Source organism: Pseudomonas sp. NBRC 111138 (assembly GCF_001320835.1).
Classification (GTDB): domain Bacteria; phylum Pseudomonadota; class Gammaproteobacteria; order Pseudomonadales; family Pseudomonadaceae; genus Aquipseudomonas; species Aquipseudomonas paracarnis.
This window is the reverse complement of the sequence record NZ_BCBO01000047.1, coordinates 1-56,931: the sequence shown is the minus strand read 5'-3', so window position 1 is coordinate 56,931 and position 56,931 is coordinate 1. Positions and strand designations below refer to the sequence as shown.

The 56,931-nt window shown below is 60.3% G+C and carries 52 protein-coding genes (1 of these 52 only partly in view); 30 read left to right on the top strand and 22 right to left on the bottom strand.

What is annotated here, in order from left to right:
- The 13 genes from iolC to APH41_RS08875 all read left to right on the top strand — a co-directional run.
- Positions 1-1,185, top strand: the 3' portion of a protein-coding gene (gene iolC / locus APH41_RS08930) for a 5-dehydro-2-deoxygluconokinase (RefSeq protein ID WP_054918521.1). The gene continues 753 nt to the left of window position 1, outside the view; the window shows 1,185 of its 1,938 coding nt (coding positions 754-1,938); its start codon lies beyond the left edge, outside the window; its stop codon occupies positions 1,183-1,185.
- 148 nt (positions 1,186-1,333) lie between these two features.
- Positions 1,334-2,221: a myo-inosose-2 dehydratase gene (gene iolE / locus APH41_RS08925; RefSeq protein ID WP_054918519.1), complete on the top strand. Its 888-nt coding sequence runs from the start codon at positions 1,334-1,336 to the stop codon at positions 2,219-2,221.
- Positions 2,222-2,224: 3 nt separating this feature from the next.
- Entirely contained in the window at positions 2,225-3,013 is a 789-nt protein-coding gene (gene iolB, locus APH41_RS08920) for a 5-deoxy-glucuronate isomerase (RefSeq protein WP_054897780.1), read from the top strand.
- A 26-nt stretch (positions 3,014-3,039) separates the two neighbouring features.
- Positions 3,040-3,861, top strand: coding sequence for a TIM barrel protein (locus tag APH41_RS08915; RefSeq protein WP_054897781.1), 822 nt, complete (start codon positions 3,040-3,042; stop codon positions 3,859-3,861).
- A gap of 149 nt (positions 3,862-4,010) precedes the next feature.
- Entirely contained in the window at positions 4,011-5,942 is a 1,932-nt protein-coding gene (iolD, locus tag APH41_RS08910) for a 3D-(3,5/4)-trihydroxycyclohexane-1,2-dione acylhydrolase (decyclizing) (RefSeq protein ID WP_054918517.1), read from the top strand.
- A gap of 19 nt (positions 5,943-5,961) precedes the next feature.
- A complete protein-coding gene (locus APH41_RS08905; RefSeq protein ID WP_054918515.1) occupies positions 5,962-6,972 on the top strand; it encodes a Gfo/Idh/MocA family protein in 1,011 nt (336 codons plus the stop codon).
- Between the two features lie 150 nt (positions 6,973-7,122).
- Positions 7,123-8,151 (top strand): Gfo/Idh/MocA family oxidoreductase, encoded by a 1,029-nt coding sequence (locus APH41_RS08900; RefSeq protein WP_054897784.1) that lies wholly within the window; start codon positions 7,123-7,125, stop codon positions 8,149-8,151.
- A gap of 126 nt (positions 8,152-8,277) precedes the next feature.
- On the top strand, positions 8,278-8,454 hold the full coding sequence (locus tag APH41_RS29035) for a hypothetical protein (RefSeq protein WP_177333557.1): 177 nt from the start codon (positions 8,278-8,280) through the stop codon (positions 8,452-8,454).
- Between the two features lie 49 nt (positions 8,455-8,503).
- Positions 8,504-9,439: a sugar ABC transporter substrate-binding protein gene (locus APH41_RS08895; RefSeq protein WP_054918513.1), complete on the top strand. Its 936-nt coding sequence runs from the start codon at positions 8,504-8,506 to the stop codon at positions 9,437-9,439.
- Between the two features lie 64 nt (positions 9,440-9,503).
- Positions 9,504-11,057, top strand: coding sequence for a sugar ABC transporter ATP-binding protein (locus tag APH41_RS08890; RefSeq protein ID WP_034125691.1), 1,554 nt, complete (start codon positions 9,504-9,506; stop codon positions 11,055-11,057).
- Between the two features lie 26 nt (positions 11,058-11,083).
- Complete coding sequence (locus tag APH41_RS08885; RefSeq protein ID WP_003191668.1) at positions 11,084-12,106, top strand: ABC transporter permease; 1,023 nt, start codon at positions 11,084-11,086, stop codon at positions 12,104-12,106.
- A gap of 433 nt (positions 12,107-12,539) precedes the next feature.
- Positions 12,540-12,944: a TraR/DksA C4-type zinc finger protein gene (locus tag APH41_RS08880; protein ID WP_003191666.1), complete on the top strand. Its 405-nt coding sequence runs from the start codon at positions 12,540-12,542 to the stop codon at positions 12,942-12,944.
- A 157-nt stretch (positions 12,945-13,101) separates the two neighbouring features.
- Entirely contained in the window at positions 13,102-13,305 is a 204-nt protein-coding gene (locus tag APH41_RS08875) for a hypothetical protein (protein WP_034125690.1), read from the top strand.
- Here the strand turns inward: APH41_RS08875 and APH41_RS08870 are convergent, their stop codons facing one another.
- The 3 genes from APH41_RS08870 to APH41_RS08860 form a co-directional block, all read right to left on the bottom strand.
- On the bottom strand, positions 13,306-13,548 hold the full coding sequence (locus APH41_RS08870; protein ID WP_034125689.1) for a DUF2789 domain-containing protein: 243 nt from the start codon (positions 13,546-13,548) through the stop codon (positions 13,306-13,308).
- A gap of 68 nt (positions 13,549-13,616) precedes the next feature.
- On the bottom strand, positions 13,617-13,847 hold the full coding sequence (locus APH41_RS08865; RefSeq protein ID WP_034125688.1) for a hypothetical protein: 231 nt from the start codon (positions 13,845-13,847) through the stop codon (positions 13,617-13,619).
- Positions 13,848-13,957: 110 nt separating this feature from the next.
- Positions 13,958-14,233: a hypothetical protein gene (locus APH41_RS08860; RefSeq protein ID WP_032872432.1), complete on the bottom strand. Its 276-nt coding sequence runs from the start codon at positions 14,231-14,233 to the stop codon at positions 13,958-13,960.
- A gap of 394 nt (positions 14,234-14,627) precedes the next feature.
- Between APH41_RS08860 and APH41_RS08855 the strand changes: the two genes are divergently transcribed.
- Both APH41_RS08855 and APH41_RS08850 read left to right on the top strand, forming a co-directional pair.
- A complete protein-coding gene (locus APH41_RS08855; RefSeq protein ID WP_052199932.1) occupies positions 14,628-15,077 on the top strand; it encodes a hypothetical protein in 450 nt (149 codons plus the stop codon).
- A 131-nt stretch (positions 15,078-15,208) separates the two neighbouring features.
- Positions 15,209-16,216, top strand: coding sequence for an ABC transporter substrate-binding protein (locus tag APH41_RS08850; RefSeq protein WP_054918511.1), 1,008 nt, complete (start codon positions 15,209-15,211; stop codon positions 16,214-16,216).
- 156 nt (positions 16,217-16,372) lie between these two features.
- Here the strand turns inward: APH41_RS08850 and APH41_RS08845 are convergent, their stop codons facing one another.
- Together APH41_RS08845 and APH41_RS08840 are read right to left on the bottom strand one after the other, a co-directional pair.
- Positions 16,373-18,499, bottom strand: coding sequence for a TonB-dependent siderophore receptor (locus tag APH41_RS08845; protein WP_054918509.1), 2,127 nt, complete (start codon positions 18,497-18,499; stop codon positions 16,373-16,375).
- 91 nt (positions 18,500-18,590) lie between these two features.
- Entirely contained in the window at positions 18,591-18,980 is a 390-nt protein-coding gene (locus tag APH41_RS08840) for a DUF2946 domain-containing protein (RefSeq protein ID WP_034125684.1), read from the bottom strand.
- A 93-nt stretch (positions 18,981-19,073) separates the two neighbouring features.
- On the opposite strand from APH41_RS08840, the gene APH41_RS08835 reads away from it, so the two are divergent.
- From APH41_RS08835 to APH41_RS08810, 6 genes are all read left to right on the top strand, one after another.
- Positions 19,074-19,511: a DUF3995 domain-containing protein gene (locus APH41_RS08835; RefSeq protein ID WP_034125683.1), complete on the top strand. Its 438-nt coding sequence runs from the start codon at positions 19,074-19,076 to the stop codon at positions 19,509-19,511.
- A 317-nt stretch (positions 19,512-19,828) separates the two neighbouring features.
- The gene (locus APH41_RS08830) at positions 19,829-20,995 is read left to right on the top strand and encodes an efflux RND transporter periplasmic adaptor subunit (protein WP_054918507.1); all 1,167 of its coding nucleotides are present in this window, start codon (positions 19,829-19,831) and stop codon (positions 20,993-20,995) included.
- On the top strand, positions 20,992-24,168 hold the full coding sequence (locus APH41_RS08825) for an efflux RND transporter permease subunit (RefSeq protein ID WP_054918506.1): 3,177 nt from the start codon (positions 20,992-20,994) through the stop codon (positions 24,166-24,168). The genes APH41_RS08830 and APH41_RS08825 overlap by 4 nt, the downstream gene beginning before the upstream one ends.
- Positions 24,165-25,616 (top strand): efflux transporter outer membrane subunit, encoded by a 1,452-nt coding sequence (locus tag APH41_RS08820; RefSeq protein WP_054918504.1) that lies wholly within the window; start codon positions 24,165-24,167, stop codon positions 25,614-25,616. Before APH41_RS08825 ends, APH41_RS08820 begins: the two co-directional genes overlap by 4 nt.
- Positions 25,617-26,046: 430 nt before the next feature.
- Entirely contained in the window at positions 26,047-27,153 is a 1,107-nt protein-coding gene (gene zapE / locus APH41_RS08815) for a cell division protein ZapE (RefSeq protein WP_054918545.1), read from the top strand.
- A gap of 165 nt (positions 27,154-27,318) precedes the next feature.
- Positions 27,319-27,810 (top strand): GNAT family N-acetyltransferase, encoded by a 492-nt coding sequence (locus tag APH41_RS08810; RefSeq protein WP_034127723.1) that lies wholly within the window; start codon positions 27,319-27,321, stop codon positions 27,808-27,810.
- A 101-nt stretch (positions 27,811-27,911) separates the two neighbouring features.
- On the opposite strand, the gene APH41_RS08805 is transcribed toward APH41_RS08810, so the two are convergent.
- The 4 genes from APH41_RS08805 to APH41_RS29030 all read right to left on the bottom strand — a co-directional run bounded on the left by APH41_RS08805 (position 27,912) and on the right by APH41_RS29030 (position 32,707).
- The gene (locus tag APH41_RS08805; RefSeq protein ID WP_034127722.1) at positions 27,912-28,124 is read right to left on the bottom strand and encodes a hypothetical protein; all 213 of its coding nucleotides are present in this window, start codon (positions 28,122-28,124) and stop codon (positions 27,912-27,914) included.
- 140 nt (positions 28,125-28,264) lie between these two features.
- On the bottom strand, positions 28,265-30,502 hold the full coding sequence (locus APH41_RS08800) for a TonB-dependent siderophore receptor (protein ID WP_054897792.1): 2,238 nt from the start codon (positions 30,500-30,502) through the stop codon (positions 28,265-28,267).
- Between the two features lie 128 nt (positions 30,503-30,630).
- Complete coding sequence (locus APH41_RS08795; protein ID WP_032892095.1) at positions 30,631-32,373, bottom strand: phosphoethanolamine transferase CptA; 1,743 nt, start codon at positions 32,371-32,373, stop codon at positions 30,631-30,633.
- A 157-nt stretch (positions 32,374-32,530) separates the two neighbouring features.
- The gene (locus APH41_RS29030; protein ID WP_254914296.1) at positions 32,531-32,707 is read right to left on the bottom strand and encodes a DUF6026 family protein; all 177 of its coding nucleotides are present in this window, start codon (positions 32,705-32,707) and stop codon (positions 32,531-32,533) included.
- Between the two features lie 259 nt (positions 32,708-32,966).
- Here APH41_RS29030 and gnd point away from each other — a divergent pair, with 259 nt between their 5' ends.
- From gnd to APH41_RS08780, 3 genes are read left to right on the top strand one after another with little or no spacing between them, the layout of a single operon-like run.
- Positions 32,967-33,950 carry a phosphogluconate dehydrogenase (NAD(+)-dependent, decarboxylating) gene (gnd, locus tag APH41_RS08790; RefSeq protein ID WP_019817573.1) on the top strand — a complete coding sequence of 328 codons (984 nt, stop codon included), beginning with the start codon at positions 32,967-32,969 and terminating at the stop codon, positions 33,948-33,950.
- Positions 33,947-35,470 (top strand): glucose-6-phosphate dehydrogenase, encoded by a 1,524-nt coding sequence (gene zwf, locus APH41_RS08785; RefSeq protein WP_034127720.1) that lies wholly within the window; start codon positions 33,947-33,949, stop codon positions 35,468-35,470. The genes gnd and zwf overlap by 4 nt, the downstream gene beginning before the upstream one ends.
- Positions 35,467-36,291, top strand: coding sequence for a Cof-type HAD-IIB family hydrolase (locus tag APH41_RS08780; RefSeq protein ID WP_034127719.1), 825 nt, complete (start codon positions 35,467-35,469; stop codon positions 36,289-36,291). Before zwf ends, APH41_RS08780 begins: the two co-directional genes overlap by 4 nt.
- Positions 36,292-36,357: 66 nt before the next feature.
- Here the strand turns inward: APH41_RS08780 and APH41_RS08775 are convergent, their stop codons facing one another.
- A complete protein-coding gene (locus tag APH41_RS08775; protein WP_034127718.1) occupies positions 36,358-36,618 on the bottom strand; it encodes a hypothetical protein in 261 nt (86 codons plus the stop codon).
- Between the two features lie 344 nt (positions 36,619-36,962).
- Between APH41_RS08775 and APH41_RS08770 the strand changes: the two genes are divergently transcribed.
- The gene (locus APH41_RS08770) at positions 36,963-38,285 is read left to right on the top strand and encodes a sigma-54 dependent transcriptional regulator (protein WP_034127717.1); all 1,323 of its coding nucleotides are present in this window, start codon (positions 36,963-36,965) and stop codon (positions 38,283-38,285) included.
- 496 nt (positions 38,286-38,781) lie between these two features.
- Here APH41_RS08770 and APH41_RS08765 read toward each other — a convergent pair whose 3' ends face one another.
- The 7 genes from APH41_RS08765 to APH41_RS08735 form a co-directional block, all read right to left on the bottom strand.
- Positions 38,782-40,089: a hypothetical protein gene (locus APH41_RS08765; RefSeq protein WP_034127716.1), complete on the bottom strand. Its 1,308-nt coding sequence runs from the start codon at positions 40,087-40,089 to the stop codon at positions 38,782-38,784.
- Between the two features lie 49 nt (positions 40,090-40,138).
- Positions 40,139-40,882 carry a hypothetical protein gene (locus tag APH41_RS08760; RefSeq protein WP_054918503.1) on the bottom strand — a complete coding sequence of 248 codons (744 nt, stop codon included), beginning with the start codon at positions 40,880-40,882 and terminating at the stop codon, positions 40,139-40,141.
- Between the two features lie 37 nt (positions 40,883-40,919).
- Positions 40,920-41,600: a C39 family peptidase gene (locus tag APH41_RS08755; protein WP_019817800.1), complete on the bottom strand. Its 681-nt coding sequence runs from the start codon at positions 41,598-41,600 to the stop codon at positions 40,920-40,922.
- Positions 41,601-41,660: 60 nt separating this feature from the next.
- Positions 41,661-42,395, bottom strand: a complete 735-nt coding sequence (locus tag APH41_RS08750) for a hypothetical protein (RefSeq protein WP_003190893.1) — start codon at positions 42,393-42,395, stop codon at positions 41,661-41,663.
- A gap of 68 nt (positions 42,396-42,463) precedes the next feature.
- Complete coding sequence (locus APH41_RS08745) at positions 42,464-43,015, bottom strand: hypothetical protein (protein WP_054918502.1); 552 nt, start codon at positions 43,013-43,015, stop codon at positions 42,464-42,466.
- Positions 43,015-43,473 (bottom strand): hypothetical protein, encoded by a 459-nt coding sequence (locus APH41_RS08740; protein ID WP_054897482.1) that lies wholly within the window; start codon positions 43,471-43,473, stop codon positions 43,015-43,017. Before APH41_RS08740 ends, APH41_RS08745 begins: the two co-directional genes overlap by 1 nt.
- Before the next feature lie 314 nt (positions 43,474-43,787).
- Positions 43,788-44,786: a FecR family protein gene (locus APH41_RS08735; protein WP_054897481.1), complete on the bottom strand. Its 999-nt coding sequence runs from the start codon at positions 44,784-44,786 to the stop codon at positions 43,788-43,790.
- Between the two features lie 148 nt (positions 44,787-44,934).
- On the opposite strand from APH41_RS08735, the gene APH41_RS08730 reads away from it, so the two are divergent.
- Positions 44,935-45,204: a PepSY domain-containing protein gene (locus APH41_RS08730; protein ID WP_014718736.1), complete on the top strand. Its 270-nt coding sequence runs from the start codon at positions 44,935-44,937 to the stop codon at positions 45,202-45,204.
- 19 nt (positions 45,205-45,223) lie between these two features.
- Here APH41_RS08730 and APH41_RS08725 read toward each other — a convergent pair whose 3' ends face one another.
- A complete protein-coding gene (locus APH41_RS08725; RefSeq protein WP_054918498.1) occupies positions 45,224-50,365 on the bottom strand; it encodes a dermonecrotic toxin domain-containing protein in 5,142 nt (1,713 codons plus the stop codon).
- Positions 50,366-50,535: 170 nt separating this feature from the next.
- On the opposite strand from APH41_RS08725, the gene APH41_RS08720 reads away from it, so the two are divergent.
- Positions 50,536-51,570, top strand: a complete 1,035-nt coding sequence (locus APH41_RS08720; protein WP_054918496.1) for an Ldh family oxidoreductase — start codon at positions 50,536-50,538, stop codon at positions 51,568-51,570.
- 31 nt (positions 51,571-51,601) lie between these two features.
- On the opposite strand, the gene APH41_RS08715 is transcribed toward APH41_RS08720, so the two are convergent.
- Positions 51,602-51,922 carry a YqjD family protein gene (locus tag APH41_RS08715; protein WP_019817806.1) on the bottom strand — a complete coding sequence of 107 codons (321 nt, stop codon included), beginning with the start codon at positions 51,920-51,922 and terminating at the stop codon, positions 51,602-51,604.
- A 164-nt stretch (positions 51,923-52,086) separates the two neighbouring features.
- On the opposite strand from APH41_RS08715, the gene APH41_RS08710 reads away from it, so the two are divergent.
- The gene (locus APH41_RS08710) at positions 52,087-52,341 is read left to right on the top strand and encodes a hypothetical protein (protein ID WP_003190904.1); all 255 of its coding nucleotides are present in this window, start codon (positions 52,087-52,089) and stop codon (positions 52,339-52,341) included.
- Here APH41_RS08710 and APH41_RS08705 read toward each other — a convergent pair.
- Entirely contained in the window at positions 52,313-53,233 is a 921-nt protein-coding gene (locus tag APH41_RS08705; RefSeq protein ID WP_054897478.1) for a LysR family transcriptional regulator, read from the bottom strand. The genes APH41_RS08710 and APH41_RS08705 overlap by 29 nt on opposite strands.
- 91 nt (positions 53,234-53,324) lie before the next feature.
- Between APH41_RS08705 and APH41_RS08700 the strand changes: the two genes are divergently transcribed.
- Positions 53,325-54,251, top strand: coding sequence for a carbon-nitrogen hydrolase family protein (locus APH41_RS08700; protein ID WP_054918494.1), 927 nt, complete (start codon positions 53,325-53,327; stop codon positions 54,249-54,251).
- Between the two features lie 117 nt (positions 54,252-54,368).
- On the opposite strand, the gene APH41_RS08695 is transcribed toward APH41_RS08700, so the two are convergent.
- Together APH41_RS08695 and APH41_RS08690 are read right to left on the bottom strand one after the other, a co-directional pair.
- Positions 54,369-54,830 carry an LEA type 2 family protein gene (locus APH41_RS08695; protein WP_054918492.1) on the bottom strand — a complete coding sequence of 154 codons (462 nt, stop codon included), beginning with the start codon at positions 54,828-54,830 and terminating at the stop codon, positions 54,369-54,371.
- 12 nt (positions 54,831-54,842) lie between these two features.
- Positions 54,843-56,273, bottom strand: a complete 1,431-nt coding sequence (locus tag APH41_RS08690; protein WP_054897476.1) for a nucleobase:cation symporter-2 family protein — start codon at positions 56,271-56,273, stop codon at positions 54,843-54,845.
- Positions 56,274-56,506: 233 nt separating this feature from the next.
- Here APH41_RS08690 and APH41_RS08685 point away from each other — a divergent pair.
- On the top strand, positions 56,507-56,931 hold a 425-nt coding region (locus tag APH41_RS08685), incomplete at its 3' end, for an MCP four helix bundle domain-containing protein (RefSeq protein WP_177333556.1).

The following is a 56,931-nucleotide window of genomic DNA, read 5'->3' as shown; positions in this document are numbered from 1 at the left end:
CAGGGCTGCACGGTGATTCACGGCGCAATTCCGGCGCGCCTGGAAGACGGGGCCATCTATCCTGGCGTGCGGGTTGAAGTGCTCAACGTGTTGGGTGCCGGTGATGCTTTTATGTCGGGCTTCCTCAGCGGCTGGATCAATGACGCCAGCGATGAGCGTTGCAGCCAGTTGGCCAATGCCTGTGGCGGCCTGGTGGTATCGCGCCACGCCTGTGCGCCAGCGATGCCGACCCCCGCCGAACTCGATTACCTGTTCAACAGCCCCGTGCCCATCACCCGGCCGGACCAGGACGTGACCCTGCAACGCCTGCACCGTGTCACGGTGCCGCGCAAAGCCTGGAAGCAACTGTTCGTCTTTGCCTTCGACCACCGCTGGCAATTGGTGGAGCTGGCGCAAAAAGGCGGCCAGGCCCCTGAGCGTATCAGCGACATCAAGCAGTTGTTTATCCAGGCCATCGAACGCGTCGAGCGAAAACTCACCGAGCAGGGCGTCGAGGCGGATGTGGGCCTGCTCGCCGACCAACGCTTTGGCCAGGATGCACTCAACGCCGCCAGCGGTCGCGGCTGGTGGATCGCTCGCCCGGTGGAAGTGCAGAACTCGCGGCCCCTGGCGTTCGAGCACGGGCGTTCGATCGGCAGCAACCTGATTGCCTGGCCCCAGGAACAGATCATCAAGTGCCTGGTGCAATTTCACCCCGATGACGAGCCGATGCTGCGCCTGGAACAGGAAGCGCAACTCAAGGCGGTGTACGAGGCGTCGCTGGTCAGTGGCCACGAACTGCTGCTGGAAGTCATCCCACCCAAGGATCACCCGTCCACCTACCCGGACGTGCTCTACCGCAGCCTCAAGCGCCTGTACAACCTTGGCATTTACCCGGCCTGGTGGAAGATCGAAACCCAATCGGCCGCAGACTGGAAAAAGCTCGACGAACTGATCCAGGAGCGCGACCCCTACTGCCGTGGCGTGGTGTTGCTGGGCCTGAATGCTTCCCCCGAGTTTCTCGCCGATGGCTTCAAGCAAGCCAGCCAGAGCAGCACATGCCGTGGGTTTGCCGTGGGCCGCACGATCTTCCACGAGCCGAGCCGGGCGTGGATGGCGGGGGAGATTGATGATGAAACGCTGATCCAGCAGGTGCAGGCGACCTTCGAACAGCTCATCAATGCCTGGCTCAGCGCCCGACGGTAAATACGATCAAATGTGGGAGCTGGCTTGTCTGCGATAGCAATCTATCAGTTGCAAATGTACTGCCTGACACACTGCTATCGCAGGCAAGCCAGCTCCCACACAAAGCAGATCCCAGTGAATTCTGAAGATAAAAACAAAAGGTGCAGCCATGCCCGCAATCCGAATTGGCATCAACCCGATCTCCTGGAGCAACGACGACCTCCCGGCCCTCGGCGGTGAGACCCCGCTGAGCACGGCCCTGAGCGAAGGCAAGGACATCGGCTACGAAGGTTTTGAACTCAACGGCAAATTCCCCAAGGATGCCAAGGGCGTCGCTGACGTGCTGCGTCCTTATGACCTGGCGCTGGTGTCCGGTTGGTACTCCAGCCGTCTGGCCCACTGTTCGGTGGCTGAAGAAATCGAGGCGATTGCCGCCCATGTCGAACTGCTCAAACACAACGGCGCCTCGGTGCTGGTGTACGGCGAAGTGGCCGACTCGATCCAGGGCTCGCGCATCCGCCTGATCGAACGCCCGCGTTTTCACAGTGAACAGGCCTGGCAGGCTTACGCCGACAAGCTTACCGAGCTGGCGCGTTTCACCTTGTCCCAGGGCGTGCGCCTGGCCTATCACCACCATATGGGGGCGTACGTCGAATCCCCCGAGGACATCGACCAGTTGATGAAACGCACGGGCCCGGAAGTCGGCTTGCTGTTCGATTCGGGCCACTGCTACATGGGCGGCGGCGAACCCATCGAGGTGCTGCGCAAGCATATCGACCGCGTCTGCCATGTGCATTTCAAGGATGTACGCAAACCCGTGGTGCAACTGGCGCGTAACCAGATGTGGAGCTTCCCGGACTGCATCGTCAACGGCACTTTTACCGTGCCCGGCGATGGTGATATCGACTTCGCACCGTTGCTGGATATGTTGCTCGCGGCGAACTACAAGGGCTGGCTGGTGGTAGAAGCCGAGCAGGACCCGGCCGTGGCGCCCAGCTATATCTACGCGAAGAAGGGTTACGACACCCTGCGTGCGCTTCTCAACCAGAGGACTTGAGTGATGAGCTTGTTGGTCAAAAGCAGCAAACGCGGGCAAACCATGGTTGCCCTGGAGGCGGGTCGCCTGGAGTACGTAGGCTTTGCCGCGTACCGCCTGAGCCTGGGTGAAACCCTGCCGGTCAGTGCGGGCGATCAGGAACTGTGCCTGGTGCTGCTCAGCGGTCGGGTGACGATCGAAGGCTCGGGTTTCAGTTGGCAGAACCTCGGTGATCGCCAGTCGGTGTTCGAAGACAAGTCACCGTTCGCCGCCTATTTGCCGCCGGGCACTGACGCCCGAGTCACGGCCCTGAGCGACGTGCAGATTGCCGTCTGCGCAGCGCCGGGTGCTACGGGTTTTGCCCCGCGCTTGATCCGCCCCGAGCAGTGCAAGCGCAGTGTGCGCGGCAAAGGCGCCAATACCCGTTACGTGTGCGACATCCTGCCCGACAGCGAGCCGGCTCATTCGCTGCTGGTGGTGGAAGTGCGCACGCCGTCGGGGCATTCTTCCAGCTACCCGCCGCACAAGCACGACACCGACGACCTGCCGCACCAGAGCTTTCTGGAAGAGACCTACTACCACCAAGTCAACCCGCCTCAGGGCTTCGTGTTCCAGCGCGTGTACACCGACGATCGCAGCATCGACCAGGCGATGGCCGTGGAAAACAGTGACCTGGTGGTGGTGCCCAAGGGCTATCACCCGGTCAGCGTGCCGTATGGCTACGAGTCTTATTACCTGAACGTGATGGCCGGCCCCAAGCGTGCCTGGCATTTCCATAACGACCCGCAGCACAGCTGGCTGCTGGACCTGTAAACGGTGTTGCACGGAGAACAAAAACAATGAAGTCGCCGCTACGTTTTGCCCTTAACCGCATGGTCGCCCCCAACCTGTCCCTGCCAGATTTCATCCAGTTGGCGGCGGCTCTCAACTGCGAGGCCATTGAGATCCGCAACGACCTCAAGAACCGTGAAATCGAATACGGCACACCCGCCAGCCGCGTGCGTGAATTGTGCGCAGCGCAGGGCATCAAGGTGCTGTCGATCAACGCGCTGTACCCCTTCGATGTGTGGAATGACGAACGCCGTGCCCAGGCAATCGAACTGGCCACCTACGCCCGTGAGTGCGGGGCCGAAGGCTTGGTGATGTGCCCGTTCAATCAGCCTGGCGATACGCGCAACGACGCGCAGCGCGCGGCTGGTTTGCGCACGGCGTTGAGCGAGCTGGCGTTGATCCTGCGCGAGTACGGGATTCTGGGTTTTATCGAGCCCCTGGGCTTCACCGTATCCGCCCTGCGCCGCAAGCGCGTGGCAGTGGATGCAATCAAGGCCATCGGCGGCCTGGATGTATTCCGGGTGGTGCACGACACCTTTCACCATCACCTGGCCGGCGAGCATGAGTTCTTCCCGGAACTGACCGGGCTGGTGCACATCTCCGGGGTGGAAGACCGCGAGGCGCCGCTGGACTCGATCCGCGACGGCCACCGCGTGCTGGTGGGCGAGGACGATATCCTCGGGAATGCGGCGCAGATCGACACCTTGCTGAGCACCGGCTACAGCGGCTATCTGTCGTTCGAACCGTTTGCCGAAAGCGTGCACGGGTTGGCGGATATCCGGCAGGCGTTGGGCAGCAGCATGGCGTATTTGCAAAAGCCCTTGCCATAACGCGATCAAAAATGTGGGAGCTGGCTTGCCTGCGATAGCGGTGTGTCAGGCAATACCTGTGCAACTGATAGACCGCTATCGCAGGCAAGCCAGCTCCCACAGTGGATCGGTGTTGAACATTCCAATTGCATTCATACAAGGTGCAAGTGATGACCACAACAAGATTGACCATGGCCCAGGCCCTGGTGAAGTTCCTGGACAACCAATACATCGAAGTCGACGGCGTACAGAGCAAGTTTGTCGCCGGGGTCTTCACTATTTTCGGGCATGGCAATGTGTTGGGCCTCGGTCAGGCTCTGGAGCAGGACAGCGGCGACCTGGTGGTGCATCAGGGCCGCAATGAGCAAGGCATGGCCCACGCTGCTATCGGGTTCGCCAAGCAGCACCTGCGCCGCAAGATCTATGCGTGCACGGCCTCGGTCGGGCCGGGTGCGGCCAATATGATCACCGCCGCAGCGACTGCCACCGCCAACCGCATCCCGTTGCTGCTCTTGCCCGGCGATGTCTATGCTAGCCGTCAGCCCGACCCGGTGTTGCAGCAGATCGAGCAGTTCCACGACCTGAGCATCAGCACCAACGACGCCTTCCGCTCCGTGAGCAAATACTGGGACCGCATCAACCGTCCCGAGCAACTGATGACCGCGGCGATCCATGCCATGCGCGTGCTGACCGACCCGGCTGAAACCGGCGCGGTGACCCTGGCCTTGCCCCAGGATGTACAAGCCGAAGCCTGGGACTACCCCGACTATTTCCTGCAAAAACGCGTGCACCGCATCGACCGACGCCCGGCCACCAGCGCCATGATCGGCGATGCGCTGGCTGCGTTTCGCGGCAAGCGCAAGCCGCTGATCATTTGCGGCGGCGGGGTCAAATACTCCGGCGCCAACCAGGCACTGCAAGCCTTTGCCGAGCGTTTCGATATTCCTTTCGCGGAAACCCAGGCGGGCAAGAGCGCCGTGGTGTCCAGCCATCCGCTGAACGTCGGCGGCATCGGCGAAACCGGCTGCCTGGCGGCTAACCTGCTGGCGCCTGAGGCCGACCTGATTATTGGCATCGGCACTCGTTATACCGACTTCACCACCTCGTCAAAATCGCTGTTCAAGCACCCCGAGGTGAAGTTTCTCAACCTCAATATCAGCCCCTGCGATGCTTTGAAGCTGGACGGTGTGCAAGTGCTGGCCGATGCGAAAGTTGCGCTTGAAGCACTGGCCGATGCCCTGGGCGATTACCGTTCGGGCTGGGGCGAGCAGATCGCCGACGCCAAGGCGCAATTCGACGCTGAAGTGGACCGCGTGCATCAGGTGCACTACCAGGGCGATGAGTTTGTCCCCGAAGTCGACGACCACCTGGACCGTGCCGTGCTGCGGGAATTCATCGAGCTGACCGGTTCGTGCCTGACCCAGAGCGCTGTGCTCGGCGTGCTCAATGCACGCCTGGCCGATGACGCAATCATCGTGGCCGCCGCCGGCAGCCTGCCCGGCGATTTGCAGCGTGCCTGGCGCAGCAAGGGCGTCAACACCTACCACGTCGAGTATGGCTATTCATGCATGGGCTACGAGATCAACGCCGCCCTGGGTGTGAAGCTGGCCGAGCCGAGCAAGGAGGTGTACGCCCTGGTTGGGGATGGCTCCTACATGATGCTGCACTCGGAGCTGGCCACCTCGATCCAGGAGCGTCGCAAGATCAACGTGGTGCTGTTGGACAACATGGCGTTCGGTTGCATCAACAACCTGCAGATTGGCAATGGCATGGACAGCTTCGGCACCGAGTTCCGCTACCGCAACCCCGAGAGCGGCAAGCTCGACGGTGGCCTGGTGCCGGTGGACTTCGCCATGAGCGCAGCGGCCTACGGTTGCAAGACCTACAAGGTCAGCACGCTGGAACAGCTGGAAGCGGCGTTGGCGGATGCCCGCACGCAAAGCGTCTCCACGCTGATCGATATCAAGGTGCTGCCCAAGACCATGATCCACGGCTACCTGTCGTGGTGGCGGGTGGGTGTGGCCCAAGTGTCCACCAGTGAACGTACGAATGCAGCGGCAAAAAAACTCAATGAACACCTGGCCCAGGCCCGGCAGTACTAACAACAAGAGGAGTGTTTGCATGTCTTTGAAACTTGGAGTGATTGGTACGGGCGCCATTGGCCGGGACCATATTCGTCGTTGCAGCCAGGCCTTGCTCAACAGCCAGGTGGTGGCCGTCACCGATATCAACCTTGAGCAGGCGGCCCAGGTGGTGGCGGACTTGAAGCTGGACGCCGAGGTGTACCCGGACGGCCATGCATTGATCAACGCGCCAGAGGTCGAAGCGGTACTGGTGACGTCCTGGGGGCCGAGCCACGAAGAGTTTGTGCTGGCCGCGATTGCTGCCGGCAAACCGGTGTTCTGTGAAAAACCGCTGGCGGTGACGGCCCAGGGCTGCCGCAACATTGTCGAGGCCGAAGTGGCACACGGTAAGCGCCTGGTCCAGGTGGGTTTCATGCGCCCGTACGACCAAGGCTATCGTGCCCTCAAGTCGGTGATCGACAGCGGCCAGATTGGCGAGCCGTTAATGCTGCACTGCGCGCACCGTAACCCCACGGTGGGCGAGAACTACAACACCGGCATGGCGATCACCGACACCCTGATCCATGAGTTGGACGTGCTGCGTTGGCTGCTCAACGACGACTATGTGTCCGTGCAGGTGGTGTTCCCGCGCAAGACCAGCAAGGCGCTGGCGCACCTGCGCGACCCGCAGATCGTGCTGCTGGAAACTGCCAAAGGCACGCGTATCGACGTGGAAGTGTTTGTGAACTGCCAATACGGCTACGACATCCAGTGCGAAGTGGTAGGGGAGAGCGGCATCGCCAGGTTGCCGGAACCATCTCAGGTGCAACTGCGCAGCGACGCGAAGCTGTCCAACGCAATCCTGATGGATTGGAAGGATAGGTTTATCGGTGCCTATGACGTGGAGTTGCAGGCGTTTATCGACAGCGTGCTGGCCGGGCAGGTCGGCGGGCCGTCGGCCTGGGATGGGTTTGCGGCGGCGGTGGCGGCGGATGCGTGTATTGAAGCCCAGGGCAGTGGGCAGATTGTGAAAGTCAGCCTGCCGGATCGCCCGCGCTTCTACGGCTAACTCACTGCAGAAAAGTGGTTGACACTGTGGGAGCTGGCTTGCCTGCGATAGCGGTCTATCAGTGACAGATTGATTGCCTGACTCACTGCTATCGCAGGCAAGCCAGCTCCCACAGTTGATTGGGTTTCCAAATCAATTCTGGAGTTGAGCATGCGAATCGGACTAGTGGGCTACGGCCACGGCGGGCGCTTTTTTCATGCGCCGTTGATTGCCACCCTGCCTGGCGCCACCTTTGTCGGCGTGGTGACGCGTTCACCCGAACGTCGCAAGCAACTGAGTACTGACCTTCCGGGTGTCAAAGCCTTCGACTCCATCGGCCAGATCGTCGAAGCCGGCGTCGATGCCCTGGTGATTTCCACCACCCTCAAAGGTCGCCCGGCCCTGGTGCTGGAAGCCATCGAGCACGGGGTAGCGGTGGTCAGCGATAAACCCTTTGCCGCCAATGCCGAACAAGCCCAGGCCCTGATTACCGCTGCCGAGCGCCAGGGCTCGCTGCTCAGCGTCTACCAGAATCGGCGCTGGGATTCGGATTACCTGACCCTGCGCAAACTGATCGACGCTGGCGCCCTGGGCACCATCACCCGCTTTGAATCCCGCGTGGAACGTTACAGTCCGCAGGCCGTGGGCAATGCCAGCGGTGGCGGCTGGCTGCGTGACCTGGGCAGCCATCTGGTGGACCAGGCGTTGCAACTGTTCGGCCCGGTGGAGCGGGTGTTCGCTCAATTGCACTACACACCAGAACATCCCACGGTGGACCACGGCTTCTTTGTCTCCCTCACCCATGCCAATGGCGTGATTTCGCACCTGTGGGGCAACGCGTTGCAGAACAGCCAGGCGCCGCGATTTCGCGTCAGTGGCAGCCTGGGCTGCTACACCGTCGACGGATTGGATGGCCAGGAAGAAGCGCTGCTGGCCGGCAAGTCACCGAAAACCGAAGGTGAACACTGGGGCGCCGAGGAGCATCGACGCTGGGGCTGGTTTGAGCAAGGGCCGGAGCGTGAGCGGGTGCCGTCGGAGAAGGGCTGCTGGCCCCAATTCTATCGGCAGTTGCAAGCGGCCGTGGTGGGGCAGGGGCCGCTGCCGGTCAATGCCTATGACGCCCTGGAAACCACCCGTATATTGGACGCCGCGCGCCTGAGTGCCGAGCGCCAGCAGGTGGTTTCGACGAAAATAGAATAAAATTCTAAAACAGGTTGATATGGAAATTATTTTCTAATACAGTCTTTTCCAGGTTGCATAAAGTACGTCCCGGAACCTACGGGCGACTCAACAAAAACAAGATCAAAAACAACCAGGTACCGTCAGATGAAAATCTTCAACGCTGTACTGCGAGTTTTACGCCCCCTCCAAGCGCCAAGCGGACTGCCCCGCGCCCGGCCGTTCTACTTCTCCTTCCTGAATGTGCTGTGCGTCGAAAACCAGGGCGCGCTGGTGTGCTGCATTCCAGGCGCGCCGGTGGTGCGACTGACAGCCGAGTCCTGATCAACGCAACGTCGAAGAAAACCAACAAGAAAGTGGAGACAGACCGTTCATGAAGACCCCGATCCGTTTTACCGCCCTGGCCTTGTCCATGCTGCTGGCCAGTGGCGTTGTCGGCGCCGCCGATCTCAAGGTGGGCGTGACGATGTCCGCGTTCGATGACACCTTCCTCACCTACCTGCGCGAGGATATGGATAAGCAAGCCAAGTCCTATCCAAAAGGTGATGGCGTGCAGCTGCAATTCGAAGATGCCCGCGCCGATGTGGTCAAGCAATTGAGCCAGGTCGAGAACTTCATCAGCCAGAAGGTCGACGCGATTATCGTCAACCCGGTCGATACCGCGTCGACCAAGAACATCATCAGTGCCGCCACCAAGGCGGGTATACCGCTGGTGTTCGTCAACCGCCGCCCCGACCAGAAAGACTTGCCCAAGGACGTGGTGGCCGTGACCTCCGATGACGTCGAGGCCGGCCGCCTGCAAATGCAATACATCGCCGAAAAACTCGGCGGCAAGGGCAAGATCGTGATCCTTTTGGGTGACCTGGCGAACAACTCCACCACCAATCGCACCAAGGGCGTGAAGGAAGTGCTGGCCAAGTACCCGGACATCAAGATCGAGCAGGAACAGACCGGCATTTGGTTGCGTGACAGGGGCATGACCCTGGTCAACGACTGGCTGACCCAGGGCCGGGAGTTCAATGCGGTGCTGGCCAACAACGATGAGATGGCGATCGGGGCGTCCATGGCCCTGAGATCGGCCGGCAAGGAAAAAGGCAGCGTGTTGATTGCCGGTGTCGACGGCACGCCCGATGGCTTGAACGCGATCACCAAGGGCGACATGACCGTGTCGGCCTTCCAGGACGCCAAGGGCCAGGCGGTAGGTTCGGTGGAGGCAGCGCGCAAGATGGCCAAGAAGGAGCCGGTCGAGCAGAACGTGGTGATCCCGTTCCAGTTGATCACCCCGGACAACGTCAAAGACTTCAAGTAGCCCCGACATAACAACAAAAGCTGGCAGGGCGGTCACGGCCGCCCTGCAGATGGAGTACCTCCCTATGCTTGCTCAAGCCGCCACGTCTCAGCCCGCCGCCCACCCGGCGCTGGCGCTGGACGAACCCTACCTGCTGGAAATCCTCAACATCAGCAAAGGCTTTCCCGGTGTCGTGGCCCTGGACGATGTGCAGCTGCGGGTGCGCCCCGGCACGGTGCTGGCGTTGATGGGCGAGAACGGTGCGGGCAAGTCGACGCTGATGAAAATCATCGCCGGCATCTACCAGCCCGACGCCGGCGAAATTCGCCTGCGTGGCAAGCCGATCACCTTTGAAACGCCGCTGGCCGCGCAAAAGGCCGGGATCGCGATGATCCATCAGGAACTCAACCTGATGCCCCATATGAGCATCGCCGAGAACATCTGGATAGGCCGCGAACAGCTCAACAGCCTGCACATGGTCAACCACCGCGAAATGCACCGCTGCACCGCCGAGTTGCTGGCGCGCCTGCGCATCAACCTCGACCCCGAAGAACAGGTCGGCAACCTGAGCATTGCCGAACGGCAGATGGTCGAGATTGCCAAGGCAGTGTCCTACGACTCCGACATCCTGATCATGGATGAACCCACCTCGGCCATTACCGACAAGGAGGTGGCCCACCTGTTTTCGATCATTGCCGACCTCAAGTCCCAGGGCAAAGGCATCGTCTATATCACCCACAAGATGAACGAAGTGTTCGCCATCGCCGATGAAGTGGCGGTGTTCCGCGACGGCCAATACATCGGCTTGCAACGGGCCGACAGCATGAACAGCGACAGCCTCATCTCGATGATGGTCGGGCGTGAATTGAGCCAGCTGTTCCCGGTGCGCGAAACGCCTATTGGTGAGCTGTTACTGTCGGTGCGCGACCTGAGCCTGGACGGCGTATTCAAGGACGTATCGTTCGACCTGCACGCCGGCGAGATCCTCGGTATCGCCGGGCTGATGGGCTCCGGGCGCACCAACGTGGCGGAAACCATTTTTGGTATCACCCCAAGTTCCAGCGGGCAAATCACCCTGGACGGCAAGGCGGTGCGCATTACCGACCCGCATATGGCCATTGAGAAAGGCTTTGCGCTGTTGACCGAAGACCGCAAGCTCAGCGGCCTGTTCCCGTGCCTGTCGGTGCTGGAGAACATGGAGATGGCGGTGTTGCCGCACTATTCGGGCAACGGTTTTATCCAGCAGAAAGCCTTGCGTGCCCTGTGTGAAGACATGTGCAAGAAGCTGCGGGTGAAAACCCCGTCACTGGAGCAATGCATCGACACCTTGTCCGGCGGTAATCAGCAAAAGGCCTTGCTGGCGCGCTGGCTGATGACCAACCCACGCTTGCTGATCCTGGATGAGCCGACGCGTGGTATCGATGTGGGCGCCAAGGCTGAGATCTATCGCTTGATCGCCTTCCTCGCCAGCGAGGGCATGGCGGTGATCATGATTTCTTCCGAACTGCCCGAAGTGCTCGGCATGAGCGACCGGGTGATGGTGATGCACGAAGGTGAACTGATGGGCACCCTGGATCGCGCCGAGGCGACCCAGGAAAAAGTCATGCAGTTGGCTTCCGGGATGACCGCAGTCCACTGATCTATAGAATAAGAAGGTGATGGGTTATGAACGCAATAACAGACAACAAGCCGGCAACCGCGCCGGTCAAGAACCGTCGACGCATGCCCACCGAGCTGAGTATCTTCCTGGTGCTGATCGGTATCGGCCTGGTGTTTGAATTGTTCGGCTGGATCGTGCGCGACCAGAGCTTTCTGATGAACTCCCAGCGTCTGGTGCTGATGATCCTACAGGTGTCGATCATCGGCCTGCTGGCCATCGGTGTGACCCAGGTGATCATCACCACGGGCATCGACTTGTCGTCCGGCTCGGTGCTGGCCTTGTCAGCGATGATCGCCGCCAGCCTGGCGCAGACCTCCGACTTTTCCCGGGCGGTGTTTCCGTCCCTCACCGACTTGCCGGTGTGGATCCCGGTGGCGATGGGTTTGGGCGTAGGGCTTTTAGCGGGGGCAATCAACGGCAGCATTATCGCGGTCACCGGCATCCCGCCGTTTATCGCAACCCTGGGCATGATGGTCTCGGCCCGTGGCCTGGCACGCTATTACACCGAAGGCCAGCCGGTGAGCATGCTCTCGGACTCCTACACAGCGATCGGCCATGGCGCGATGCCGGTGATTATCTTCCTGGTGGTGGCGGTAATCTTCCACATTGCCCTGCGTTACACCAAGTATGGCAAGTACACCTATGCCATCGGCGGCAATATGCAGGCGGCGCGTACTTCGGGGATTAACGTCAAGCGTCACCTGATCATCGTCTATAGCATCGCCGGTCTCCTGGCGGGCCTGGCCGGCGTGGTGGCCTCGGCACGTGCAGCGACGGGGCAGGCCGGCATGGGCATGTCCTACGAGCTGGACGCGATTGCCGCCGCAGTGATCGGCGGCACCAGCCTGGCCGGTGGAGTAGGGCGCATCACCGGCACGGTGATCGGCGCGCTGATCCTCGGCGTCATGGCCAGCGGGTTTACCTTTGTCGGGGTGGATGCGTATATCCAGGACATCATCAAGGGCCTGATCATTGTGGTGGCGGTGGTGATCGATCAATACCGCAACAAGCGCAAGCTCAAGCGCTGAGTACCTGCCCTTGTAGGAGCGAGCTTGTGTGGCGAGCAAGCTTGCTTGCGGCGGGCGAAGCCCCCCCAAAAAGCCGGAGACTGCTGCGCAGTCGGCGGGAGCAAGCTCCCTCGCCACAGCAAGCTCGCGCCTACAGGGGATCAGGCACTTTCAACCGTTTGTCTTCTATATAGCTCCACAACACTGAATTTCTTGCTATAAACGCACTCCGATGACCGTTCGCCAAGCCCGTCCTGGTGCTTTTGGGGGTTGATCGGGAAAAAATGCCTGTCTTTTCAGTTGCTGCGCCCTCAAGTCGGCCTTAGACTGCCGCCCCTCGTAAATTGAGTGCCGGGTGGCGCTTGGAATGGATGGCGCCCTTCCGAGACCTGCACAGGTCGGCCGGAACGCTCCCTAATTCGCCTTAATGCACGTATTTTTTATAGAGAAATCAATGACAAAGGAAAAGTTGCTGGCCATGCCGGCGGATGACTACATGAATGCCGAACAGCACGCTTTTTTCGAGAAGTTGCTGCAAGACATGAAGGTGGAGCACCACGAGCGCATTGAGCAGAACCGTATCGCCATTGAGAGCCTGGACACCCCGGCCGACCCGGCTGACGCGGCTTCTGTCGAAGAAGAGCGCACCTGGCTGGTAAACGCCATTGACCGCGACCAGCGCATGCTGCCGCAACTTGAGCGTGCTCTGGAACGCATCAAGGAAGATTCCTTTGGCTGGTGTGACGACAGCGGCGAGCCTATCGGCCTCAAGCGCCTGCTGATCAGTCCTACCACCAAGTACTGCATCGAAGCGCAAGAGCGCCACGAGCAGATCGACAAGCACCAGCGTCAAGCCTGATGCGGTGAAGGGGGCGGCTCTCTAGCTGGCCGCCCTGGATCGGCATTGTTGCTGTTTATGCAATGAAGCTATTCCGTGGATAGCTTTTTCCAACTGGAATAAAGCCGTAGCATGGCCAACATTGTTAGCCAGCTAACTAATGCTGCGGAGAAGCTCCATGCAAAACAAAGTCGATGTGGCCGTAATGATCGGCAGTGGCGTACCCCAAACCCTGCGAGCCCTGGGCCAGCGAGCTTGCTGGGTGGTGTTGCTCAACGGTGAGCAGCGCGGCACTGCATTCGCCAGCCGGGACGAGGCGCAGGAATGCCAGGCTGCCTGGCAAGCGCTATTGCGCAGGGAAGCGTCAGACAGCCTGCATTGATCAAGCGCGGGGAGGCTCATGCAGCAACGCATTGAGGTCATCCACTGCGGGAGCCCATTCTGCGTCGACCTGCAATTGTTCCCTGAGGAAGTTCGCCTGCTGTTCGCTCCAGAATGGCGCGTCGATGAGTTTTACATCATCGGGCAGTCGATGTTCGGCGGTAAAACGTTCGATGGCTTCCTGGCTGGAATCCAGCCCCAGTTGTTCGAACAGGGTTTCAAGGGTTGGGGTGGTGGTGTCCATAGCGTTCTCCATGCGGGCTTATCGTCATGCATGTGAGGGGCAGGGCACGCCAGAGTTCTATCGGATTGTCAGGTATTGAGCGCGCCGCAATCCACGGCGGTTTTCAGTGCCTTGGCCGCCTCTTTGCCAGCCACGGCCGCTGCGTCGGCGGTTTTGAACCAGCGGTCTTTCTCCACCTGGTGCGCGGTGACCTTGTTCAGCGGTGGTTTTGCTCGCATGATGATGACCGCTTGAAACTCACCGTCTACTTCCCTCGCATCGCCGTGGATAATAAATTCGCCAATATCAAATTCCGTCACGTATGGCTTTCCCTTCAAGGTAACTGCGTTGATGAAACCTGACCCGCGGGGGGCAAACTTCCATGGACAGGCCAGTATGGCAGTTGTTGAGGGGCAGTGGCGCGGTAAAGTCATCCAGGCGACGAAACGATCCCGCCGCCTGAGGCGTATAGCTTGGCTTCAAGGGACTTGGCCAGTTCGCAGGCTTTGATGTGATCGCTGCGAAACCCCTTGATCTTGCCGCTGGGCACTTCAAGAATATGAAAAAAGTTCTTTCCTGCGGGTACAACTTGGTAAAGCACCGAATTGGAGTACCCATTCAGGTTCAGCAGGCAGTAGTATTGCTGTTCGTCGGGACATGGTGAACGAGTGTGGAAAGACGTAGCGTCGTGTTGACGTCGTTGCATGCTCAGCTCCTGTCGATCGATCCTGATAGCTTGTCTGCGTTGTTTCGGGTGGTTTTCACCCTGGTTGCTGTTCTAGTATTGTCGTCGGTAGTTCGTGACTGGTTCCATGCCCAGATGTTTTTTTGTGTTGGGGTGTCGGAAAACTGCATTTTTAATTGGGTTATTCTCTGAAGTCGGCAGACCCGTATTCTCGGGTCGTTGAACCTGTGATTTGCTGTATCGCGGTTGACTTCCCATGAGGTCCGCCGTTGAGGTTTGTACTAGCCTTACGAGTTCTCTTCAGTTTTTTAATGACTCTGTATCGTGTCGTAACGGCCATTTTTTGTGCTGTTCGCTTTGGCGGTCAGTGCTTTTTTGATGTGGGGGCGTTTCCTTGGCAGTCAGTAATCTGGATATGCACGCGTTATTCGTGCTGGGTGATTTGCGCGCAAAGTTGGTCAAGCAGTTTCAATCTCGGTTTGTCTACGTCACTGAACAGACGCCGGAAGGTATTTATATCGCCGAAATCGATACCGAAACGGCGCTGGTCGTGGACGACAAGCCACGTCTGGAACTCAAAGTAGGTGACCATTTTCGCGCAGCGGTATTACCCAGCCGCGAAGGTGGCAAGTTCGAATTGAGGTTTCGCGATATCAAGTTGACCGTCTACGGCCTCGGCGACTATGCCTTTGTGTCGTCGAACGAAGGCCAGGGTATTGTGTTCAAGGAAGGCCACAGCGTGATGCTGGTATTCGCCGCCCATGAGCAATTGCAGGAAGGGTTGACCAAGACCCTGAAGGCCGTGACTGGCAAAGCCGCCAAATGGCGCAAGGGTGAACTGGTGACCTTCAAGGCCAGCGAGTAGGCGATAAATACGCTGTGCATCTTTGTCTTTTGGAACCTCTACTACAGTTGAGTTGACTTAACTATTCAGAGGCTTCGCGCATTCGCAGCAAAGCCGTTCGCCATGACTGCGAAAACGCGAGGTGCACAGGCATGAAAGGATTGAAGTCACTGCTGGCGGCGGGCCTGACGACCCTGAGTCTGTCATTGCCGGTATCGGCTGCCCAGGCACCGGTGCATTTTGCCGACCTGAACTGGGAAAGCGGCAGCCTGATCACTGAAGTACTGCGTTTTATCGTCGAGAAGGGCTATGACCTGCCCACTGACACCTTGCCTGGTACCACCATTACCCTGGAAACCGCCCTGGCCAAGAATGACATCCAGGTGATCGGCGAGGAATGGGCAGGCCGCAGCCCGGTATGGGTCAAGGCTGAAGCCGAAGGCAAGGTGGCGGGCCTTGGCGATACCGTCAAAGGCGCGACCGAAGGCTGGTGGGTGCCGGAATACGTGGTCAAGGGTGACCCCTCCAAAGGGCTAAAACCCCTGGCTCCAGATCTGAAAAGCGTGCAGGACCTGGCGCGCTACAAGGACGTGTTCAAGGACCCTGAATCTCCGGGCAAGGGGCGTTTTCTGAACAGCCCCATTGGCTGGACCTCCGAAGTGGTCAACAAACAGAAGCTCAAGGCTTATGGCCTGGACGACAGCTATGTGAACTTCCGCAGCGGTTCGGGGGCGGCGCTGGATGCGGAGATTGCCTCGTCGATTCGCCGGGGCAAGCCCGTGCTGTTCTATTACTGGTCGCCGACCCCGTTGATGGGGCGCTATAAATTGATCCAGCTGGAAGAACCGCCATTTGATGCAGATGCGTGGAAGACCCTGACTGACGCAGACAATCCGAACCCGAAGCCGACACGCTCATTGGCTTCCAAGCTGAGCATTGGCGTGTCGACGCCGTTCCAGCAGGAACATCCACAGATTGCCCAGTTCTTCGAGAAGGTCGAGTTTCCCATCGAGCCGCTTAACAAAGCCTTGGCGACGATGAGCGAGCACCACACGCCGCCTCGGGAGGTGGCCCAGGCGTTTCTCAAGGAACATCCGCAGGTGTGGAAGGCATGGTTGACGGAAGATGTGGTGCAGAAGGTCGAGGCGAGCCTCAAGTAACCGGGGTCTTTGTATCGAGTGAAGATCAAGATGTGGGAGCTGGCTTGCCTGCGATGACTGAGTGTCAGACAACATATTTTTATGCTGACCCACCGCTATCGCAGGCAAGCCAGCTCCCACCTTCAATTGCATTTCAAGTCAACGGTCGTTGCAGCGTTAGAACTTGGTCTGTACGGCCAGCTCAAAGGTCCTCGGTGATCCCAGATAGTACGCCGGCGACACATGGGCAAACTCGGCATACACCTCGTTAGTCAGGTTACGTACGCGCCCGGTTACCGAGGTATGCGCATCCACCTTATAGCGCAGGAAGGTGCCGAACAGCGTATAGGCCGGTACGGTCTGGGTGTTGGCATTGTCTGCATACACCTGGGCGACATAGCGCGCATCCACCCCGCCTTGCCAATCCTCGGCAAAGTCATAGGTCAACCACAGGTTGCCCACGCGCTTGGGCACGTTGGTTGGCGTATTGCCCTTGCGCGACACCACGGCGCCGCTGGCGATTTTCTCGTTGAACTCATCGTACTGCGCGTCCACCCAGGCGAAGTTGCCTTCGGCCAATAGCCTCGGCGTGATGCGCAACGAACTGGCCAGTTCGATGCCCTTGGACGACTGCGCGCCCACCGGGATGCTGCTGGTCGGGTCCAGCGGGTCGGTGACGGCGAAGTCCTTGCGTTCGATCCTGTACGCGGCGACCGTGGCGGAACCGCGGCCTTCCAGGTAATCGAACTTGCTGCCGATTTCCCATTGCTTGCCGGTGGACACGTCGAACACCTGTGTAGTGGTGTTGGGCTGTTCGACGGCGGTGCTGTATTGCACATAGACGTTGGCGGAGGGGATGAACTGATAGGTCAGGCCCACCCGGCCCGTTACCGGCTCCCAACTGCGCTTGAAGTGTCGCGGGTTGGTGGCGGTGATCGTACGATGGTTGGTCACGTCCAGATCGATGGCGTCATAGCGCAGGCCGGTCAGCAGCGAGAGCTTATCCGTCAGTCCCAGACGGTTTTCCACGAACAGTGCCTTGGTCGTCACCTGGTTGGTCTTGTCCTTGACGAAACCCGGTTGTGTACCGGGAATATCATAGAAGTGCCCCGGGTCGTAGTGGTTCGGGTCTACGGTACTTTTGCCCGGCACGTTCAACGGGCTGTTAGTGGTGCTGTTGATCTTGTACTCAAAACCCCCGGACCAGGTGGTAGCGAGGCCGAAGACGCTCGTGTCATGGCGCAGTTCGAACTGGTTGCCGTTCTGCTCGCCCTGATGCCGCACCTGATAGGCTGTCGAGCGGTTCACCGCGCTGTTGTCGGCGTTGTATTGGTAGGTCTCCAGGTTGCGGTAGTCGCGCTGGCTGTCGAGGTGATAGAGGGTGTTTTTCAGTGTGGTGCTGTCGTTGATCCGGTAGTCGATGATCGAGCGTGCCCAGATCGTACGTTGCTCATAACGGCCGTCGGCTACGTTGTAGTTATTGAAGCGGTTGTGCTTGTCGATCTTCAGCTCACCGGCCTTGGGGTTGAGCACCGGCGTGCCCCAATACGGGCTGTCTTCATGCTCGTCCTGATACTCCAGCGCCAGGGTGTGGGACAGGTTCGGGGTGAGGTCGCTGAGCAGGGAAAACGCCACGCTCCAGGCATCGCGCTGGTCGCGGTCGATGTAGCTGTGATTGGTGTTGCGGCTCACATCCAGGCGGGCGTAGTGCTGCACCTCGGCGCCGGGTTCGGTCAGCGCATGGTTGAGGCCGAACGCCATACCGGCGGTGTCGTAACTGCCATAGCTCAGTTGGCCCTCGATGGCCTGTTCCTCGCGGCTTGCCAGCTTGGTCACGTAGTTCAGCGAGCCACCCACTGAGCCTGCGCCGTTGATCAGGGAGGAGGGGCCGCCTACCAGTTCGACGCGGTCATAGATCCACGCATCCACCGGCCGCGCCAGGCCTGTGGCGACATTGATACCGTTGAACATCTGGGTAATCTGGCTGCTGGTAAACCCTCGGTAGGAGACAAACCCGCCAAACCCAGGCGGCGCGCTGGCGTTGACGCCGGGCAGGGTATTGGCCGCATCGCGGAAGGTCTTGGCGCCGTGGCGCTCGATATCGTTGCGGTTAGCAATGGCCACCGACGCCGGGGTTTCCCGCACGCTCAGGCCCAGGCGCGAGGCCATGCCGCTGGATTGGTCCAGAGCCAGCCCAGGCTCGGCACTTTGCTCGCCGTCAATGGTGGTTGGCGCCAACTCAAGGGCCGAGGCGCAAACAGGCAGGCAGCCGAACAGGCCCGCCAACAGGGGTAAATGTTTCATGGTTGAATCCTGAAAACTTGGCTCGAAAACAACGCACTGCTCCCCGTACTCCTTACGGAAACGAAGCGGTGCAGATCAGAACGCGCAGGGATCAGGCGAAGGCAGGTGGCGCGCGCGGATTAGCCGCAGGCCAGGTGAAGCGGGCGGGAATGTCGGCGGCGAGCACCACCGCTGCGGGCGGCGCATGGGGTTGCGGCAGGACTGCCACATTCAGGTGGGAGTTGAGCGCCGGGCCCATGCCGCCGGTAGAGCACAGCGGGCAACCAAACGCCTTCGACAGCGTTGGCAGGCTCTCATCCGTAGAATTGCTGGGCAGCGGCGCCTGGGTACGTGGGTCCACCGTACAGAACTGGCCGCTGATGCCGTTGAGCTGCATCCCCACCATCTGCCCATGACCAATGCTGCAGGCGAACACATTGAACAGGACGCAGCAGTAGAGCGTCCAGGCAATGAGTGAGCGGTCGGCACGGGCGAGTTTCATGGGGCGGCACTTTATCATCAGCGACCGACGAAATGCCTGCAAAAAAGCTCAGGGCGGCTATCCTCATTCGCACATTTTTGTGGAGCGCCGACCATGAGCTTTGTGATTGCGCGATGGATCGTCGGGGTATTTACCTTCATCAGCATGGTGCATCTGTATTGGGCTGCGGGTGGCAAGCTCGGCAGCCTGGCCGCTATCCCGCAACTGCCCGGAGAGTTTGCCAGCGGGCCGCGACCGGCGTTCAAGCCGTCGGCGCTGGGTACTTTTCTGGTGGCGATGGGGCTGGTGGCGATTGCCTTGCTCGTGTGTCTGCGCGCCGGGCTGTATTTCTCGCCGGTGTCCCACGGGGCGTTGCAGTGGGGTATCAGCGCGATTGCCGTGCTGATGTTTGCCCGAGCGATTGGGGATTCGGAGCTGGTGGGGTTTTTCAAGAAGGTCGGCGGGTCGAGGTTTGCTCGCCTGGATACCTATTTCTATTCGCCGTTGTGCCTGGTGTTGGGCGCCGGCTTGCTGGTGGTGGCGTGGAGCTGAGCCTGAGCCCACAGATACCTGGCTGACACCGCGCAATCCAAATGTGGGGGCTGGCTTGCCTGCGATGCAGACACCTCGGTCTACCAGCCAAACCGGGTTGATCCCTTCGCAGGCAAGCCAGCTCCCACCTTCAACCACGCTCGACAGGTAAGCCCGAGCGCCACCAAGCCCCTGTGGCCGCCATTTGATTCACCTCCAAGTATTTCCCAGACAAAAACACACCCCCCGGTTTTATAGCGCTTGACCTTCCCAGTATGGCAAGCCGGATAAAAACCCCACGTGTCGGTTTGTCTTGAAAATTCCAAGGAGGGTGAACGATGTGCACCAAACCAGTAAGCCTCATTACCGGGGCGTTGGCCGTAGCATTGATGCTCGGCGGATGCTCGGACAATGCGCCGCCAGCTGCAGCCGCCAAGCCACCCGGCGTGCCGGTCGCCCAGGTGGTGGCGCGTGCGGTGACGCCGTTTGTGGAGTACACCGGTTCGTTGACCGCCATCGACCAGGTTCAATTGCGACCGCGAGTCAGTGGCTATCTGCAAAGTGTCAGCGTGCCCGAAGGGCAGTTCGTGGCCAAGGGCAGTCCACTGTTTGTGATCGATCCGCGTATGTTCCAGGCGGCAGTGAACGCAGCCAAGGCACGTCTGCGCGAGGCCGAGGCCAATGCGTTGCTGGCCCAGGCCGAGCATGGCCGTGCCGAGCAGTTATATGCCAAGAAGGTGGTGGCACGTGATCGTCTCGACACCGCCGTTGCTTCGTTGAACGCCGGCAGAGCGCAGGTGGAGGCCGCCAGGGCTGCGTTGGATACGGCCCAACTGGACCTGAGTTACACCCGCGTCACCGCGCCTATCAGCGGGCGCATCGACCGCGCATTGGTGACGGAAGGCAACTATGTGACCCGCGGGGAAACACCCCTGACCACGATTGTCTCCATCGACCCCTTGCATGTGTATTTCGATGTGGATGAACGCACCTACCTGCATTCGTTGGCAGCGACGCGGCAACACGCCGGGTCCAAGGGCGAACAAGCCGCCAAGGTCATGGTGGCGATGCTCAACGACACCACCTATGCACGGGCCGGTCGCGTGGATTTTCTGGCCAACTCGGCTGACCGCAAGACTGGCACGGTGCGCGTGCGTGCGGTGGTGGAAAACCGGGATGGGCGCTTGACGCCGGGGCTGTTCGCCAAGGTCAAGCTGGATACCGGCTCGGCGCAACCCCGGGTGTTGATTGCCGACCATTCCATCGGCACCGACCAGGGCCGCCGTTATGTGCTGGTTGTCGGTGAGGGCGACAAGACCGAGTACCGCCCGGTGGAACTGGGCCCGGTGGTCGACGGCCTGCGGGTCATCGAACAGGGCCTGCAACCGGGCGAGCGCATTGTCGTCAAAGGCCTGGTGCGCCCCGGCATGCAGGTAACACCACTGGCTGCCAGCATCGAGGGCAAGCCGCTTGAAGCACCGCTGGCGGTGGGGGGCGTGCAATGAGCTTCCCACGCTTTTTCATTGACCGACCGATCTTCGCCATTGTCCTGTCGGTGTTGATGATGATCGGCGGCATCGTGGCCTTCTTCCACCTGCCGTTGAGCGAATACCCGGCCGTCACGCCGCCCACCGTGCAAGTGACCGCGTCCTACCCAGGGGCCAACCCGCAGGTGATTGCCGAGACGGTGGCGGCGCCGCTGGAACAGGTGATCACCGGGGTTGAGGGCATGCTTTACATGACGTCGCAGTCGGCCACCGATGGCCGCATGATTCTGACTGCAACGTTCGCCCAGGGCACCAATGCGGACATGGCTCAGATCCAGGTGCAGAACCGTGTGTCGCGAGCTTTGCCGCGCTTGCCCGAAGAGGTGCAGCGCCTGGGCGTGGTCACGCAGAAAACCTCGCCGGACATCCTCATGGTGGTCCACCTGCTGTCCCCCGACCAACGTTATGACCCGCTCTACATCTCCAACTATGCCTACCTGCAGGTGCGCGATGAGTTGTCGCGCCTGCCGGGGATCAACGATGTGCTGGTGTGGGGCGCGGGTGAATACAGCATGCGCCTGTGGCTCGACCCGGACCTGATCGCCGCCCGTGGCTTGACCGCCGGCGATGTCATCACCGCCGTGCGCGAGCAGAACGTGCAAGTGGCGGCCGGCTCGGTCGGCCAGGCACCTGATTCCACTGCGGCGTTCCAAGTCACGGTCAATACCCTCGGGCGCCTGACGGATGAAGAGCAGTTCGGCGATATCATTATCCGCACCGGCGATAACGGCCAGGTCACGCGCTTGCGCGATGTAGCACGTATCGAGATGGGGGCCGATGCCTATGCGCTGCGCAGCCTGTTGGACGGCGAGCCTGCGGTGGCCTTGCAAATCATCCAGAGCCCTGGGGCAAACGCGCTGGATGTGGCGCAGTCGGTGCGCGATACCATGCAGCGTCTGCAAACCAACTTCCCCGAGGGGTTGGTGTCGCGGATTGCCTATGACCCCACGGTGTTTGTGCGCGCTTCGCTGGAGTCGGTGGCCATCACGCTGATGGAAGCGATCCTGCTGGTGGTGATCGTGGTGGTGGTGTTCCTGCGCAACTGGCGCGCGTCGCTGATTCCCTTGATGGCCGTGCCTGTATCGATCATCGGCACCTTTGCGGTCATGCACCTGATGGGCTTCTCCCTTAATACGTTGTCGCTGTTCGGCCTGGTGTTGTCGATCGGCATCGTGGTCGACGATGCAATCGTGGTGGTGGAGAACGTCGAGCGGCATATCGAGAACGGCGAGGAGCCGATGCAGGCTGCGCGACGGGCGATGAGCGAGGTCACCGGCCCTATCATTGCGATCACCTCGGTGCTGGCGGCCGTGTTCATTCCCACCGCGTTTCTCAGTGGCCTGCAAGGCGAGTTCTATCGGCAGTTTGCGCTGACCATCGCGATTTCCACCATCCTCTCGGCGGTCAACTCGTTGACCCTCAGCCCGGCGCTGGCCGGCCTGTTGCTGCGGCCACGGCATGCCGCTGTGGTGCATGACCCGCGCAGCCTGCGTGGTCGTGCCGCACGGCTGTTGGAGGTACTGGGCCGGCCGTTCCAGCGTGCGCCGCAAGCCTATGGCAACACTGTGCGCAAGGTCGTCGGCCGTCGTGGCGTGGCGCTGTTGGCTTACGGCGGCTTGCTCGCATTGACCTGGTTCGGCTTCAACGCGGTACCGGCCGGCTTCGTGCCGATGCAAGACAAGTACTACCTGGTCGGTATCGCCCAGCTGCCGAACGCGGCCTCGTTGGAGCGTACCGATGCGGTGGTGCGGCAAATGTCGAAAATCGCCCTGGATGAGCCGGGGGTCGAGAGTGTCGTGGCGTTCCCGGGACTGTCGGTCAACGGCTTCGTCAACGTTCCGAATGCGGCGGTGATGTTCGTCATGCTTGATCCGTTCAAAGAGCGCACCTCGCCGGATATGGCGGCGGTCGCCATCGCCGGGCGTCTGCAGGCCAAGTTTGCGAGCATCCCCGACGGCTTCCTCGGCGTGTTCCCGCCGCCACCGGTGCCGGGGCTCGGGGTAACCGGGGGCTTCAAGCTGCAGGTCGAGGACCGTGGCGGCGTCGGGCTGGAGGCGCTGGTGCAGCAGACCCAGGTACTGATGACCAAAGCCACTGAGTCAGGCCAGGTAGCCGGGCTGATGACCAGCCTGGACGTCAATGCGCCGCAACTGAATGTCGACATCGACCGCACCCAGGTCAAGAGCCAGGGCGTGCGCCTGGCGGATGTGTTCGAGTCGCTGCAGGTCTATCTGGGGTCGCTGTACGTCAACGACTTCAACCGGTTTGGCCGCACCTACAAAGTCACGGCCCAGGCCGACGCGGACCATCGCATGCAGGCCGAAGCCATTGGCCGCCTGCAGGTGCGCAATGCCGCCGGGGACATGCTGCCGTTATCAGCGTTTGTCACGGTCACGCCGAGCTCCGGGCCTGACCGGGTGATTCACTACAACGGCTATCCCTCGGCGGATATCTCTGGCGGCGCGAGGCCAGGGGTCAGCTCCGGGCAGGCGGTTGCGCTCATGGAGCGCCTGGCCCAGGAGGTACTGCCCGAGGGCGTGACCTATGAATGGACAGATTTGACCTACCAGCAAAAGCTCGCCGGGTCATCGGCCCTGTTTATTTTCCCGCTGTGTGTGCTGCTGGCTTATCTGATCCTTGCCGCGCAGTACAACAGTTGGCTGCTGCCGTTGGCGGTGTTGCTGATCGTGCCCATGTGCCTGCTCAGCGCAATCCTCGGCGTGTGGCTGGTGGAGGGCGACAACAACGTGTTCGTGCAGATCGGGTTGGTGGTGCTGGTGGGCCTGGCGGCGAAGAACGCCATCCTGATCGTCGAGTTTGCCCGCAGCCTTGAAGCCGAAGGCGCCAGCCCATTGGAAGCGGTGATCCACGCCTGCCAATTGCGCCTGCGCCCTATTTTGATGACGTCCCTGGCGTTTATCGCCGGCGTAGTCCCGTTGGTGTTTGCCAGTGGCGCCGGGGCCGAGATGCGCCATGCCATGGGGGTTGCGGTGTTTGCCGGGATGTTGGGCGTGACGCTGTTCGGTCTGTTCCTGACGCCCGTTTTCTATGTGGTGATGCGCAGCCTGGCGCTGCGCGTGCAGCGTCAGGGGGCGAGTCCGACGGTGCAGCTAAAGGAGAGCGCATCATGAAACAGGCGTATCCAGCTTTTCTGTTGTCGTTGACCCTGTTGACCGGTTGCGGCTCGGTGGGGCCGGATTATTCCGCGCCAGTGCTGCCCGCTGCGCAGCGGGCGACGAGCTTCGGCGCGCCCATCGCCGGGCTTGGTCCGGGCGAGGTCGAAGTGCAGTGGTGGCAAGTGTTTGACGAGCCGGCATTGAGCCAATTGATCCAACAGGCACTGGCGGCCAACCACGACATCGGCATCGCCGCCGCACGCCTGGACGAAGCCAAGGCGCTGTTGCGCGAAAGCCGTCAAGGCTTCCTGCCCAGCGGCGGCGCCGCCCTGGGCTACGAGCACCGCCAGCGCAGCGAGGTCGAGACTCCCTTCGGCGAGCAGCGCTCTATTGAAACCACCCGTGCGGCGGTGGATGCAGCCTGGGAAATCGACTTGTTTGGGCGCGTGCGTCGCTCGGTGGAGGCGGCCCAGGCCCAGGCGGGGTCGCGTCAGGCGTTGCTGCGCAGCGTGCAAGCGAGCGTCGCGGCGACGGTCGCGGCAACCTGGTTCGAGCTACAAGGGATCGAAGCCGAACAGGCGGTGGTCGCGGATATCAGCCAGAGCCAGCGCGACAGCCTGGGCCTGGTGGGGCAGATGGTCAGCGTCGGCGCCGCCACCGAATTCGACCGGCTGCGTGCCGAGGCCTTGTTGCGCAATGTCGAGGCGGTAGCGCCTGACCTGGAGCGACGTCGCGCCAAGTCAACCAACGCGCTGGCGGTGCTGCTGGGGCAAGCGCCCCAGGGGTTCAAGCCACCGCTGGCCCGGCCTGGGCGTGAAACCTTGAACCTGCGCACGTTGCAGGTGGGAGACCCGGCCGGCTTGCTGGCGCGCCGTGCCGATATTGCCGCGGCCGAACGCACGCTGGCGGCTGCGACCGCGCAGATTGGCGTGGAAACCGCTGGCTTGTATCCGGATATCCAGGTGCAGGGTTCCATCGGTTTGCTGGCCGGAAGTCTCAGCGCCCTGGGCGATGCGGGCATGCAGTCGAACTTTATCGCGCCGGTGATTCGCTGGTCGTTGCTGGACACCGGGCGCGTACGAGCGCGGATTGCCGCCAGCGAGGCACGCACCCAGGCCGCGTTGATAGCTTATGACCAGACCGTGTTGCGGGCCCTGCAGGAAGCCGATGATGCGTTCCAGGCCAACCGTACGGCCGGCAACGCCCTGGGCTTGCGGCTGTTGGAGGCGGCCGCCAACCGTGAGGCAGCCAGCTTTGCGCGCGAGCGGTTTGCGCAAGGCGAGGGTGTGTACCTGGATGTGCTTGAGGCCGAGCGCGCGGACTTCACCAGCCGCCGGGCATTGACGGCGGCGCGCACGGAACAGCGCTTGGCGGTGGTGGGGATCTATAAGGCGCTGGGTGGTGGGTGGGAGATCTGTGAGAGGGCGGGGCTGGCGTGCAAGGGGGCTACGGTGTTGCGCTAACGTGGACCTGTGGGAGCGGGCTTGCTCGCGAAGGCGGCCTGGCAGTCAACACAGCTGGATTGTGTACATATCCATTCCTGCGGTAACGGCCACTTAGGGTTCCGCCCTGACGGCGGCTCACTTTTGAAAAGAGCCCAAAAGTAAGCAAAAGGCTCTTGCCCCACCACTCGGCACCTCGCTTAGGCTCGGTGTGCCCGTAATCCGCCAGTGATTTGGGGGGCCGCCGCCACGCGCCATCCATGGCGCGGGGCGGCTAAACCGGCATCCCTGCCGGTTTACCCCCCAAATCCCTGTCGAATTCCGGCCAGCGTGGTTTAACGGGGCGCCTAAGATCAAAAGCAGATCAAGAGCGGCTCGCTTCGCATCGTGGTTACCGTTGGCAGGCAAGATTTCGCGCCTGGACAGCTCTGCGTCCGTCATACTGGCAAGCATGACTTTCGACTCGCCTCTCGCCGCTTATCAACATGCCATCGCCCAGCCAGGTTTCGTCGCCGACGATGCCCAGCGCCGGGCGGTACAAGCCTTGCAAGCCTGTCACGAGGCCTTGCATCAAGGGTGTTCGTCGATTGCCGGCGTTTACCTGTGGGGGCCGGTGGGGCGTGGCAAGACCTGGTTGATGGACCAGTTCTACCAAAGCTTGCGCGTGCCTGCGCGGCGTCAGCATTTTCACCACTTCATGGCCTGGGTCCACCAGCGTTTATTCCAGCTCACGGGCACCCAGGACCCCTTGCAGGCGTTGGCCAGGGAGCTGAGCCAGGCGGTGCGTGTGCTGTGCTTCGATGAGCTGTTTGTGAATGATATCGGTGACGCGATCATTCTCGGCCGCCTGTTCCAAGTGATGTTCGAAGAGGGTGTGGTGATGGTGTGCACGTCCAACCAGCCGCCCGACCAGTTGTATGCCGGTGGCTTCAACCTTGAGCGTTTCCTGCCGGGTATCGACGCGCTCAAGCAGCATATGCAGGTGGTGGCCGTGGACGGTGGCGAGGATCATCGCTTGCATCCCGGCGTGGGCATGCAGCGCTATTGGGTGAATCAGCCCGAGGCACTGGCGGCGGTGTTCCGACAGTTGAGCCAAGGCCAAACCGTGACCAGCGGGGTGGTAAGCGTAGGGTACCGCACCATCATGACGGTGCAGGCCAGTGACACCGTGCTTTGGTGTCGCTATGCCGACCTGTGTGAGCAGCCCCTGGCCGCGATGGATTTCATGCTGTTATGTGATCGCTTCCACGCCATCCTGCTAGGAAACGTCCCCAACCTCAGTGCACAGAAACGCCCGGGCCGGATTGCGCGTGGCACTGAGGACAGCGCCGAGCGCGTAGTAGCCGGGGATCGAGAGTTGCCACAGTTGTCGGTGCATGACGACAGCGTACGGCGTTTTATCGCGTTAGTGGACGAATGCTACGACCGCAAAGTGCCACTCTTTATCGACGCCGAGGTGCCGTTGCACAGCCTGTACACCGAAGGCTACCTGGAGTTTCCTTTCCGCCGCACCCTGAGCCGTCTGCAAGAGATGCAGTTGGAACGCTTCGCCACCTAGGAAAAATCGCCGCTCCAAAGCTCTTTGCACGCTTTGATGCGCGCAACCTTCGCATTTTCTGTCAGCGATTTGTCGCTTATCTCCTTCATCTACTGCCGACTCCACGCTTACAATCGCAGCTCTCAAAGGGAAACGATTCCCTGGTTGTCGCTATCGAGGAAGGAAATGGACACCCCAGACATCCTGGTGCTGCAAGCCAGCTATACCAACGCCGTGCACGCCGACGCCATTGGCCTGTTGCTCAACCATTACGCTGAAGATCCGATGGGCGGCGGCCACAGCCTGCCAGCCGATCTCTTGCAGCAGTTGCCAGCCGAACTGGCCAAGCGCCCACACGCGTTCAGTGTGCTGGCGTTCGTCGGGGGGGAGCCAGCGGGATTGGTCAATTGTTTCGAGGGCTTTTCGACCTTCGCCTGCCGGCCCTTGGTCAATGTCCATGATGTGGTGGTGAAAGAGCAGTTTCGGGGGTTGGGGTTGAGCCAGAAGATGCTGCAAAAGGTCGAGGAAATCGCCCGGCAGCGCGGTTGCTGCAAGATTACCCTCGAAGTGCTGGAAGGCAATACTCTGGCGCAGGCGGCGTACCGCAAGTTTGGTTTTGACGACTCAGTGTTTGATCCGGCCCATGGGCGGATGTTGTTCTGGAATAAACCGTTGTAATAAATAACCGGCAAAAAAAAGGCGCCATTAAATGGCGCCCAATAAACCTTTGCCAACGGAGCAGAATGGCGCAGGGTGCTACGGATTAAGTAAGCATTAACTCAGCTGTTCGGTTGCGCCTGTTCAACCGTGTCGGCCTTGACCGACTTGCCATCGGCGCTGGCAACTTGTTGCTCAGCCTTGCCGTGGGTTTTTTCCTGAATGAAGCTGAAGTTGTTGTAGAACTCCTTGGAGCGCTCTGCGCCGCCCTCTGCAAAGGCAGCGGCAGAGGTCAGGGTCATCAGGCTGGCCAGCATCAAGGTCGAGAGTTTCATAGTGGTATCCCCATTAAAGTGATAGGTGTCTGATCGCTTCGTGATCAGATCATGGGGCGACTATGGCGTTATCTTATTAAGTGGGAATTAACGGGAGATGCCGTTGAAGTTAACAGTTTTGTTAACTTCAATGTGCGAGGCTATAACTTCCAATCCAACGCCAGCGTGACGGAACGCGGCTCGCCCCAATACACCCCGTTATAAAAACCCACGCGCTCGTAATATTTCTTATCAAAGAGATTATTCACGTTGACCGACGCCGAAACCTGTTCGTCGAACTGGTAGCGCGACATCAGGTTGACCACGGTGTAGCCCTGTTGCGTGATTTTCGCCCGGGTGGTTATTGGCCGGCCTTCGCTGTTGCGCTGCCCGGTCGGGCGGTTGCTGAAGTCGTAGGTTTCGCTCTGCCAGTTCACGGCGCCGCCCACCGTCAGTTTGCGCCAGGCGCCCGGCAGGCGATAGGCGCTGGAGATCTTCACCAGGTTCAAGGGTTGGCTGGTGTTGTTGCGTTTGTCAGAGCCATTGACCGAATGGGTGTAGGTGTAGCCGGCGGACAGGTTCCAGTCCGGCGTGATTTCACCGGCGGCTTCCAGCTCGAAGCCGTTGACCTTGTTACCTTTGCCGCCGGATTTGTAGTACTCCTCTCCCGTGACTGGGTTGGGCGGGACTGAGTCATCCCGCTCGGCGACGTTGTCCTGGGTACTCCAGAAGTACGCGGCGGCCAGGTTCAAACGCTCGTTCAGCACACTGCCCTTGAGGCCCACTTCGTAGTTACTGCCGACCACGGGCTCCAGGTACTTCTTGTTGGCATCACGGTAGTCCTGGGGTTTGAAGATGTCGGTATAGCTGGCGTAGACGGTGTACTGCGGCGTGATGTCGTAGAGCAGGCCGGCGTAGGGCGTCCACATATCATTGTGGGTCTGGCTGGTTTTGCCCGAAGCGGTCAGTTGGTCGTTGGCATCGTATTTGGGCTCTGCGCTTTCCAGCTCCCAACTGCCGTAACGGCTGCCCAGTACGGCGTGCAAGCGGTCCGTGAGGCTCAGCCTTGTGGCCAGGTAACCGGCTTTCTGTTGTTTCTTGCTGTGCTCGCCTTTCAGATCGGTCACCTGGTCGGTGAACTTGCTGATGCCGCCCATGTGCTTCCAGTCCTGAATGGGGTAGTAGCTGGCTGGCAGGTCGCTGCGCATGAAGGGCGAGACATCCCGTTGTGCGGCTTCGCCATAGCCCATCATCAGCGCGTGTTCGCGGCCCAGCAGCGTGTAGCTGCCGGCCAGGTTGAGGTCGATGGCCTCCATGCGCGAAGTGCCGCGCATATGGCTGGCCCAAGCCGTCATGCCGCTGCGGTCGGGGTTGGGGAAACCGGCGCCACCGTAATACACCTTGCCATCGGTGTCGCTCTGGCGATGGGTATAGGCGGCCTTCAGGTGCCAGTCGCCGCCGAGCCGATGGTCGAGGGTGGCGAAGGTGGTCTTGTCGGTCAGCGGCCAGGAACTCCAGTGCGCCGCCATGTTGGTGGAGCGGGGTAGCCTGGCCTTGCCGCCCTGGCTGTTCCAGTAGGGCACGGTGCCCCAAGACGTGCCTTGCACCTGTTTGTCCTGGTAATCAAAGCCTGCGGCCAGCACGGTATCGTCGGAAAGGTCAGCCTCGAGAATGCCGTAGCCCACCGCCCGCTGCAGCCCATAGTTGTCACGAAAAGACTTGCTGTCGCGGTAAGCCAGCACGCTACGCCCGCGCAGTTTGCCGTCGAACGCCAGCGGGCCGCCCACGTCAACGTAGCTGTAGTAGTTGTCATGGCTGGCGCCACTGATGCCGGTCTTGGCCTGCCACTGGGCGGTAGGGCGCTTGCGCACCATGTTGACGGTGGCCGAAGGGTCGCCTGCGCCCGTGGTCAGGCCCGTCGCGCCGCGCACTACTTCGATGCGGTCGTAGATGATGGTGTCGGCGTCGGTCTTCATGTAGCCGAAAGTGTTGAGCATCCCGTCAACCTGGAAGTTGCTGATGCCATAGCCTCGGGCGGAGTAGTAGACACGATCGGAGTCGTAATGCTGAACGTTGACGCCCGTGGTCTGGCGCAACACATCCGTCAGGGTATTGAGATTGAAGTCGTCCATCTGCTGGCGTGTGATCACCGAGATCGATTGCGGGGTTTCCTTGACGGAGAGGTTCAGCCGCGTGGCGGTGCTCATCGAGCCAGTAGTGTAGGCGCCGGTGTGCTCGGTGGTGGCGCCCAGGCCGTCGGCGCTGATGGTGGTCGCGCCCAGTTCCAGGGCTTTGGCGGGGGCTGTATCGGGGGCGGGGTCGGCCCGCGAATCCGGGCTCAGCGCCAGGCTGAACAGGCCGAGGGTGAAGGTCATGGAACGGGTGAAGGGCGCAAACATCGCTGCAGACTCCTTGTCGTCTTTGATACCTCCCCAGGCGGGGAGGGCTTGGTTCAAAGACGAAAGGAACTGCGGAACTTTAGGCTCAAACGAGAATGATTGTTATCTTTCTGTTACAAGGCCCTGGCTTACTTGGCCACCACTTCGGCGCCGTCGGCCTTCTTGGGCTTGATCAGGCTGAAGTCGATCAGTGCCTTCTGCTTGGTCTCGTAAGGGTTGCCGATCAACAGGGGGCGTGGCTTGAAGCTGTCGCTCACCAGGCTCTTGCTGTGGTCCAGCTCATCGAAACTCAAGCCTGCCATGTCGGCCCAGGTGTGGATCAACTGCGAACTGCTGTAAGGCCGCTGCAAGTCGCCGGCGAAGCTCCAGTCGTGACTTTCGCGCCATTTTGGCGAGGCGTAGGCCATGAACGGGATGGTGTACATCGGCGCGGTCGGCTTGCCTTCGTTACGGCCCAAAGTGTCGTGGCCGGCCGAGTCGAACACGTCTTCGCCGTGGTCCGAGAGGTACAGCAAAAAGCCGTTGGGGTCGGTCTTTGCGTAGTCCTTGATCAGGCTGGAGACTACGAAGTCGTTGTACAGCACCGCGTTGTCATAGCTGTTATAGGTCGGCAACTGCGCATCGCTGACACCCGCCGGCACGCCCTGGCGGTCGGTGAACTTGTCGAAGGTCTGCGGGTAGCGGTACTGGTAGCTCATGTGGGTGCCCAGCAGGTGCACCACGATGAACTTGCGTTCGGCGGTATCGGCCAGGGCCTTGGAAAACGGCGCCAGTACATCGCCGTCGTACTGACGGGCGTTCTGGTTGCGGTTGTTGTTCAGGTACACCTGCTCGTCGGCCTGTTCGGAAAAGGTCGTGAGCATGGTGTTGCGTTTGGTCATGGTCTGCTGGTTGGTGATCCAGAAGGTCTTGTAGCCAGCCTGTTTCATCACGCTGACAATCGAAGGTGTCTTGAGGTACAGGTCCGGGTTTTCTTCGTCCGCGAAGGTCAGCACCTGTTGCAGCGCTTCAATGGTGTAGGGGCGCGGGGTGATGACGTTATCGAACACGGCCAGTTGGTCGCGCAGCTTGTCCAGCTCCGGCGTGGTGTTGCGCGGGTAGCCGTAGAGGCTCATGCGCTGGCGGTTGGTCGACTCGCCGATGACCAAGACAAGTGTGGACGGCTGGCCGGCCATGCTGTCCTTGAGGTTGTTCAAGGGCGGGATCTTGCTGGCACTGGTGAGCATGCCTTGCATGTTGTCCAACTGCTCGGTGTAGCGACGATAGGCGACGATCATCTGCCAAGGCACGGCAGGCTCGATGCGGGTTTCGAAACGATCGATGGCCAATTCCATGGTTTCGCTGGTGGCGATCTGCTTGACCAGTGGGTAGCCCACCACCGCCAGGACGATGGCAATGGCTGCCACGATGGACTGGCCGCGAGGCAGATACACCGGGCGCAAGCGCGTCCACAGGAAGATGGCGAAGGCGGTGTGGGCAATGAACGCCAGCACGATCCACCAGGCAAAGTATTGGGTGGCGTATTCGCCGGCTTCAGAGATGTTCGACTCGAACATGATGAAGATGACGCTCTGGGAGAATTCCTGCTGGTAAATGAAGAAATAACCCAGGCTCGCCATGGAGCAAGCCCACAGCACCACGCCGATCAAGGCGGCGAGCAGGCGCGTACGACGCGGGAACAGCAGCATCGGCGCCAGCCACAGCGCACTCATGAAGAAGGCCTGGCGGAAGCCACTGAAGCCGGAGGTGCCGGTCAGTTGGATAAGAAGTTGGGTAATACCCGAGAAATACCAGAAAAACAGGAATAACCAGCCAAGGCCGGCCCAATCAAAGCCTTTCGCAGTCGTCGTGCTGCGTTTGAACATCGCCATCCAGCGCCCCATCAGAAAAAGATTGTCGCGCGCAGGCGCGCAACATCGGGCCGCCCAGGAAGTGAGCGGCATCGCGGAACGGGAGTATCAAGAGGGGAATGTGAAAACTTTGTGAGTTTTCTGTAGGTATTGCCTTACAACGCGTTCGGCACGGGCATCAGCACAGGGCTGGCTTGGCATCCGACGGCTGATCGAGATGGGCTTGAAGGTGCAAGCGCAGGCGCAGGACTTCCTGTTGCAACTGATCGCGCTCGTCTTTCAACTGGCGCAGTTCATCGCGACGGAGGGTGACGTAGAGGGTCTGTGGCGGACGGGTCATCTGTGCTGTGCTCATTGCTTACCTCGCAAATAGCCGGTAGATCGCGGTGCCAAAACAGGTTTCTGGCAACAGTCGGAAGCAAGTTTGAATTCTTTTTCGCAGCAAGGGAACTTTTTTATTTTTGGTGGTCGTGTGACTTTTGCCGGGGTGATGGTGAAACGATGGCAACTTTTTTGCCATGAAACTACACGGATCCGCTCTGGACTAACCCTCATTAGCCTCATTGCGCTATAAACTATGTCACACATTTTTTAGAAGTTAGGAGCATCAGCACATGCAACTGGGGATTATCGGACTAGGCCGCATGGGCGGTAACATTGCGCGGCGCCTGATGCTCAATGGGCATACCACCGTTGTATACGACCGTAACGAAGCCTTCGTCAAAGCCTTGAGCGAGGAGGGCGCCACCGGCGTCGCCGACTTGAAAGCGCTGGTGGCCGGCCTGCAAAAGCCCCGTGCTGTCTGGGTCATGTTGCCGGCGGGCGCGCCCACCGAAGACACTATCAACGCACTGAGCGAACTGCTGGAAGACGGCGATGTGATCATCGACGGCGGCAACACCAACTACAAGGACGACGTGCGTCGCGGCAAGGCCCTGGCTGAAAAGGGCCTGCACTATGTGGACGTGGGCACCTCGGGCGGCGTCTGGGGCCTGGAGCGTGGCTATTGCATGATGATCGGTGGCGACACCGAGACCGTGAATCGCCTCGACCCGATCTTCAAAAGCCTCGCGCCGGGCCTGGGTAACATCCCGCGCACCAAGGACCGTTCGGCCTCTGCCGACCCACGTGCCGAGCAGGGCTACATTCACGCCGGCCCAGCGGGTTCCGGGCACTTCGTCAAGATGATCCACAACGGCATCGAGTACGGGATGATGCAGGCGTTTGCCGAAGGTTTTGACATCCTCAAGACCAAGAACTCGGAAAACCTGCCGGAAGACCAGCGCTTTGACCTCAACGTTGGCGACATCGCCGAAGTCTGGCGTCGTGGCAGCGTGGTGTCGTCCTGGCTGTTGGACCTGACCGCCGACGCCCTGGCCACCGACCCGAAACTCGACGGCTACTCGGGCTCCGTGGCCGACAGCGGTGAAGGCCGTTGGACCATCGAAGCAGCCATGGAGCAGGCGGTGCCGGTTCCGGTGTTGTCGACCTCGCTGTTCGCGCGTTTCCGTTCCCGCCAGCAGAGCACCTACGGTGACAAAATGCTGTCTGCCATGCGCTTCGGCTTTGGCGGCCATGTGGAGACTTCCAAAAAATGACCGCCAACGGCAAGAAACCCAAGGCCGAACCTGCTCCACCCACCACATTGTTTCTGTTTGGCGCCCATGGCGACCTGGTCAAGCGCTTGCTCATGCCGGCGCTGTACAACCTCAGCCGTGACGGGTTGCTCGGTGATGGCCTGCGTATCGTCGGCGTTGATCACAACGCCATCAGCGATGCGGACTTTGCCAAGAAACTCGAGGACTTCATTCGTACCGAAGCCTCCAGCAAAGTCAGGGGCAATGCCGAGAACGCCCTCGACCCCGCGTTGTGGGCGCAACTGGCCAAGGGCATCAGCTACGTCGAGGGCGATTTCCTCGACGACAGCACCTATGCCGATATCGCCAGCAAGATCGCTGACAGCGGCACCGGCAATGCGGTGTTCTATCTCGCCACTGCACCGCGCTTCTTCAGTGAAGTGGTGCAGCGCCTGGGCAGTGCCGGTTTGTTGAATGAAACGGACGAGGGCTTTCGGCGCGTGGTTATCGAGAAGCCGTTCGGCTCCGACCTGGCCACCGCCGAGGCGCTCAACGCCTGCCTGCTCAAAGTGATGAGCGAGAAGCAGATCTACCGCATTGACCATTACCTGGGCAAGGAGACGGTGCAGAACATCCTGGTCAGCCGTTTCTCCAACGTGCTGTTCGAAGCGTTCTGGAACAACCACTACATCGATCACGTGCAAATTACTGCCGCTGAAACCGTCGGCGTTGAAACCCGGGGCAACTTCTTCGAGAAGACCGGCACACTGCGGGACATGGTGCCCAACCATCTGTTCCAGCTGCTGGCAATGGTCGCCATGGAGCCGCCGGCAGCCTTTGGTGCCGACGCGGTTAGGGGTGAGAAGGCCAAAGTGGTCGGTGCGATCCGCCCCTGGTCGCTGGAAGATGCGCGGGCCAACTCCGTGCGCGGCCAATACACCGCCGGAGAAATCGCCGGCAAGCCATTGCCCGGCTATCGCGAAGAAGCCAACGTCGCGCCGGACAGCAGCACCGAGACGTTCGTCGCGCTAAAAGTGATGATTGATAACTGGCGTTGGGTCGGTGTGCCGTTTTACCTGCGTACCGGCAAGCGCATGAGCATCCGCGACACCGAGATCGTGATCTGCTTCAAGCAGGCGCCTTATGCACAATTTCGCGATACCGAAGTCGATGAACTCAAGCCCACTTACCTGAAAATCCAGATCCAGCCTAACGAAGGCATGTGGTTCGACCTGTTGGCCAAGCAGCCTGGGCCGACCCTGGAGATGGCCAATATTGAATTGGGCTTTGACTACAAGGACTTCTTCGAGATGCAGCCGTCGACGGGTTACGAAACCCTGATCTACGACTGCATGACCGGCGATCAGACCCTGTTCCAGCGCGCCGACAACATCGAGAACGGTTGGCGTGCGGTTCAGCCGTTCCTGGATGCGTGGAAGGAAGATGATGGTATCCAGGCCTACAAGGCCGGTGAAGATGGCCCAGCGGCGGCCGATGCCTTGCTGGCCCGCGATGGCCGCGCCTGGCATAGCCTCGGATGAGTGACGTGACGATTCATCCCATCCGGTTTGTCCTCAGTGATGTGGACGGGACGCTATTGCATCCCGACCACAGCCTCAGCCAACGCACCGCCGATGCCATTCGCGCTATGCGTGAGGCTGGAGTGATTTTCAGCCTGGCCAGCGGGCGTCCGCCCAAGGCCATGCGGCATTTGATCGAGACCTTTGGCATCGATGTGCCGGTGGCTGGCTTTAATGGCGGTACGTTGGTCAACCCGGATGGCAGCATCCTGGTTGCTCATCATCTGCCGGCGGAAGCTGCACTCATCACCCTGGCGCTGTTTTCCGCCGAGCCGGACGTGGAAGTCTGGGTGTTTGCCGATGGCGACTGGCTGCGCCGTGATCCGCCCGGGCCCATGGTGCAGCGCGAAGCCGATGGCTTGGGCTATGGGCCGGTAGTGGTGGAGAGTTTCGAGCCTTACCTGGACAGGGTCGACAAGATCGTCGCCGCCAGCAACAACACCCAGTTGTTGGTGGAGCTGGAAGCGCAATTGCAGCCGAAAGTGCAGGGGTTGGCCCAGGTGTCGCGTTCGCAGCCGGTGTATCTGGACGTGACCGCGATGCTGGCCAACAAAGGCGAAGCTTTGAAAACCCTGGCTGAACACCTGGGCGTACCGCTTGCACAAACGGCTGCGATTGGAGACGGTGGCAATGACCCGGCGATGTTTCATGTGGCGGGGTTGTCGATCGCCATGGGCCAGGCCGAAGAAACCGTCAAGCGCCAGGCCAATGTGGTCACGGGCAGCAATGTCGAAGACGGCGCTGCCGAGGCGTTCGAACGCTTTATTCTCGCCGCACGTTAAGCGTGCAAGTATGACTGTACAACTTCCAGCTCAAGTTTTACTTGGGCTGGAAGTTGCTGCATTGCATTACTTTGGCATCGCCCAGTGTTGCAACTGGTGGCCATCTTTATCGAGCTCGGCACGGGCCTGCAATAGCAGGTTTTCAAGTTGGGCCGGGTCGGTATAGGCAGTCGACGGCAACTGTTTGCTGCCGATACGGGTGTTGGTGCGGTCGATGACGCTCAGGCTGAGGGCGCCAACGCCATCGTGCCAGGCCACGCATTGAAAAGGCTGGAAGGCACGGTCTGCAATCAAAAGAGCTTCGTTGATGCGCAGCGGAGCGTTCATTTGGGTCTTCTCTCTGTATGCCCATTCAAGTGAGTACCGGCGGTTGGGCGGACCGTGCGGTGGGTTACTTGTACTGATGCACGATGGTGGGGGGCGGGTCACATGCTAGGGCAAGAAATTTTAACGTTCCCTGATTGACGTCATGTAAGCGGCTGTTTTGAAAGCGCAATAAACCTTTGACTGGCGAGCAACTTCTGGCGCGCTACGAAACAGGCATGGCTTTTTGCCCACGCTTATAGCGAAAGGGTACAAGGTAAGCGTCAAGATCTTGCTAGGGTTACCAACAGTCGACACAAACTGTTGTTTCTAAATAACTTTAACAATATTGGCGCCAAGGAACAGTCATGGTTGCGACACCCGCCCAACGCCGCTTACTGGTGGTCGACCCCTGTGACGATTGCCACGGGTTATTACCCGGCTTACGCACCGCCGGCTGGGAAGTGGACAGCTGTGCCTTGGAGGCGGTAGGTGAGCGCTCCTGCGATGTGGGCCTGCTGCGTTTGCAACGCGATCATCTGGAACGCCCTGAAGCAGTCAAGGAGTTGATTGGTCGCAGCGGCACCGAGTGGATCGCCGTGCTCAGCCAGGATGTACTGCGTTTGCAGAACGTCGGCGATTTTGTCTGCGAATGGTTTTTCGACTTTCACACCTTGCCCTTCGATGTATCCCGGGTGCAGGTGACCCTGGGCCGTGCGTTCGGCATGGCGCGCCTGCGTGGCAAGGGCTACGCCCCGGTGGATGAGCCCCATGAATTGCTGGGCGAAAGCCGTCCCATCCGAGAGTTGCGCAAGTTGTTGTCCAAGTTGGCGCCTACTGAGTCCCCGGTGTTGATCCGCGGTGACAGCGGTACGGGCAAAGAGTTAGTGGCCAAGACTTTGCACCGCCAATCCCAGCGGCACGCAAAGCCGTTTGTCGCGATCAATTGCGGCGCCATCCCTGAACACCTGATCCAGTCCGAGTTGTTCGGCCACGAAAAAGGCGCGTTCACCGGCGCCCACCAGCGCAAGATCGGACGTATTGAAGCGGCCAACGGCGGCACCCTGTTCCTCGATGAAATTGGCGATCTGCCGATGGAGCTGCAAGCCAACTTGTTGCGCTTTCTTCAGGAAAAACACATCGAACGCGTTGGTGGCAGCCAGCCGATCCCGGTGGATGTACGCGTGTTGGCTGCCACCCACGTCAACCTCGAGGCCGCGGTGGAGAAGGGCGCTTTTCGCGAAGACCTGTATTACCGCCTGAATGTGCTGCAAGTGGTCACCGCGCCGTTGCGCGAACGCCATGGCGACGTGGCGATGCTGGCCAACCACTTTTCACGTTTCTACAGCCAGGAAACCGGACGGCGCCCGCGCAGTTTCAGCGAAGAGGCTTTGGTGGCGATGGGGCAACACCCGTGGCCGGGCAATGTGCGTGAACTGGCCAACCGCGTGCGGCGCGGCCTGGTGCTGGCCGAAGGGCGGCAGATCGAAGCGGTTGACCTGGGGCTGCAAGGCCAGCAAGTCATTTCGGCGCCGATGGCGACATTGGAAGACTACAAGCACCGTGCCGAACGTCAGGCGCTGTGCGATGTGCTCAACCGGCACAGCGACAACCTCAGTGTCGCGGCCCGCGTGCTGGGGATTTCCCGGCCGACGTTCTACCGGTTGCTGCACAAACACCAGATCCGCTAGGGCGGGTAAACCCAATGTGGGAACTGGCTTGCCTGCGAAGGCGGTGGTTCAGTTAAAGCTTCAGTGACGGACACACCGCCATCGCGGGCAAGCCCGCTCCCACAGGTGATCTGTGCCAGGCGTTGATTCTGTGGGCAATGCATGGCCAATGTGAGAGCTGGCTTGCCTGCGAAAGCGGTGGTTCAGTTAAAGCTTCAGTGACGGACACACCGCCATCGCGGGCAAGCCCGCTCCCACAGGGGACTTGTGCCAGGCGTTGATGTTGTGGGCAATATAAAGCCAATGTGGGAGCTGGCTTGCCTGCGAAAGCGGTGGTTCAGTTAAAGCTTCAGTGACGGACACACCGTCATCGCGGGCAAGCCCGCTCCCACAGGGGATTTGTGTCAGGCGCTGATTCTGTGGGCAATACAGGGCCAATGTGGGAGCTGGCTTGCCTGCGAAGGCGGTAGTGCAGTCACCGATGCAGCAACTGACACACCGCCCGCAGGCAAACCAATCAGAAGTAATACGGGAATTTCAGGCTGAACGTAAAGTCCGGCGCATCATCGGTCATCCCAATCGCCAGGTTCGGCACGATGGTCAGGTTATCCGAGGCGGCAATCGTCATACCCACGTTGAAGTAGCCCGCGTTGGCATCGCTGGACACCACCGATTGCCAGTCGCCGCCATCCGGCTTGAGTTTGCTCTTGCGCTGCACCAGGTCGGAAACCGAGAACGACATGCTCATCTTCTCGTTCAGGGCAAAGGCGACGCCGACCCCGAACTGGAAGCTGTCGCCCAGGCGCACCTTGCCTCCCACCTTCTGATTGACTTGACTGCTGATGTCATCGAACGAGTCTTCAAAGTTATGGGTGTACGACAACGAACCGAACAACACGGCCGGGTCGAAGGTCTTGACCAGGGAGATGCCCGGCGTGACCGACCAGACCCCGTTGCCCGTGGGCAGGCTTTCGGGTACGTAGAGGTTGTCGTTGTTCGGTTGCTGGACCAGTTTGATACCGAAGGGCTCTTTGCCCGTCGGGGCCTTGACGCGCACCGACACCACCGCGTCCGGCAAGGTCGAGGTTTCGTCGAGGAACTTGTACGCCACGCCAAAGTTGACATCGCCGATGGTCGGGTCACGAGTCACGGAACCTTCGGAGGTGGCGGTGGCGTCGTTGCCGGCGCCGCCCGACTGGTAGGTGGACTCGCGGTACACCACCGGCACGTTCAGGTCGAACTGCCAGCGGTTGTCGACGTTGTAGCGCCCGGTAAGGTCCAGGGTCCAGCTGTCGGACTTGATCCGGTCCAGGTTGATGTTGCCGAGGAAAATCGAGTCCAGCGCCAGGAAACCATTGAGCGTCAACTGGCGCGCGTCATAACGGGCATAGGTGATGCCGGTTTCCACGCTGAACTTGCCATTGCCGAAAAAGCCGCTGGCTTCGTTGTACAGGTTGCTCACACTTTGCGCAGGGGCCGAGTCATCCTTGAGGGACTGGCCGTAGGAGCTGCCACCCCCGCCAGCGCCACCGGATGCCGCGGCTGCGCCCGTACCGCTAGCCGCGACAGTGTTAGCGCCGTTCTTGAAGTCAGCCGGTGATTTGGCCAGACGCCTGGGGGCGGGCGTTGCCGGTTGGTCCTCGACCTGGCGCACACGTTGTTCCAGCACAGCCAAGGCTTTTTGCTGCACGTCGTAGCGTTGCTTGAGTTCCAGGAGTTCCTTCTTCAGGGTTTCGATGTCAGCGTCTGGCGCGGCATACAGCACGGATGCGGGCAAGAGCGTACTCAAACAAACCACCGCACGTAGCGATAACGATCGATGCATGAAATAAGCCGTCCTTTTCTAATGCGTGAGTGTCGAGGGTCAGCGTAGTTCAATAACCGAGCGTGCGTAGGCCTTTGAGTTGATCCAGGTTGCAGTTCAACGCGGCGTTATTCAGCCCGCTATTGTTCATCACGACATTGATCTGGGTGATGTTTCTGACAAGGTTGCTATCGCCGGTCAATACCGTGCCCTGCAGCACATTCCCCGCGCCGATCTGTTGCAGGCTGTTGCCCTGGTTGTGATTGGCCTGGATGGCCATCTGCACGCCGCCACTGTTGGCCGATACGCTGACACGGCCCGCGGCGCTGTCCCCGGTCACTGTGCCGCCCGCCACCAGCACCTGGCCGGACTGCAGGTTATTGGTGGGGGTAACCCCATTTTCGACGTTGATGCCCACATTGTTGTAGGCGGCGTTGCCATCGCCGGCGGCGCGTACACTTTGGGTCACGCCCTGGCCGCTGCCGAGGCCGGCACCACCGACCACATTTCCGGTGCCGGTGTTGGGGCGCGTGCCGGTACCGGTCGAGCCGGTGGTTTGCACGTAGAACTGTGGGGTAATGGTGGTCTTGTCGATGTGCATGTTGGCCGTGCCGGTGATGTTGTCACCGACGGCATTGGTCCAGGTGCTGCTCATGACAATGCCAAAGCTGATGATGCGCCCCGGCATCACGTAACGGCCACGCAGCTCGGCCATTTCGGCGTCCTTGAGTTCGATGGGCTTGAACCCCGAGGACGCATAAGCAGGCATTGAGGCGGCCAGACACAAGACCGTCAGCCAACGGGAAGTGTTCATTTGCTGCTCCTGGGGCGTCCTGCCCCTTATTGCGCTTCTAGAAGAAGTCGCTCTGGATAAAACCGAAATCCATCAGCTCGGCATCGCCCACAGGCCGGAACTCATTCATCTGGCTCTTGGCGGTCAGCGGCAGGGGCGGGTCGAGCAAGACGTTGGCCTTGTCGTAACCCTCGCCCAGTACGGCGAAGACAATGCCATTCCAGCCTTTGACGAAATCGTCATGGGAATAGCGCTTGTGGCCCAATACGGGGTCACCGATGTACACCCAGTCCTTGTCGGCCCGTTGCAACACCACGAAGTGCTTGTAGCCGCGGATTTCCAGCAGCACCACCACGGGGATTTTCACGGTCAGCAGAGTCTCGGGCGCGATCTTGTAGCCCCGGGCACGCATGCCGATGCTTTCGAGGTAGCGCTTCATGTCCAGCATGGAAAAGCCCTGGGTTCGTACCAGGTCCTGGTCGGCAGTGACCAGCATGCCTTTGATGATGTGTGCTTCGTCGACGTCCAGCCAATAGGCCTGGCGCAGGATGGTGGCGAGTGCCGCGGCACCGCAGCTGAAATCGGTTTTCTGTTCCACCAGGTTGGCGAACCGGCGCTCGCGAATGCTCTCCACCTTCTTGAAAATCACCGCACCGCCGGGCATGGCGGAGATTGCCATGGTGCCTGCCCAGGTCGTGCCGGTGAGTAACATCAGGAGGGTGAGGGTCGCGATACGCATGATCGAATGACCTGTTGGACACTGAAATAAAAAGGGCCTTGTCGCCAAGGCCCCGTTGGATCAGAAGCGCACGCCGCTGGCGCAGACGCTGCAACCTTGGCCGATCGACAGGCTGTTGCTGCCTTGGTTGCCCGCACCGGATTGCAGGTTGACACCTACGTTGCCGGAGTTGCGGTTAACCGAGTTGTCGAGGCTTGCGTTGTTGGACACGTACTGAGGCTTGCCATAACCATGGCTGCTGGCGGCCGTGTTCAGGTAGCTGTTGTTGAGCGAGTTCTGCTCGGTGTTGGAAGCCGCTGCGATGTTCTTGCCGTCAGCGGTGGTGATGGCCAGGTTGTTTTTACCCTGGTTGCCCTGGCCGGCCTGGCCGTTGTAACCCACGTTGCCGGAGTTGCCGGTGATGGAGCCGTCCAGAGAGGCGTTGTTTTGCGTGCCTTTGTTGACGAAGTTGTTATGCGAGCTGCCTTGGTCGACATCAATCACGGCAAACACGGTGGCGAAGTCGCCTTTGGCACTGGAGATGGCGCCGGCGTTGTCAGCCTGGTTTCCGGAACCTGATTGTGCGTTGACCCCGACATTACCGCTGTTGCTATTTACCGAGTTGTCGGCTGATGCATTGTTCTCGGTGTTGGTGTCATCGAATTTGTTGTGTTCGCTTTTTTGCACATCGGTGACGACAGCGGCCACGGTACCGGTGGGTTGTGGGGTTGGATGCCAGCCACCCGCTTGAGCAGCAGCAGCCATGAGTGCGGCGAGAGCGAAAACCATTGGTTTCAGAGCCATTTGAGGTTTCATGGTGTTTCTCCTTGCTTCTAATTAGTTGGTTAAGTGTTGGTACGGTCTAACGAACGTCTACCAAGCGGTTACTTGATAGTGATGCCCAGGGTGTTAGCCACTCGGTTCCCCACCCCGGCACTCTGGTTCACCTGTGTCACTCCTCGGCTGCCGGTGAAGGCCTGGTCGCTGGTCACGACCTGGCGGCTGCCAGTGGTGGGGGTGAGCCCTGAGTCGGTTGCCAGCGTCGTCGTGTTCTGTTGAAACAGGACGCTGTCATCGATGCTCTGCGGGCCAGGGTTGAGGCTGATCCGCACAGCGTTGATGGATTGGTTATTGGCCCCGGCAGACTGGTTGATGCCCAGCACACCGTTGCCACTGCTGAATGAGTTGCCCTGGATCGCGGCCTTGGCGTTCAGGGACGGGTCGACCTTGCCGTCGACGCGCTGGATGTCGAGGTTGGTGGCCTGGCCACCGAGCGCGATGGCGCGGCTGTTGGACATCTGCTGCCCCGTGCCGGCGGCCTGGTTGATCGACAGCACACCGTCGTACTGCTGGCCGCTGTGGTTGATCACCGCGCTGTTGTCGGCCATTGCCGAGGCGCTGCCCAGCAGGGCGAATATCAACAGGGCGCGCTTCATCACTTGCCCCCCATCATGCTGCCGAGGTTGTTGAGCGGCGCCATGCCACGCTGGACCGAGTCGCTGATCTGCCCGCCCATGCTGCCGCCGCTGCCCGCACCGTGGCCGGCCGCTGCGCCAGCGCCAAGTGTCGACATGCTGTTTTGGGTGGCGCCCAGGCCCGACAAGCTGCCATTGGGCTGAAGGGAGCGGGCGAGGCTGGAACCACTGCTGATGCCGCCGATGTCCCTGTCACTGAGTTCGCCGGTCAGGGCGCTGTTGATCTCTTTGCTGGGGTTGGCGTTGGCGGTATTGGGGTAGGGGTCGGGCAGGGAGGTGCGCCCGTACATGTGGCCCTGCACCGTACGCCCGGTCACGATCACACCGTCACCCGCCTGGCTCGTCAGGCTGACACCTGCACTGAGCACGCAACCGATCAGCAGTACGTTTATCGACGAGGTGTGTGTGAGTGTGTTCACGGCGGCAGTCCTTATTCTTAACGCTGACCCTAAACAGCGTTGTCAGGGAAAGAGCAGAAGGCGTGCCGCTTTTTATTAGATGTTGATATTCAAGGGGTTGGGATTAAGTCGGGGCAAAGTGATGGCAACTCTGTTTCAGGGTTGAAACAGTCCTGAGCGCTTGAGATATGCCTGTGCTCGCCTCACGCCGTCTCAGCCATGTAACACTGCCTGTGACAGAACCATGAATCCGCACACGGCGGGCGATGCAGGTGAGTGAGGTGTTTCAAAAATGGACACCCGCGGCCCAAACGTATCGCTTGGTGCGAGCGGGCTCAGCCCTTGGGGGTTTTACGCGGAATGGAATTGAGCACGGGGTTGCCGTCCTGGTTTTGGGTCAGGTAGACCGGCAACACCTTGGGCAGGGAGGGCACGAGGTTGTTGACCTCGTTGATGTTATAGATACCGCCGACGCGAATCGCACCGGTACTGGCGTCTGCAAGCATCACCGGCTTTTTCAGGTAGCGGTTGATCAGGGGCAAGGCGTCCGTGAGGGTCAGGTTGTCGAGCACCAGCTTGCCCTGGCGCCATGCCAGCGCGGTGTCATCGGGATTGATAGCGGCGACCTGCGGGGTGGCGTCACCCTGGCGGAAACTGGCTTGCATGCCTGGGCTAAGCGGCACACTGGCATGCTCGCCGTCGCTGGAGATTTGCACCGAGCCCTCCAGTAACATCACCCGCACCTGATCTTCATATTCCCAGACATTGAACTGCGTGCCGGTCACTCGCACCTGGCCTTCGCCGGCCCGCACGATAAACGGGTGGTTGCTGTCGTGCGTGACGTTGAAGAACGCTTCGCCCTTTTTCAGGGTGACACGGCGCTGGTCCTTGTAATGGCTGTAGACCAATTCGGTACCCAGGTTCAACTCCACTTGGCTGCCATCGCCCAAGGTGACTTTTTTCAAGCCATTGGCTGCTTCGAACCGTTCATATGAGCTGGGCAACCAGCCCGCTTCCCAGCCGGTGAAGGCGGCAAGCGGCAATGCCGCCAGGCACACCGCTGCGGCCACCGCGTAGGTGCGCAAGCGGCGGGCCGGCTTCTTGATTGGGACCACCACCGCCTCAGGCTTGTCGCGGGGCAGGTGGTCGGCCACGTCCCAGATTTCGAGCATGGCTGCATATTCGAAGGCGTGCAGCGGATGGCCATCGTGCCACTGGGTAAAAGCCTGACGTTCGTCCGCCGTGCAATCTGCAGCATGCAGGCGCATGCACCAATGCGCGGCGGCGTCGGTGATGGCGTCATATTCGGTTTCTGAAAGGGGCTTTTCGCTCATTAACTCATCCTGATTTCCCACATTCTAACCTCCCAAGGTAGACGGCGAGAACCGCATCATGGCGATTGCACATCAATTGGAACTTATTCTTGTTTGTGTGCGCCTAAAAAATCAGGAATTAACCTGTCGTCCACTATGGAGTACGAAAATGTTGAAGAAAACCTTGATCGCCCTGTGTGCTACTTCCGCGCTGTTGAGCGCTGGCGCCGCCATGGCCGACAAGCCGGGTGCAGGCTGGATCACCATTGAGAAAGCCATCGAGGTGGCGAAAACCAAGGCCGGCTACATTGAGGTCTACGCCGCTGAAGCGGATGACAATGGCTATTGGGAAGTCAAAGGTCGCAAGTCCGATGGCATCGTGTATGAGGCGCGCATCGACGGCGCTTCCGGTAACGTGCTGCGTGACCAGAAAGACTGATGCACTCGCCGGGGGCCGTTCAGGCCCCCGGCTCCAACTGGCGGCCAAGATGGGTGATCAGGTACGTCACCGAGTCGGCGTTGGCCAGGATGGTGTCAATACGCTTATCAGGGACTGACATGAAAATGATCCTTGCGTCCTGCAGGGTCTTGGCGCCAGTAGCCTTGAAAATTTTCTTTTCAATTGCAGAACCAGGCTTAAAGTCTTCCCACAATTCGGTGAGGCTGTCTTGAGTCTTGAACAACATCGTTGCAGGCGTCATCGTCGATAACGCGGTGCTGCGCAAATCTTCCAAGGTGGTTTTAAGCACTTCGGCGCCGGGCCTTGCGACATTGATCAAGTCTGGGAAGGGTCGCATGCTGTCCAGGTAGGCAATGTCCACGGTGTCGAGCTTCAAGTGCGATAATTCGTGAATCAGCGTGCTGGCCCTGGCGTGCGTCGATATGTTGAACGCCACATTCTCCAGCAGACGGTTCTGGTAGACGTCCAGATTGGGGTCGAAGAATCGGCTCAGCAGATACAGCTTGCGTTCTCTGTCGGCGGGAATCATGAATGCATAATCCGACGCCGGATCCTGTCGGCTGGTGCCCGCGACAAAGCGCATGGAGTTCGGACCGGTCAAGCTGGGGTCGGTGAGTTCATCGATGATCTCGTCGATTATTTTTGTGACTCTCAAGACCTGGTCCGGGGTCAGTGTGACGACACCAAACATTTCCCCTAAAAATCGCCCAACCCGGCTGTCGGGGTCGCGTTGTACAGCAAATTGCGCAACGTTGCGGCGGCAGTTCAGCGCGTAATAAGTCGCAAAGTTCAACGCTTCAGTGATGGCTTGGGCTTTCCAATAGGTCAACGCGCCAATATCGCGGATACCGACCGCTTCAATGTTGATATCCCGTACTTCATTGCGCCACGTCTTGAGGTACGACTGAGCCCTGCCGAAGCGCGGCTCCTGGCCGCCCAGCTCCAGTACCCATATGCCCTGCGCATTACGGCCGATGTACGGCCCCACCTGCTCGTCGTTGGCGAGGCGCCAGTGTTGTGCGGCTTTCTTGACGCTATACACCTTGCCGGCCAGCGGCACGTAGTATTTCGAGTTTTCCTGGTCTTCATACACCTGGCTGAGCGTGCTCTTTTTCAGGTCTTGCAACGCCACGTCCTGTGCCTCGAACGGTTGCAGCCGGGTGCGCGAAGGGCAGGTGACATGCCAGGTGGCGAGGGTGGTGGCTGCGGGCAGTGACTCATCTGTCAGCTCGGCCAGCGAGCGCTCCTTTTCAGTGGGTGGGGCAATGGCGGTGCCGTCCAGCGCACTGCGCAGGGCGGCCATTTGCGCCACGCCCCTGACGAAATCCTTGAATGCAGCCTTCCACTGGTGTAGCTGCAAGGCTTCGGCCGAGCGCTTGAACAAGGTGTAGCTGCGCCATACCACCAGCGGGTAGGCGAGTTTGCCGGCCATGAACTGCACCGCCGTCGGGATGTCCTTGCCGAACAGACGCGTTGCGTGATCCCACAGGGTCTTGGCGCCTTCTTCGAATTGGCTGCCCAGCACCTTGAGCAACATCAATGTGTTTTCACTGAACAGGTAATGCAGCACATTGCCCGTCACTGCCGAAGCGGCCAGGCGGATATCGGGCGGGCTATGCTGGTTGTTTTTCAGCAAGTGGCGGTAAGTGGCCTGATGCGGATCTTCCAGGTGCATAAGCACCCAGTCCTGCAGGGCGCCTGGCCCTTGTATCTCATCCAGTAAGCCCGTTTCATCCGCGTATTCCTTGAACACATGCTGTTCGCTGTACGGCGCGTAGAGCACCCATGGACCCTCGCCGGGAAACTGCGGGCCGATCAGGTACACACCCAGCACCTTGGCGGTACTGGCGCCTTCGGTGGCGATCAGCTCCAGCGGTCGAATCGTCGCCGTGGACCCGCTGAGTGAAGCTCGGGCCACGGCGTCCGGCATATCGAAAATCTGCTGGACCAGGCTCAAGGCTCGCGTGGAAAGCTGCTCCTGCAACCTTTGCTCGTGTGCGTGTTGCAGCGCTTGCCACGGCAACTGACGGCAAAACAGACGCCTGCGTTGGCGTGCATCATCGGTTTGCGCCTCAAGGTGGCTTCGCACCTGTTGCTGATAAGCGCTTTTGAGATCCAGCTGGCGCACCATTTGTATCACGGCACTTGCGTCCAGGGCTTGCGGTAATGGCTTTGCCGTGCGTGAACGCGGGCGGATGTGTTGAACGGTCAGATCTGGCCAGTGCCGCAACGCAAAGTCGGTCAGGTTGTCGACATTCACATCGAGCACTGCATCGGTGGGGATCAGGATGTGATCGGGGTTGAGCGCCTGGCCGGGAAAGCGCGCCTCAAGCAGCGCCATCAGCGTGGTGAAGGCATAAGCACGCAGGGGTTGGATGTCATGCAGGTAGTCGTGTTCATCGTCGGCGTTGTTGCAGTATTGCTCCAGAAGCTCGGCCTGGTGGATTTGGTCCTGGGCCGGCGCCATCCCCAGCCACAGTGGCAGTGCCTGCTGGTTGACCATGGTATCGGCCAGTGTGATTGCCCTGCCAAGGTTGGTGGGCGGAGGCTGTTCGATGACGGCGTCCAACCGGTCCTGCAAGGCACGGGCGCGCAGGCCCATGGATTGCAGGTGATCCACGCCTTCCATGACCGCGTCGTTGTAGCTGTCTACTCGGTCATTCAACAGGTCCTGATCAATACGTTGCAGCGGGCCCTGGCTAAATGCCTGATGGGGCTCGCGCAAGCAGAACGGCAGATTCTCCAGCAGGCTCAAGCTGTTGAGTGGGTGCGCCAGGCGCTGGGTGATTTCATCGCGCAGGGCGTTGATCGAGGCAAAGACTTCGTAGCCCAGGCGCGGGGTCCAGAGCAGCGTCTGGCCCGAGCGCTGCGGGTCGATACCGCCGCGCTCAGTGATCACGAACGTATTGGCCAGCGGTTGTGGCGTATCGACGGCGTTCAAGTCCAACGTCAAGCCATAGGCATCCGGCAAAAATCCGTTAAGACCATGGCGTGTCAAGCGCGACAGACTGTCGGGCTGAAATAGCGTGTCGATAATGGCATGGCTTGTGGGCGCCAGGGTTTTATCCAGCGACCTCAGCTCGGCTTCGCTGCGTAACCCCAACAGCATCGAGTGGGCGTGTTTGGCGTGAGTCTTGACGAGAAACTCATGGGGTTGCTGGCGCATGGCGTGCTTGGAAAACAGCAGCAGGACGCGCTCGATGACGGTGTTGAACGTCTTGAGCGTCATGCTTGGCAATTGCATGAAGACATTGCCTTCGCCCCGTGTATAGAACTTCGTCCTGGACGAGAAGGGCACCGCAGGCGCCTCTTCGGCCAGGCGTTCAATGAAGTGCTCAAGCATGCTCAATGACTGCACTGCCGGACGCTCTTCACGCTCCTGGGCACGCGTGGCGTAGGTATTGATATACACCTCCTCGGCTTTGACTGGCTGTTGCTGCAGTTGCAGTTCAGCGTTGAGCGTGTCAGCGACGATGCTACGTAAGGTCGGGTGATGCGCGCGCTCCATCGCCAGCGCACGCTCAATCGCCCGCAGGTTCTGAAGCTGCAGCCGGGCGCGCTCGGCCTTGACGGTCGAAGGGCGGCCATTACCGCGGGTGACCGGATGCAAGGTCCAGCGCCCGTTGGTCTCCAGTGTGGCCAGTTGATTGTCCAGCAAGGCACGTACGTCCAGGGCACTGTCGAGCAGGGCTGCGAGGTCCACTTGGCCATCGCTGCGCCGGTAGATTTCCAGGGCGTGGTTAAGGTTCTCCGTTTGCTTGCGCGCAATGTCTTGTACCAAGGTCACGAACACATTGCCGGGTATCGGCCTTGCCGCGACGGCGATCGGGTCCAGGCCGAGCAGCGTGTCGCGCTCATCCAATGAGAGGAAGTTGAGCCATTCGTCCTCGTAGCCTTCGGCCTTGAGCATGCTCAATAACAGGTCTTTGAGGTCGTCGAGGTTTTCCAGCACCTGTAACCCGCGCGATTGGGTGTAGAGGTACGCGTGGTGCTCGGTGATCATCAAGGTGCTCGCCGGTTCAACGTAATGTTGATGGGGGGCATAAAGGCGCACCTTTTCCACGCTGAGGTTTTCGGCATGGGCGCTGCGGGCGCTTTGGTCGCTGAGGAACAGGGCCTGAAATGCATGGCTTTCCTCGGCGGTAATAATCTCGGCCTGGCGCTTGAGCAACACATCGAGGCGAAACTTCTGCGCCACGACCTGGGCAAAAAAATCCACGCGCGAGGTGCCGCTGTCGATATCTTCATTCCAGTAGGTCTGCAGCAGGCTTTCCAACAGCTTCGAGAAAGTACTGGAGCTTTGTTCGATCAAGGCTTCCCAACGCTGGTGATCTTCTTCCCGTTCGGAGGCGGTGAAGCCAGTGGTGTCATGTTTTGGGTTCGAGTATTCGCGTGTCTGCCCTTTGGGCCACCCATGGCGCACATAAAATTGCAGCAGCGCTTCGCTCAAGGTCAGCGAGTTGACCCAACGTGGCGTTGCTTGCTCAGCTTCGCGGGTGAAGACATTGACCCGTGTGTCCCGTTGATCCAGGTGTTTGAAATGGGGGCGGGCCATGACGCTCAGCAGCGTGTCGAGCATGTCAGGCAAGGTCGGGGTTTTTTGCAGGTGGTCGAGCATGGCCTTGACGTTATCCAGCTGGCAGGCCTGGAGCATGCGTGCTTGCTCCGGCATGACTTCACCCTCGATGAGCTGAGTGGTCAACACCATGGGCGAGTCAGCGCCCAGCGCATTGCGTTGGTCCATCGACAGGTAGCTCAGCAAAGGGGCGCTCTGCAGTGGGTCTTCCAATTGCTCGATCAACTCGCTCAGCAGGGCAGCGTGGCTGTCATAGACCTGTATGCCGTTATCCGGGGTGTAGAGCAACGCCTTGGCGGCGTCGGGTGTCGGGCTGATCGCGAACGCGCCGGCAAGGGGGATGGGGGGCTTGCCGGAAATGTTGATCAGGACCTTTTCAACGCGCATGGGGTGATCATGCCGGCTTGTGTCCTGCCGAGACTCGTCGGTAGCCAGGTAAAGGTTGTACAGCCAATCAAGGTCTTTGGCGGTGAGCCCCAGCGTGCGTTCACGAACGGTGGGCGAGGCTTTGCCTTGGGGTTTGAGAAACTCAGGGAAGAAATACGGGGGCGTTAAGCGAACCACAGCCTGTCTCCGGCGTGCCAGGAAAAGCACAGGGTAGGCAGGCGCCCGTGGTGCAAGACGGTAAATATTCAGCGCTGCGCACGTTGACAACGCAGAGCGTGCGTGGTGTTTAATCGAGGGTCTGGATGTCCCATTCGTTGCCCCTTCCAATCATAAAAACGGAGCTCCAAATGTCTGCGCAGTCGACAGTTGCCACCGCTTGTGCCTCGATCCGCTTCGCTGAACTGGTGGAGTTACTTCAACAGATCTTCGTCCGGCACGGCACATCGCCGCAGGTTGCTGCGATTCTTGCGCACAACTGCGCAAGTGCCGAGCGTGACGGTGCCCACAGTCACGGTATTTTTCGCATCCCCGGTTACCTTTCGACGCTGGCCAGTGGATGGGTCAACGGCACCGCCGTCCCCAGCGTGACCGATGTGGCCTCAGGCTTTTTGCGCGTCGACGCGGGCAATGGTTTTGCCCAGCCGGCCCTGGCAGCGGCGCGCCCGTTGCTGGTGGAGAAGGCACGCAGCGCCGGCATCGCGTTGCTGGCGATCCATAACTCCCATCACTTTGCAGCCCTGTGGCCGGACGTCGAGCCGTTTGCCGAGGAGGGGCTGGTGGCACTCAGCGTGGTCAACAGCATGACCTGTGTGGTGCCCCACGGCGCGGATCGCCCGTTGTTCGGCACCAACCCTATCGCGTTTGCGGCACCACGGGCCGACGGTGCGCCGATTGTGTTTGACCTGGCCACCAGTGCCATCGCCCATGGCGACGTGCAAATCGCCGCACGCAAAGGCGAGCGGTTGCCACCGGGCATGGGCGTCGATAGCCTCGGTCAGCCGACCCAGGACCCTAAAGCCATTCTGGAAGGCGGCGCACTGTTGCCATTTGGCGGGCACAAGGGTTCGGCACTGTCGATGATGGTCGAGTTGCTGGCGGCAGCGTTGACGGGCGGCAACTTCTCTTTTGAATTCGATTGGACGGACCACCCAGGCGCGCGTACGCCGTGGACAGGCCAGCTTCTGATCGTGATCGACCCGAGTAAAACCGCAGGGCAAAGCTTCGCCCAACGCAGCCAGGAGCTGGTGCGGCAGATGCATGCGGCGGGGTTGCGTCGATTGCCGGGGGACCGACGCCATCGTACGCGGGCGAAGTCGCAGGAAACCGGGATCGAACTGGACGCGCAGGCGTTGCGCGAGTTGAGGGCGTTGGCGGCGGGGTGAAACAGGCTGCGCGATGCGCAGCCTGAATGGATCAGTTACGGCGACCCAGCAACAGGCCGACCACCAGGCCAAAGCCTGCGGAAATGGCCACGGTCTGCCATGGGTGCCCACCGATGTAAGTCTCGGTGGCATCCACAACCGGCTTGCTGCGTTCACGCACGTTGGACACCGATTCCAGGGCTTGCTTGAGTTTGATGGCAACCTGCTCGCGCAGGGTTTCACCTTCCTCGCCCACCAGGGATGCACTGCTTTTGAGCAGTTTGTCCGATTCTTCGATCAATGCGCTCAGTTCGCTGAACGCTTGGTCCTTGATTTGATCTTCGACAGCTTGGGCGGCGGTTTTGCGGGCCATTGAGTGACTCCTTGCAGGTGGATGTGGCAGTGAACAATGGAGTATCGGGCGGTGGCAAAAGTTGCAGTTTTTTTGCCGGCGCGCTCATCCGAGGCAAAATCCGGATCGGGAACTTTGGGCCTACAGTGTAAGATGTCACCTATTTGTGCAGCAGGTAATTCAACATGAGCTTCAATCTCGCCAACAAGACCCTCGCCGAACGCGCCGAGCTGGAAGATGAAAAGTCGCGCCTCTACGACCTGTGGCAAACCAACCTGGGCAAGGCCAAAGGCGAAGCCGCGCGCTTGTTCGGTGAGCGCGCCAAACGCAAGGGCAAGTGGGCCGAATGGGTACGTGCCGAACTCGATGGCATGTCGCCGCCGGAGTTTTCCAACATGGTGCGCAGTGAAGTCAACAAGCTGATGGCGGCGGCAAAGTAAAGCACGCCACAATCGCTTCGCGCACCTTGAGCAGCAACGGGTCCAACTGAGCCTGGGTGCGCCAGCCCAACTCCACCGGGTAATGCGGTAGCGCCAGCGGGCAGGGCAGCACGCGCAGGCCGGTCATTTGCGCAATGGCGTGGGCCGCATGCCCGGGAATGGTTGCTACTGCGGTGCTGCCTTTGAGCAGATACGGCAACGCGGCAAAGTGGCTGGTGGACGCGCACACGTGGCGGCGCAGCCCGTGCGCCGCCAAGCCTTCATCGGTAATGCCGATAAACCCGCCTGACGACACCAATACATGTTCCCGTGTGACAAACCCTTGCAGGTCGATAGTCTCCTCGCCCGGCGCCAGGCTATGGGGGTCTACCAGGCAACGATAGTCACCTTCCCCCAGCACCTGTCGGCTCAGCCTGCGCTCGGTAAAACCGCCGGCGGTAATGGCCAGGTCCAGCGTGCGGTCGAGCAGGGCGGCGGCGACGATCTGGCTGTAGGTCTGGCGAAAGATCACCCGTAGCTTGGGCAGGCGCAGTGCGATGGCCTCCATCAGGCTTCGGCCATAGGCAATCTCGAAGTCATCTGACAGCCCCAGCACCACCGAGCGGCCCTCGTAGTGCAGGTTTTGCGGGCTGATCATCGCCAGGCTCTGGCGGCAGCGATCCAATGCCTCACTGATCACCGGTTTCAACTGGTTGGCACGCAATGTGGGCGCCAGGCCGCGTCCGGTGCGCACGAACAAAGGGTCACCATACAGCTCGCGCAAACGCCGCAAGCCCGCGCTGATCGCCGACTGCGTCACGCCCAAACGCAGCGCCGCACGGCTGGCACTGGACTCGTCGTGCAGGGCTTCGAAGGTTTTGAGCAGGTTCAGGTCAACCTGGGCGATATTCATTTGGCTCATATCATTTAGCACTGAGGTGGGCTTTATTCATGATCGAGTCTGGCCGGAGAATGGGCAACCCCTATCTATCGGAGTGAGCCTGATGCCCGTATCGACTGTCGCAGCCCTGCAAATCGGCGCCTTGCCTGGCGGCAAGGCTGAAACCCTGGCGCAGATCCTGGCCTATGAGGATCAAATCCAGCGCAGTGGCGCGCACTTGGTGGTCATGCCCGAGGCGTTGCTGGGCGGCTATCCCAAGGGCGAAAGCTTTGGCACGCAATTGGGTTATCGCCTGCCCGAGGGCCGGGAAGCCTTTGCACGGTATTTTGCCAATGCCATTGACGTGCCGGGGCCAGAAACCGAGGCGCTGGCCGGGATGTCGGCGCGTACCGGTGCCAGCCTGGTGCTGGGCGTGATCGAACGCAGTGGCACCACGCTGTACTGCACGGTGTTGTATTTCGAACCCTCGGGCGGCCTGGTGGCCAAGCACCGCAAGCTGATGCCGACCGGCACCGAGCGGCTTATCTGGGGCAAGGGCGACGGCTCGACCCTGCCGGTGATCGACACCGCGGTGGGGCGTATCGGCGGCGCGGTGTGCTGGGAAAACATGATGCCGTTGCTGCGCACCGCGATGTATGCCAAGGGCGTTCAGGTGTGGTGTGCACCCACCGTGGACGAGCGCGACATGTGGCAGGTGAGCATGCGCCATATTGCCCATGAAGGGCGTTGCTTTGTGGTCAGCGCCTGCCAGGTGCAGGCATCGCCCGAGGCCTTGGGTGTGGAGGTTGCCAACTGGCCGGTGGACCGTCCGTTGATTGCCGGCGGCAGCGTGATCGTCGGGCCCATGGGCGATATTTTGGCGGGGCCGTTAGTGGGCGAGGCGGGGTTGTTGACGGCGCAGATCGATACTGATCAGTTGGTGCGGGCCCGCTACGACTACGACGTAGTGGGGCATTACGCCCGGCCGGATATTTTTGAATTAGTGGTGGACGAGCGCGCCAAGCCAGGCGTTCGCTGTATCACTGACTAAACGCAATCAACCTGTGGGAGCTGACTTGCCTGCGATAGCGGCGTGTCATTCAATTCATCAGTTACTGACGCACCGCCATCGCAGGCAAGCCAGCTCCCACATTTGGTTTTCAGCCACTTACCAGGTGGCGGTGTTCGGCAAGTCCAGGGTGCCACGCTCTACAAAGCGCATGGTGCCAAACAGTCCGCCCGCCAGTTTGCCGCGCAGCACGTAGGGCAGGTTGTTCAGGCTTTGGGTCTGGCTCAGGCCCAGGGTCTGGCGCAACACCGAAAACGCCGAAACGCTGACCGGCACCATCAATACGGTTTCAGAAAAGCGTGGGATGCTGCCAGCCTGATCGCTGACGCCAGAAGCGAGTGGCCGGCCATTGACCTCCAGGTCCAGGGCCACGCCGTTGTAGTCGATTGCCGCTTCATTGGGGTTTTGCACCCGCAGTTTCACGGCAAAACGCACTTCCAGGTCCTGGCTTTGCAGCGGCTCGATGCCCACCATATTGATGTTCACCGGGTCGCGGTTGGGAAACAGTGCACAGGCGCTCAAGGTCAGCAGCAACAGCGATAGAACCATGAGCTTGCGCATAAAGAAATGCTCCTACTTTTGGGTGACGTCCGGGTCCTGCATGACCTTGAGGGTAGAGGACTCCGGCTCGAATTCATCTTCTTCCAGCTCTATGAACTCTTCGGGCAGGAAAATGTTCAGCAGGATTGCACAGAATGCACCCACGGTGATCGGCGATTCGAAGATGTTGTGCAGCGCCTTGGGCAGCTCGCGCAGCACTTCGGGCACCGCGGCGACGCCCAGGCCCATGCCTAGGGAAATTGCCACGATCAGCACATTACGCCGATGCAGGCCCGCTTCGGCGAGGATCTTGATCCCAGCCACGGCCACGGTGCCGAACATGATCAGGGTCGCGCCGCCCAATACGGGCTTGGGCATCAGTTGCAGCACCGCGCCGATCATCGGGAACAACCCCAGCAGCACCAGCAGGCCAGCAATGAAGTACGCCACGTAGCGGCTGGCCACGCCGGTCAATTGGATCACGCCGTTGTTCTGGGCAAAGGTCACCATCGGCAGGCTGTTGAAGGTGGCGGCCATCGCGGAGTTGAGGCCGTCGGCCAGCAGGCCGGACTTGATGCGTTTGATATACAGCGGGCCCTTGACCGGTTGCTGGGAAATCATCGAGTTGGCGGTCAGGTCGCCGGCGGCTTCCAGGGGCGAAATCAGGAAGATCACCGCCACCGGGATAAACGCCACCCAGTCGAACGAGAAACCGTACTTGAACGGCACCGGCACGCTGATCAGCGGCACCTGGGGCAGGGCGGCCATGTCGACGCGGCCCAGCAGCCACGCCACTACGAAGCCCAGGGTCAGGCCGATCACGATCGAACCCAGGCGCAGGAACGGGTTGTTGAAGCGGTTGAGTACCACGATGGTCAGCAGCACCAAGGCCGCCAGGCCCATGTTGCCTGCGGCGCCCAAGTCGCTGGCGCCATAGCCGCCAGCCATGTCGGTGACGGCCACCTTGATAAGTGACAAGCCCATCAAAGTGATGATGGTGCCGGTCACCACCGGGGTGATCAGTTTGCGCAGTTTGCCGATGAACTGGCTGAGCACCACTTCGATAAACGCCGCGAAAAAGCAGATGCCAAAGATCGTCGAGAGGATTTCATCGGTGCCGCCGCCCCGGGCCTTGACCATGAACCCAGCGCTCAAGATCACGCTGATAAAGGAAAAACTGGTGCCTTGCAGGCACAACAGCCCCGAACCCACCGGCCCGAAAGTGCGCGCCTGCACAAAGGTGCCAAGCCCCGAGACAAACAGCGCCATGCTCACCAGGTACGGCACTTCGCTTTCCAGCCCCAGTACGCCGCCGACGATCAGGGTGGGCGTGATGATGCCGACAAAACTCGCCAACACATGCTGCAACGCGGCAAAAATCGCGGCGGTGAAGTGCGGGCGGTCTTCGAGGCCGTACATGAGGTCGGATTTATAGCGCGGGCGGCGGGCTTGAGCGTCAGACAAAATGATGGCTCGGGTCAGAAAATGGAGGCGCAGGATGCCAGAAAGTGCCAGGCGTCTGAAGTGTAAAAAAATATTTATAAAAACCCTGCGCTAAAGCCGTGGCCCAGCCGATATCAAGCATAGGCCCACACTACAACGACAACAGTGGTGACCAAGGTCTGGGCAGCGCGTTGACGCTGACGGATCGTTTCGCGGCAAGGATGCACGCAAACACTACTTCTGAGAGCAGCCCTATGTCCCTCCGTCACCTGAATATTGCCCCTCGCGCGTTTATCGGTTTTGCCTTCATTGCGGTTCTAGTGGTGCTGTTGGGCGTGTTTGCGGTCAACCGTATGACGCAAATGCGCCAATCCTCCCAGGACATGAGCGCGAACCAGCTGCCCAGCATGACTCACCTGGGCACCATCACCGAAAACGTGCTGCGCATGCGCATCCTGTCGTTTCGCGTGCTGGTCAACCGCGAGCCTGCCGCCCTGCAGGAAGCCGAGACGCGCATTGGCGTGCTGGCTGACAAGGTCAAGACCGCCCAGGCCAAATACGCCACGCTGCCTGCAGGCGCGGAGGAGGCTGCGCTGTACAAAGCCTTCGGCGTCACCCTGGACAACTACCTCAAAGCCCAGGCCGAGATGGTGGCATTGTCCAAGCAGGGCAAGGTCGA

What these genes read in the sequence shown, in the direction of transcription:
- iolE (WP_054918519.1), top strand. Translation starts at nt 1,334, where the DNA reads ATGCCCGCAATCCGAATTGGCATCAACCCGATCTCCTGGAGCAACGAC.
- iolB (WP_054897780.1), top strand. Translation starts at nt 2,225, where the DNA reads ATGAGCTTGTTGGTCAAAAGCAGCAAACGCGGGCAAACCATGGTTGCC.
- APH41_RS08915 (WP_054897781.1), top strand. Translation starts at nt 3,040, where the DNA reads ATGAAGTCGCCGCTACGTTTTGCCCTTAACCGCATGGTCGCCCCCAAC.
- iolD (WP_054918517.1), top strand. Translation starts at nt 4,011, where the DNA reads ATGACCACAACAAGATTGACCATGGCCCAGGCCCTGGTGAAGTTCCTG.
- APH41_RS08905 (WP_054918515.1), top strand. Translation starts at nt 5,962, where the DNA reads ATGTCTTTGAAACTTGGAGTGATTGGTACGGGCGCCATTGGCCGGGAC.
- APH41_RS08900 (WP_054897784.1), top strand. Translation starts at nt 7,123, where the DNA reads ATGCGAATCGGACTAGTGGGCTACGGCCACGGCGGGCGCTTTTTTCAT.
- APH41_RS29035 (WP_177333557.1), top strand. Translation starts at nt 8,278, where the DNA reads ATGAAAATCTTCAACGCTGTACTGCGAGTTTTACGCCCCCTCCAAGCG.
- APH41_RS08895 (WP_054918513.1), top strand. Translation starts at nt 8,504, where the DNA reads ATGAAGACCCCGATCCGTTTTACCGCCCTGGCCTTGTCCATGCTGCTG.
- APH41_RS08890 (WP_034125691.1), top strand. Translation starts at nt 9,504, where the DNA reads ATGCTTGCTCAAGCCGCCACGTCTCAGCCCGCCGCCCACCCGGCGCTG.
- APH41_RS08885 (WP_003191668.1), top strand. Translation starts at nt 11,084, where the DNA reads ATGAACGCAATAACAGACAACAAGCCGGCAACCGCGCCGGTCAAGAAC.
- APH41_RS08880 (WP_003191666.1), top strand. Translation starts at nt 12,540, where the DNA reads ATGACAAAGGAAAAGTTGCTGGCCATGCCGGCGGATGACTACATGAAT.
- APH41_RS08875 (WP_034125690.1), top strand. Translation starts at nt 13,102, where the DNA reads ATGCAAAACAAAGTCGATGTGGCCGTAATGATCGGCAGTGGCGTACCC.
- APH41_RS08870 (WP_034125689.1), bottom strand. Translation starts at nt 13,548, where the DNA reads ATGGACACCACCACCCCAACCCTTGAAACCCTGTTCGAACAACTGGGG.
- APH41_RS08860 (WP_032872432.1), bottom strand. Translation starts at nt 14,233, where the DNA reads ATGCAACGACGTCAACACGACGCTACGTCTTTCCACACTCGTTCACCA.
- APH41_RS08855 (WP_052199932.1), top strand. Translation starts at nt 14,628, where the DNA reads ATGCACGCGTTATTCGTGCTGGGTGATTTGCGCGCAAAGTTGGTCAAG.
- APH41_RS08850 (WP_054918511.1), top strand. Translation starts at nt 15,209, where the DNA reads ATGAAAGGATTGAAGTCACTGCTGGCGGCGGGCCTGACGACCCTGAGT.
- APH41_RS08845 (WP_054918509.1), bottom strand. Translation starts at nt 18,499, where the DNA reads ATGAAACATTTACCCCTGTTGGCGGGCCTGTTCGGCTGCCTGCCTGTT.
- APH41_RS08840 (WP_034125684.1), bottom strand. Translation starts at nt 18,980, where the DNA reads ATGAAACTCGCCCGTGCCGACCGCTCACTCATTGCCTGGACGCTCTAC.
- APH41_RS08835 (WP_034125683.1), top strand. Translation starts at nt 19,074, where the DNA reads ATGAGCTTTGTGATTGCGCGATGGATCGTCGGGGTATTTACCTTCATC.
- APH41_RS08830 (WP_054918507.1), top strand. Translation starts at nt 19,829, where the DNA reads ATGTGCACCAAACCAGTAAGCCTCATTACCGGGGCGTTGGCCGTAGCA.
- APH41_RS08825 (WP_054918506.1), top strand. Translation starts at nt 20,992, where the DNA reads ATGAGCTTCCCACGCTTTTTCATTGACCGACCGATCTTCGCCATTGTC.
- APH41_RS08820 (WP_054918504.1), top strand. Translation starts at nt 24,165, where the DNA reads ATGAAACAGGCGTATCCAGCTTTTCTGTTGTCGTTGACCCTGTTGACC.
- zapE (WP_054918545.1), top strand. Translation starts at nt 26,047, where the DNA reads ATGACTTTCGACTCGCCTCTCGCCGCTTATCAACATGCCATCGCCCAG.
- APH41_RS08810 (WP_034127723.1), top strand. Translation starts at nt 27,319, where the DNA reads ATGGACACCCCAGACATCCTGGTGCTGCAAGCCAGCTATACCAACGCC.
- APH41_RS08805 (WP_034127722.1), bottom strand. Translation starts at nt 28,124, where the DNA reads ATGAAACTCTCGACCTTGATGCTGGCCAGCCTGATGACCCTGACCTCT.
- APH41_RS08800 (WP_054897792.1), bottom strand. Translation starts at nt 30,502, where the DNA reads ATGTTTGCGCCCTTCACCCGTTCCATGACCTTCACCCTCGGCCTGTTC.
- APH41_RS08795 (WP_032892095.1), bottom strand. Translation starts at nt 32,373, where the DNA reads ATGGCGATGTTCAAACGCAGCACGACGACTGCGAAAGGCTTTGATTGG.
- APH41_RS29030 (WP_254914296.1), bottom strand. Translation starts at nt 32,707, where the DNA reads ATGAGCACAGCACAGATGACCCGTCCGCCACAGACCCTCTACGTCACC.
- gnd (WP_019817573.1), top strand. Translation starts at nt 32,967, where the DNA reads ATGCAACTGGGGATTATCGGACTAGGCCGCATGGGCGGTAACATTGCG.
- zwf (WP_034127720.1), top strand. Translation starts at nt 33,947, where the DNA reads ATGACCGCCAACGGCAAGAAACCCAAGGCCGAACCTGCTCCACCCACC.
- APH41_RS08780 (WP_034127719.1), top strand. Translation starts at nt 35,467, where the DNA reads ATGAGTGACGTGACGATTCATCCCATCCGGTTTGTCCTCAGTGATGTG.
- APH41_RS08775 (WP_034127718.1), bottom strand. Translation starts at nt 36,618, where the DNA reads ATGAACGCTCCGCTGCGCATCAACGAAGCTCTTTTGATTGCAGACCGT.
- APH41_RS08770 (WP_034127717.1), top strand. Translation starts at nt 36,963, where the DNA reads ATGGTTGCGACACCCGCCCAACGCCGCTTACTGGTGGTCGACCCCTGT.
- APH41_RS08765 (WP_034127716.1), bottom strand. Translation starts at nt 40,089, where the DNA reads ATGCATCGATCGTTATCGCTACGTGCGGTGGTTTGTTTGAGTACGCTC.
- APH41_RS08760 (WP_054918503.1), bottom strand. Translation starts at nt 40,882, where the DNA reads ATGAACACTTCCCGTTGGCTGACGGTCTTGTGTCTGGCCGCCTCAATG.
- APH41_RS08755 (WP_019817800.1), bottom strand. Translation starts at nt 41,600, where the DNA reads ATGCGTATCGCGACCCTCACCCTCCTGATGTTACTCACCGGCACGACC.
- APH41_RS08750 (WP_003190893.1), bottom strand. Translation starts at nt 42,395, where the DNA reads ATGAAACCTCAAATGGCTCTGAAACCAATGGTTTTCGCTCTCGCCGCA.
- APH41_RS08745 (WP_054918502.1), bottom strand. Translation starts at nt 43,015, where the DNA reads ATGAAGCGCGCCCTGTTGATATTCGCCCTGCTGGGCAGCGCCTCGGCA.
- APH41_RS08735 (WP_054897481.1), bottom strand. Translation starts at nt 44,786, where the DNA reads ATGAGCGAAAAGCCCCTTTCAGAAACCGAATATGACGCCATCACCGAC.
- APH41_RS08730 (WP_014718736.1), top strand. Translation starts at nt 44,935, where the DNA reads ATGTTGAAGAAAACCTTGATCGCCCTGTGTGCTACTTCCGCGCTGTTG.
- APH41_RS08720 (WP_054918496.1), top strand. Translation starts at nt 50,536, where the DNA reads ATGTCTGCGCAGTCGACAGTTGCCACCGCTTGTGCCTCGATCCGCTTC.
- APH41_RS08715 (WP_019817806.1), bottom strand. Translation starts at nt 51,922, where the DNA reads ATGGCCCGCAAAACCGCCGCCCAAGCTGTCGAAGATCAAATCAAGGAC.
- APH41_RS08710 (WP_003190904.1), top strand. Translation starts at nt 52,087, where the DNA reads ATGAGCTTCAATCTCGCCAACAAGACCCTCGCCGAACGCGCCGAGCTG.
- APH41_RS08705 (WP_054897478.1), bottom strand. Translation starts at nt 53,233, where the DNA reads ATGAATATCGCCCAGGTTGACCTGAACCTGCTCAAAACCTTCGAAGCC.
- APH41_RS08700 (WP_054918494.1), top strand. Translation starts at nt 53,325, where the DNA reads ATGCCCGTATCGACTGTCGCAGCCCTGCAAATCGGCGCCTTGCCTGGC.
- APH41_RS08695 (WP_054918492.1), bottom strand. Translation starts at nt 54,830, where the DNA reads ATGCGCAAGCTCATGGTTCTATCGCTGTTGCTGCTGACCTTGAGCGCC.